The sequence below is a fragment of the Thalassotalea agariperforans genome (assembly GCF_053470345.1).
Genome location: NZ_JBQMWH010000013.1, coordinates 1 through 57,671 on the forward strand (window position 1 = coordinate 1; position 57,671 = coordinate 57,671).

Annotated in this window: 50 protein-coding genes; 21 read left to right on the plus strand and 29 right to left on the minus strand. The window is 38.2% G+C overall.

Annotated features, from left to right (window positions below):
- Window positions 1–433 precede the first annotated feature (433 nt).
- Complete coding sequence (locus ACSLUO_RS14455; RefSeq protein WP_448249507.1) at window positions 434–1,393, minus strand: helix-turn-helix transcriptional regulator; 960 nt, start codon at window positions 1,391–1,393, stop codon at window positions 434–436.
- Between the two features lie 151 nt (window positions 1,394–1,544).
- On the opposite strand from ACSLUO_RS14455, the gene ACSLUO_RS14460 reads away from it, so the two are divergent.
- The 8 genes from ACSLUO_RS14460 (at window position 1,545) to ACSLUO_RS14495 (ending at window position 8,133) form a co-directional block, all read left to right on the plus strand.
- Window positions 1,545–2,165 (plus strand): glutathione S-transferase family protein, encoded by a 621-nt coding sequence (locus ACSLUO_RS14460; protein WP_448249508.1) that lies wholly within the window; start codon window positions 1,545–1,547, stop codon window positions 2,163–2,165.
- A gap of 14 nt (window positions 2,166–2,179) precedes the next feature.
- Window positions 2,180–2,734 carry a dihydrofolate reductase family protein gene (locus ACSLUO_RS14465; RefSeq protein WP_448249510.1) on the plus strand — a complete coding sequence of 185 codons (555 nt, stop codon included), beginning with the start codon at window positions 2,180–2,182 and terminating at the stop codon, window positions 2,732–2,734.
- 114 nt (window positions 2,735–2,848) lie between these two features.
- Window positions 2,849–3,400, plus strand: coding sequence for a YdeI/OmpD-associated family protein (locus ACSLUO_RS14470; protein ID WP_448249511.1), 552 nt, complete (start codon window positions 2,849–2,851; stop codon window positions 3,398–3,400).
- A 255-nt stretch (window positions 3,401–3,655) separates the two neighbouring features.
- The gene (locus ACSLUO_RS14475; RefSeq protein WP_448249513.1) at window positions 3,656–5,044 is read left to right on the plus strand and encodes an MATE family efflux transporter; all 1,389 of its coding nucleotides are present in this window, start codon (window positions 3,656–3,658) and stop codon (window positions 5,042–5,044) included.
- A 114-nt stretch (window positions 5,045–5,158) separates the two neighbouring features.
- Window positions 5,159–6,403 carry an RNA polymerase sigma factor gene (locus tag ACSLUO_RS14480; RefSeq protein ID WP_448249515.1) on the plus strand — a complete coding sequence of 415 codons (1,245 nt, stop codon included), beginning with the start codon at window positions 5,159–5,161 and terminating at the stop codon, window positions 6,401–6,403.
- 122 nt (window positions 6,404–6,525) lie between these two features.
- On the plus strand, window positions 6,526–6,915 hold the full coding sequence (locus tag ACSLUO_RS14485) for a YciI family protein (protein WP_448249517.1): 390 nt from the start codon (window positions 6,526–6,528) through the stop codon (window positions 6,913–6,915).
- 17 nt (window positions 6,916–6,932) lie between these two features.
- On the plus strand, window positions 6,933–7,778 hold the full coding sequence (locus tag ACSLUO_RS14490) for a YciI family protein (RefSeq protein ID WP_448249519.1): 846 nt from the start codon (window positions 6,933–6,935) through the stop codon (window positions 7,776–7,778).
- Window positions 7,779–7,791: 13 nt separating this feature from the next.
- Entirely contained in the window at window positions 7,792–8,133 is a 342-nt protein-coding gene (locus ACSLUO_RS14495; RefSeq protein ID WP_448249521.1) for a YciI family protein, read from the plus strand.
- 126 nt (window positions 8,134–8,259) lie between these two features.
- Here the strand turns inward: ACSLUO_RS14495 and glmS are convergent, their stop codons facing one another.
- The 4 genes from glmS to glmU all read right to left on the minus strand — a co-directional run bounded on the left by glmS (window position 8,260) and on the right by glmU (window position 14,386).
- Window positions 8,260–10,092, minus strand: coding sequence for a glutamine--fructose-6-phosphate transaminase (isomerizing) (gene glmS, locus ACSLUO_RS14500; RefSeq protein ID WP_448249522.1), 1,833 nt, complete (start codon window positions 10,090–10,092; stop codon window positions 8,260–8,262).
- Window positions 10,093–10,107: 15 nt separating this feature from the next.
- Complete coding sequence (locus ACSLUO_RS14505; protein ID WP_448249524.1) at window positions 10,108–10,878, minus strand: DeoR/GlpR family DNA-binding transcription regulator; 771 nt, start codon at window positions 10,876–10,878, stop codon at window positions 10,108–10,110.
- 147 nt (window positions 10,879–11,025) lie between these two features.
- Entirely contained in the window at window positions 11,026–12,936 is a 1,911-nt protein-coding gene (locus ACSLUO_RS14510; protein ID WP_448249525.1) for an alpha/beta hydrolase family protein, read from the minus strand.
- Window positions 12,937–13,015: 79 nt separating this feature from the next.
- Window positions 13,016–14,386 carry a bifunctional UDP-N-acetylglucosamine diphosphorylase/glucosamine-1-phosphate N-acetyltransferase GlmU gene (glmU, locus tag ACSLUO_RS14515; protein WP_448249526.1) on the minus strand — a complete coding sequence of 457 codons (1,371 nt, stop codon included), beginning with the start codon at window positions 14,384–14,386 and terminating at the stop codon, window positions 13,016–13,018.
- A gap of 326 nt (window positions 14,387–14,712) precedes the next feature.
- Here glmU and ACSLUO_RS14520 point away from each other — a divergent pair, with 326 nt between their 5' ends.
- Window positions 14,713–17,490 carry a carbohydrate-binding protein gene (locus ACSLUO_RS14520; RefSeq protein WP_448249527.1) on the plus strand — a complete coding sequence of 926 codons (2,778 nt, stop codon included), beginning with the start codon at window positions 14,713–14,715 and terminating at the stop codon, window positions 17,488–17,490.
- 162 nt (window positions 17,491–17,652) lie between these two features.
- Here ACSLUO_RS14520 and ACSLUO_RS14525 read toward each other — a convergent pair whose 3' ends face one another.
- From ACSLUO_RS14525 to ACSLUO_RS14590, 14 genes are all read right to left on the minus strand, one after another.
- Window positions 17,653–18,072: a F0F1 ATP synthase subunit epsilon gene (locus tag ACSLUO_RS14525; protein WP_448249529.1), complete on the minus strand. Its 420-nt coding sequence runs from the start codon at window positions 18,070–18,072 to the stop codon at window positions 17,653–17,655.
- A gap of 30 nt (window positions 18,073–18,102) precedes the next feature.
- Window positions 18,103–19,488, minus strand: coding sequence for a F0F1 ATP synthase subunit beta (gene atpD / locus ACSLUO_RS14530; protein WP_448249531.1), 1,386 nt, complete (start codon window positions 19,486–19,488; stop codon window positions 18,103–18,105).
- A 44-nt stretch (window positions 19,489–19,532) separates the two neighbouring features.
- Window positions 19,533–20,393, minus strand: a complete 861-nt coding sequence (atpG, locus tag ACSLUO_RS14535; protein WP_448249533.1) for a F0F1 ATP synthase subunit gamma — start codon at window positions 20,391–20,393, stop codon at window positions 19,533–19,535.
- Between the two features lie 27 nt (window positions 20,394–20,420).
- Window positions 20,421–21,962, minus strand: coding sequence for a F0F1 ATP synthase subunit alpha (gene atpA / locus ACSLUO_RS14540; protein WP_448249535.1), 1,542 nt, complete (start codon window positions 21,960–21,962; stop codon window positions 20,421–20,423).
- A 14-nt stretch (window positions 21,963–21,976) separates the two neighbouring features.
- Complete coding sequence (atpH, locus tag ACSLUO_RS14545) at window positions 21,977–22,510, minus strand: F0F1 ATP synthase subunit delta (protein WP_448249536.1); 534 nt, start codon at window positions 22,508–22,510, stop codon at window positions 21,977–21,979.
- A 15-nt stretch (window positions 22,511–22,525) separates the two neighbouring features.
- Window positions 22,526–22,996 (minus strand): F0F1 ATP synthase subunit B, encoded by a 471-nt coding sequence (gene atpF / locus ACSLUO_RS14550; protein WP_448249538.1) that lies wholly within the window; start codon window positions 22,994–22,996, stop codon window positions 22,526–22,528.
- A 41-nt stretch (window positions 22,997–23,037) separates the two neighbouring features.
- Window positions 23,038–23,259 (minus strand): F0F1 ATP synthase subunit C, encoded by a 222-nt coding sequence (gene atpE / locus ACSLUO_RS14555; RefSeq protein WP_076417406.1) that lies wholly within the window; start codon window positions 23,257–23,259, stop codon window positions 23,038–23,040.
- Window positions 23,260–23,310: 51 nt separating this feature from the next.
- Window positions 23,311–24,081: a F0F1 ATP synthase subunit A gene (gene atpB / locus ACSLUO_RS14560; protein WP_448249539.1), complete on the minus strand. Its 771-nt coding sequence runs from the start codon at window positions 24,079–24,081 to the stop codon at window positions 23,311–23,313.
- 18 nt (window positions 24,082–24,099) lie between these two features.
- A complete protein-coding gene (locus ACSLUO_RS14565; protein WP_448249541.1) occupies window positions 24,100–24,477 on the minus strand; it encodes an ATP synthase subunit I in 378 nt (125 codons plus the stop codon).
- 188 nt (window positions 24,478–24,665) lie between these two features.
- Window positions 24,666–25,598 carry a ParB/RepB/Spo0J family partition protein gene (locus tag ACSLUO_RS14570; RefSeq protein ID WP_448249542.1) on the minus strand — a complete coding sequence of 311 codons (933 nt, stop codon included), beginning with the start codon at window positions 25,596–25,598 and terminating at the stop codon, window positions 24,666–24,668.
- A 51-nt stretch (window positions 25,599–25,649) separates the two neighbouring features.
- Window positions 25,650–26,438, minus strand: a complete 789-nt coding sequence (locus tag ACSLUO_RS14575) for a ParA family protein (RefSeq protein WP_448249544.1) — start codon at window positions 26,436–26,438, stop codon at window positions 25,650–25,652.
- Window positions 26,439–26,500: 62 nt separating this feature from the next.
- Window positions 26,501–27,124, minus strand: coding sequence for a 16S rRNA (guanine(527)-N(7))-methyltransferase RsmG (gene rsmG / locus ACSLUO_RS14580; RefSeq protein WP_448249546.1), 624 nt, complete (start codon window positions 27,122–27,124; stop codon window positions 26,501–26,503).
- Window positions 27,125–27,145: 21 nt separating this feature from the next.
- On the minus strand, window positions 27,146–29,035 hold the full coding sequence (gene mnmG, locus ACSLUO_RS14585; RefSeq protein ID WP_448249547.1) for a tRNA uridine-5-carboxymethylaminomethyl(34) synthesis enzyme MnmG: 1,890 nt from the start codon (window positions 29,033–29,035) through the stop codon (window positions 27,146–27,148).
- A 395-nt stretch (window positions 29,036–29,430) separates the two neighbouring features.
- Window positions 29,431–29,877: a flavodoxin domain-containing protein gene (locus tag ACSLUO_RS14590; protein ID WP_448249549.1), complete on the minus strand. Its 447-nt coding sequence runs from the start codon at window positions 29,875–29,877 to the stop codon at window positions 29,431–29,433.
- A gap of 196 nt (window positions 29,878–30,073) precedes the next feature.
- On the opposite strand from ACSLUO_RS14590, the gene ACSLUO_RS14595 reads away from it, so the two are divergent.
- Together ACSLUO_RS14595 and ACSLUO_RS14600 are read left to right on the plus strand one after the other, a co-directional pair.
- Window positions 30,074–30,937 carry an MlaA family lipoprotein gene (locus tag ACSLUO_RS14595; RefSeq protein ID WP_448249551.1) on the plus strand — a complete coding sequence of 288 codons (864 nt, stop codon included), beginning with the start codon at window positions 30,074–30,076 and terminating at the stop codon, window positions 30,935–30,937.
- Window positions 30,938–33,349 carry an efflux RND transporter permease subunit gene (locus ACSLUO_RS14600; RefSeq protein WP_448249552.1) on the plus strand — a complete coding sequence of 804 codons (2,412 nt, stop codon included), beginning with the start codon at window positions 30,938–30,940 and terminating at the stop codon, window positions 33,347–33,349. It abuts the gene before it with no gap.
- A 32-nt stretch (window positions 33,350–33,381) separates the two neighbouring features.
- Here the strand turns inward: ACSLUO_RS14600 and mnmE are convergent, their stop codons facing one another.
- From mnmE to rpmH, 5 genes are all read right to left on the minus strand, one after another.
- On the minus strand, window positions 33,382–34,770 hold the full coding sequence (mnmE, locus tag ACSLUO_RS14605; RefSeq protein WP_448249554.1) for a tRNA uridine-5-carboxymethylaminomethyl(34) synthesis GTPase MnmE: 1,389 nt from the start codon (window positions 34,768–34,770) through the stop codon (window positions 33,382–33,384).
- Window positions 34,771–34,897: 127 nt separating this feature from the next.
- On the minus strand, window positions 34,898–36,544 hold the full coding sequence (gene yidC / locus ACSLUO_RS14610; protein ID WP_448249556.1) for a membrane protein insertase YidC: 1,647 nt from the start codon (window positions 36,542–36,544) through the stop codon (window positions 34,898–34,900).
- A gap of 6 nt (window positions 36,545–36,550) precedes the next feature.
- Window positions 36,551–36,799, minus strand: a complete 249-nt coding sequence (gene yidD / locus ACSLUO_RS14615; protein WP_448249558.1) for a membrane protein insertion efficiency factor YidD — start codon at window positions 36,797–36,799, stop codon at window positions 36,551–36,553.
- The gene (gene rnpA / locus ACSLUO_RS14620; protein WP_448249559.1) at window positions 36,766–37,122 is read right to left on the minus strand and encodes a ribonuclease P protein component; all 357 of its coding nucleotides are present in this window, start codon (window positions 37,120–37,122) and stop codon (window positions 36,766–36,768) included. Before rnpA ends, yidD begins: the two co-directional genes overlap by 34 nt.
- Window positions 37,123–37,154: 32 nt before the next feature.
- The gene (gene rpmH / locus ACSLUO_RS14625) at window positions 37,155–37,289 is read right to left on the minus strand and encodes a 50S ribosomal protein L34 (RefSeq protein ID WP_448249561.1); all 135 of its coding nucleotides are present in this window, start codon (window positions 37,287–37,289) and stop codon (window positions 37,155–37,157) included.
- A 461-nt stretch (window positions 37,290–37,750) separates the two neighbouring features.
- Here rpmH and dnaA point away from each other — a divergent pair, with 461 nt between their 5' ends.
- The 6 genes from dnaA to glyS all read left to right on the plus strand — a co-directional run bounded on the left by dnaA (window position 37,751) and on the right by glyS (window position 46,994).
- Entirely contained in the window at window positions 37,751–39,127 is a 1,377-nt protein-coding gene (gene dnaA, locus ACSLUO_RS14630) for a chromosomal replication initiator protein DnaA (RefSeq protein ID WP_448249563.1), read from the plus strand.
- Between the two features lie 44 nt (window positions 39,128–39,171).
- Window positions 39,172–40,275 (plus strand): DNA polymerase III subunit beta, encoded by a 1,104-nt coding sequence (gene dnaN, locus ACSLUO_RS14635; RefSeq protein ID WP_448249565.1) that lies wholly within the window; start codon window positions 39,172–39,174, stop codon window positions 40,273–40,275.
- A 13-nt stretch (window positions 40,276–40,288) separates the two neighbouring features.
- Entirely contained in the window at window positions 40,289–41,377 is a 1,089-nt protein-coding gene (recF, locus tag ACSLUO_RS14640) for a DNA replication/repair protein RecF (RefSeq protein ID WP_448249566.1), read from the plus strand.
- A gap of 9 nt (window positions 41,378–41,386) precedes the next feature.
- Complete coding sequence (gyrB, locus tag ACSLUO_RS14645) at window positions 41,387–43,831, plus strand: DNA topoisomerase (ATP-hydrolyzing) subunit B (RefSeq protein ID WP_448249568.1); 2,445 nt, start codon at window positions 41,387–41,389, stop codon at window positions 43,829–43,831.
- Window positions 43,832–44,010: 179 nt separating this feature from the next.
- Complete coding sequence (gene glyQ / locus ACSLUO_RS14650; RefSeq protein WP_448249570.1) at window positions 44,011–44,928, plus strand: glycine--tRNA ligase subunit alpha; 918 nt, start codon at window positions 44,011–44,013, stop codon at window positions 44,926–44,928.
- Window positions 44,928–46,994 (plus strand): glycine--tRNA ligase subunit beta, encoded by a 2,067-nt coding sequence (glyS, locus tag ACSLUO_RS14655; protein ID WP_448249572.1) that lies wholly within the window; start codon window positions 44,928–44,930, stop codon window positions 46,992–46,994. Before glyQ ends, glyS begins: the two co-directional genes overlap by 1 nt.
- Before the next feature lie 71 nt (window positions 46,995–47,065).
- Here glyS and tusA read toward each other — a convergent pair whose 3' ends face one another.
- Entirely contained in the window at window positions 47,066–47,326 is a 261-nt protein-coding gene (tusA, locus tag ACSLUO_RS14660; protein ID WP_448249573.1) for a sulfurtransferase TusA, read from the minus strand.
- Window positions 47,327–47,389: 63 nt separating this feature from the next.
- Window positions 47,390–48,295: an HPP family protein gene (locus tag ACSLUO_RS14665; protein ID WP_448249574.1), complete on the minus strand. Its 906-nt coding sequence runs from the start codon at window positions 48,293–48,295 to the stop codon at window positions 47,390–47,392.
- Between the two features lie 153 nt (window positions 48,296–48,448).
- On the opposite strand from ACSLUO_RS14665, the gene ACSLUO_RS14670 reads away from it, so the two are divergent.
- The 4 genes from ACSLUO_RS14670 (at window position 48,449) to ACSLUO_RS14685 (ending at window position 53,922) form a co-directional block, all read left to right on the plus strand.
- Window positions 48,449–50,377: a transglycosylase SLT domain-containing protein gene (locus ACSLUO_RS14670; protein WP_448249575.1), complete on the plus strand. Its 1,929-nt coding sequence runs from the start codon at window positions 48,449–48,451 to the stop codon at window positions 50,375–50,377.
- 42 nt (window positions 50,378–50,419) lie between these two features.
- Complete coding sequence (gene pepQ, locus ACSLUO_RS14675) at window positions 50,420–51,745, plus strand: Xaa-Pro dipeptidase (RefSeq protein WP_448249576.1); 1,326 nt, start codon at window positions 50,420–50,422, stop codon at window positions 51,743–51,745.
- A gap of 80 nt (window positions 51,746–51,825) precedes the next feature.
- On the plus strand, window positions 51,826–52,437 hold the full coding sequence (locus tag ACSLUO_RS14680) for a YigZ family protein (protein WP_448249577.1): 612 nt from the start codon (window positions 51,826–51,828) through the stop codon (window positions 52,435–52,437).
- Window positions 52,438–52,470: 33 nt separating this feature from the next.
- Entirely contained in the window at window positions 52,471–53,922 is a 1,452-nt protein-coding gene (locus tag ACSLUO_RS14685) for a TrkH family potassium uptake protein (RefSeq protein ID WP_448249579.1), read from the plus strand.
- 18 nt (window positions 53,923–53,940) lie between these two features.
- On the opposite strand, the gene trkA is transcribed toward ACSLUO_RS14685, so the two are convergent.
- Genes trkA through fmt form a run of 3 tightly spaced genes read right to left on the minus strand, consistent with a single transcriptional unit; the run spans window position 53,941 to window position 57,668 of the window.
- Window positions 53,941–55,317, minus strand: coding sequence for a Trk system potassium transporter TrkA (trkA, locus tag ACSLUO_RS14690; protein ID WP_448249581.1), 1,377 nt, complete (start codon window positions 55,315–55,317; stop codon window positions 53,941–53,943).
- Between the two features lie 48 nt (window positions 55,318–55,365).
- Complete coding sequence (rsmB, locus tag ACSLUO_RS14695) at window positions 55,366–56,652, minus strand: 16S rRNA (cytosine(967)-C(5))-methyltransferase RsmB (RefSeq protein ID WP_448249583.1); 1,287 nt, start codon at window positions 56,650–56,652, stop codon at window positions 55,366–55,368.
- The gene (fmt, locus tag ACSLUO_RS14700; protein WP_448249584.1) at window positions 56,652–57,668 is read right to left on the minus strand and encodes a methionyl-tRNA formyltransferase; all 1,017 of its coding nucleotides are present in this window, start codon (window positions 57,666–57,668) and stop codon (window positions 56,652–56,654) included. The genes rsmB and fmt overlap by 1 nt, the downstream gene beginning before the upstream one ends.
- Window positions 57,669–57,671: the final 3 nt, after the last annotated feature.

Here is a 57,671-nt window from a genome sequence, read left to right on the forward strand (position 1 = left end):
ACTCAGCTATTTCAAATTACCTCCAAGGCGAGAAGAAAGGAAGTATCGCAGGTGGATTAAACCAAAACAATCGAAGTACCCAAGTAACAAAAATAAAAATGCCAGTCAGCTTAACTGACTGGCATTAGCTACAGGTAGGGTGTTGAATGTTAAAAGTGATTATTTATAACTCAGTAAGTTGAAAGGCAAAACCTTAATTTTTGCGATCATAAAATTACCACTAGTGATATCTTCTAAAGATAGTCTTTGCATATCCTAGTTAAATTAGCTAATTGGGTCTAAACGATTGAAATATAATCCTTATAAATGACTAATAAATCGATTTTATAGCAAATAAAACAGGCTTTGACTGAAGCACTTAGTAATCAGTATAGGGCTGACCTTCACCTACAAATTTACGCTACAAATAAAAGCACTATTTTTGTAAGCCAATTTAAATAGCCAAAATTAATTTTTGGATATGTTCGTTGAGTGCTGTTTTTAACTCATCAGGTGACTTAATAACAAACTTAAATGGCAACCTGGCTAACCATAAAATAAACCACTGAAAGTCATCTGTGCTAGTGGTGAGTAATACACCATCGCCATCTTGTACAAATAGGTCTTCTAAATCTTCTATGTTAGAGGTAGCTGTACTCATATAGGCCATGACTGAATTAAAATCGGCATGGAACAATACGCTTACAGCATAGCGCCGCTGCGCTTTATAAAGGCTTTGTTGTAGGTGCCGAGCCGCATCAAAATCATTCGGTGGTTCGAAATGTTCATCTGTACAAGTAATATCTGATAGCCTGTCTAACCTAAAAGAGCGAAGATCTTCGCGCAAATGACAAAAGCCTCCTACGTACCATTTCCCTGCCCTAAACACTAACCCGTATGGATCAAATCTACGTGGCATAGTTTCACCTTGGGGAGATTGGTAAACCATATTAATACCCAAACGAGATTGAACGGCGTGAGTTAATGTAACAAGGTGTTGATGCCCAGATGATTGCTGTGAAGGAATTAACTGAACACTGTTATTAATTGTTTGGATCTGGTTTTTTAGATGATCAGGAATAACCCGCTGCAGTTTTGCCTGTACGCTTTCTACGGCCACATTATCATCTAAAAAATTTTGTTCACGTACCGCTAAAAGCGCCAGCATTATCACTTGCACTTCAGCCTCGGTGAACATGAGTGGTGGCAATTTAAAGCCAGGTATTAAACGGTAGCCGCCATAACGCCCTTGCTCTGTCATAATGGGAATTCCCATATCTTCTAACACTGAGATATAACGTCTGACTGTACGTCGGTCGACACCTAAACGTTCGGCAATATCAGCACCAGAAAGCAGACCTTTAGCCTGAAGTAACTCTAATAGGGTTAATACTCGAGTGGTCGGCCTGATCATTATCTTACCTTTTATGAAAAAAATTTATGATGACTTATTAATAGGGCGAGTTCTATCCTATTTAAGAAATAAGATAGCGTTATTGCAATAGTTAGCAAGTACATATCACAACTTATAGTAGTGATTACATTAGAAATTAAGGAGAAGTTTTATGAGTGCTATGATGTTTTATACTAACCCACAATCTCGAGGCCGTGTGGTTCGTTGGATGTTAGAAGAAGTTGGCCAGCCTTATGATGAAAAAGTCATGACCTTCGGGGCTGATATCAAATCACCCAGTTATTTAAACATTAACCCTATGGGTAAAGTGCCAGCTTTAGTTCACAATAATACTGTAGTAACTGAAGTGGTTGCCATTTGCAGTTATCTTGCGGAGCAATTTCCTGAGGCGGGCCTTGCGCCAGCAATTACTAGCCCTGAACGAGCTAGTTACCATCGTTGGCTGTTTTTTGTCGCTGGCCCTTTAGAGATGGCCTTAACAATTAAGGCCAATAATTGGCAAATAACCCCAAAAAGCGCGGTCTCTATTGGCTGCGGTCAAGTTCAAGACACACTGAATGTTGTGGAACAAACACTTACTCAACAACCTTATTTATGTGGTGAACAATTCACGACGGCTGATCTTGTGATGGCAAGTTATATTGGCTTTCATACTATGCTGAATATCCTTGAGCCAAACCCTGTGTTTAGCCAATACGTAGAACGTTGTCAAAGCCGTGAAGCAGCTAAACGCGCTGAAGCTTTAGATAATGCCTTGCTTGAAAATAACTAATAAAGGAGATAATTGTGAAAACGCAATATTACACAGCAACTAGTCTTGACGGCTTTTTAGCAACAGAAGACGACTCTCTTGATTGGCTGTTTCCTTTAGGTGACATAAATCAGTCAAGCTACCCAGAATTTATTATAAAAGTGGGTGCAGTAGCAATGGGCTCAGCCACATATGAATGGATGGTAAAGCATGCTGAGCAAGTGGCTCAAGAAACAGGCTCTCCTTGGCCTTATGCTCAACCCACTTGGGTATTCACCAGCCGCAAGCTTCCTATCATTGAAAATGCAGATATTCAGTTTGTAAACACTGACGTAAAACAAATTCACAAGGACATGCAAATAGCCGCTAAAGGAAACAATATTTGGATCTTGGGTGGTGGTGATCTTGCGGGACAATTTTTCGATGCGGGTTTATTAGATGAAATAATTGTTCAAGTAGGCTCTGCAACCCTTGGTTCCGGTAAGCCACTTTTTCCGCGCCGAGTTTTAAGCCCTAGATTAGAACTGCAATCTTGCCAAAAAATGGGCATTGGTATGGTTGAGTTACGCTATAAAGTAAATAAAAGTTAACAAGGCGCACTTGTCATTAATGTTAAAGTTACAGGCAAACTATATTGAGCGATTGGTATAAAAAGGGTAAATTTTTTAGTTTCTGATATGCGCGAATAAACTTGAGAAATATTTATGACAATAACAGATAACAAATCAACATTTTCAAGCAAATTGCTTAAACCAATTGATGATAATAATGGCTTGGCGTTTGTGTTTTTGCCCCATGACGTTAGTGATAAATTACCACGACGAGGTAGAACATCAGTTGATGTTACTTTAAACGATATTAATTTCTGCGTTCAACTCGAACCCGATGGTCAAAAAAGTCACTGGTTAAGAATCGACAAAAACATTCTGGATTTAGCAAAATTAACCTATGGTGATATTGGTCAGTTTGAAATTAGTGCAGTAGCACAAGAGCCAGAACCCATTTTGCCGGCTGACTTTGACGAAGCGCTAAAGTTATCAGCCACGGCGCAAGACACTTGGTTAAAAACCACTACGCTAGCTCGAGTAGATTGGATACATTGGATAACCACTGCTAAACAAGCTAAAACGCGCAGTAAAAGAATTCAGGATGCGATAGATATGCTCGATTCTGGCAAAAAACGAGTGTGCTGTTTTGACCCTTCAGGGTTTTACAGTAAAGCATTATCGGCTCCGTCACCTGACGAAAATATCTAAGAACACCAAATAAAAATACATTTGCTACCATAATCACAAAAAATTATGAGGGCTTTGATGTTGATTCAAAGTTGAATCGAGGAGGTTTATTGCGACTTACATATGGAAGTAGAAAATAAAATATTTTGAAATGTCGAATTAAGGTTTTCTGATCGACTACTCATGTGAAGTATCTGCCTCACTTGAGTAATAGAATACTCAATCAATTTTATACCAGTTGAAGCTCCCTGCGGGACAATGAAATAAGGTTAAATAATGCAAGGACAAAATCTAACAAGTGGCCATATTCCAAAGCAGTTATGGTCTTTGGCGTGGCCTATGATGCTCTCAATGTTTTTTCATTCACTCTACAATTTAGTGGATGCATTTTGGGTGGCAAAAATTTCGGCTTCTGCCATTGCTGCTGTGTCTATTGCACAAATTATTTTGTTTATTACGATCAGTTTAGCCATGGGGATTTCAGTGGGTACTTCGGTATTGGTTGGTCAGAATATTGGTGCCAAAAAAATAGCCCTTGCTGAACGGGTGTTGGGACAAGGTTTTCTGTTAACTATTATTGCCGCGCTACTTTTCACTTTAGTTACGCTTAGTTTTAGCGAGCAGTTGCTTGTTATTTCAGGCGCTGTTGGCGATATATTACCGTTAGCTACGCCTTATTTTATCGTGATCATTGCAGGTTCAATACTGACATTTTTGATGATGATGATTTCGATTTCTTATAATGCTCAGGGTGATAATTTTACTATGACTAAACTCTTCGCCCTTTCTACCGTGATCAATATGCTACTTGATCCCATTTTTATTTTTGGTTATGCCGGTTTTCCTGCACTGGGTATTGCAGGTGCGGCCTATGCTACCTTGATATCGCAAGCCGTTTTTATCGTGTTAGCCTTAAGGTTGCTAATGAAGCCCTCTATGATGGTGCCCCTACATTTAAAGTATTTACGGTTAAATTGGCTATCAGTAAAAAAAGTGATCGATATTGGATTGCCCGCTTCACTTAACCAAGTACTTAATCCACTCGGTTTTTCAGCGCTAATGTTTATTGTCTCGGCAACCTTTTTAGAAGCCGGTGCTGCGGCATTTTCTATCGGTTTTAGAATAGAATTTTTTGCCTTTATTCCTGCAATTGGCTTTGGGTTTGCGGCAATGTCTATGATTGGTCAAAACATAGGTGCTGGTAATCACGATAGAGTTAGCGCGGTTTTAAATATATCTGTCCGTTATGGCTCAGGCTCTGCGTTAATCTTTAGTTTGCTGGTTTTTATTTTTGCCCCTTATATTGTGGCTATCTTTACCACGGATCCTCTGGTGTCTGAATATGCCTTACAATATTTTCGTATCGTGCCTTTGGGGTATATCTTTTTTGCCGTTGCTTTTATTGAAGCCAGTATTTTTCAAGGAATAGGAAGATCATGGCCAGGCTTTTGGATCACTTTGGCAAGAATTGGTATTTCACTGGTGATTAGTTTTATTACCATTAACTTATTGTCATTAGAGCTGTGGACCGTTTGGCTATCTATTGTAATCGGTAGCGTGATTGCCTCGTTATTTGGTTTATTATGGCTTAAACGTGCATTGGCATCAGCCCAACAACAAGAAACAGCAAATGAAAGTTTGCAAGTAGAGGAAGTTATACCTTAATGGGTATAGGTCATGGCCATGCAAATGCATTAGTGGCTCATTTTCGAAAGCAATAACTCGGTATATTCGCTTTAGCCTAATTTATTAGAATTAACCTAACTAAAAGACATTTCAATGCCAAAAGCTGAGCCGCATAATCAACATTTAGCTCAACTCTATCAAGAGCAATCAGCAAAAGTATTAGCGACTTTGGTGCGCTTATTAGGTGATTTCGACCTTGCTGAAGAAGCGATGCATGAAGCATTTTCTGTGGCATTACAGGCATGGAAAGAAAATGGCATTCCGGCAAACCCGACCGCTTGGTTGATTTCTACAGGACGCTTTAAAGCCATTGACAGTTTACGTAGAAAAAAACGCCTTGCTGAGTTAGAGCCAGACATTCAACAGTTAATTACCGATCTTGAAGAGCATAATAAACAAGTCAATCAACAAGAAATTGAAGATGATCAACTGCGCATGATTTTCACTTGTTGCCACCCTGCGATTGATATTCAAGTGCAAATCCCACTCACCTTGCGAGAAGTTTGTGGATTAACCACGGAAGAAATTGCCAGCGCCTACCTGGTTACGCCGGCGACTATGGCACAGCGAATTGTACGTGGCAAAAATAAAATAAAACGCACAAACATCCCTTTTGTGATCCCACAAGCCGCTGATTTACCCGATAGAATTGATGCTGTGTTAACCGTTATCTATTTAATTTTCAATGAAGGGTATGCCGCTTCAAGTGGTCATTTACTGTGCAAAGTCAATTTATCGAATGAAGCCATCAGGCTTTGCCGTCTTGTTTTATCATTGCTGCCCGACTCAGAAGTGATGGGCTTGTTGGCGTTGATGTTATTACATGAATCAAGACGCGAAGCTCGAGTCGATACACAGGGAAACATTGTACTACTTGCAGAACAAAATCGAGCTTTATGGCGACCAGACTTAATCGCCGAAGGTATAGCACTGGTGCAACAAGCGCTTGCCACCCAAAATATTGGCACTTATACAATACAAGCCGCTATTGCCTCAATACACGCACAATCAACCACCTCTACCGACTGGCAACAAATCATTGAACTTTACGACCTGCTAATGAAGGTAGATCCTTCTCCTGTTGTCGAACTTAACCGCGCAGTTGCCGTTGCCATGCACAGCGGTCCGCAAGCCGGTTTAAAGATTATCGAAGAGATATCAGCACATGGAGAGTTAGATAATTATCATAAATTATACTCTACGCAAGGTGAGCTTTTAGCACGTATTGGTGAGCTACCTGCAGCAATCAAGGCATTTGAAATGGCCTTATCCATAGTCAAGCAAGCCCCTGAAAAACGTTACTTGCAACAAAAACTGACCCAACTAAAAAAGCAATAAACGACAAAATTTAATTGTTTTAAAATATTTTCTGCTTTTGTCGATTTCACTGACCCTCATTCGATTACTTAATACCAAGCACAATAACGTAAAGCTAAAGTTAAGCCGATTAAGGAGTATTTATGAAATTTGTTTGCCTTGGATATTTTGATGAAGTGAAATGGAATGCATTACCTGAGTCAGAGCAGACTAAACTAATGGAAGAGTGTTTTGCCTACGATGATGAATTACGTCGAGGTAAACATTTTTTAGGGGGAGAAGCCTTAGGTTCAGCCGCTAACGCTGTAACATTAAGAATTAAAAGTGGTGATGTTGATGTGATGGATGGGCCTTTTACAGAAACCAAAGAGGTATTGGGTGGTATTTTGTTTCTTGAGGCTAAGGATCTTAATCATGCCATTAGCTTAATGGCAAAACACCCGGGCGTTAAAATGGGGCCGTTTGAAATTCGTTGTGCAGATGAAACCATTAATCAACAAATCATCGCACGCAACAACAAGTTCAATAATTAGTTTATAAGGAAAATATTATGAAAGTCATGGTAATGATTAAAGCAACAAACAGTTCTGAACAAGGCGAACTACCCAGTGCTGAATTATTGACTGCTATGGGTAACTATAACCAAGAGCTGGTAAATGCAGGCATTGTGGAATCGGGAGATGGCCTAAAACCAAGTAGTGAAGGTTTTAGAGTACGTTTTAGTGGCGAAAAACGAGACCTTACCCAAGGCCCCTTTACCGAAACCAACGAGCTTATTGCCGGTTATTGGATATGGAATGTCAGTTCAATGGAAGAAGCACTAGCCTGGGTGAAAAAGTGTCCTAACCCAATGACGACAGATTCTGAAATTGAAGTACGGCCATTCTACACCATGGACGATTTTGCAGAAGTGAGTAGTAGTGAAGAAGTTTTAGCACAAGAAGAAAAAATGAGACAACAGCTAGCTTCATCAAAAACTCAGGTTAATAACTATTTATTTTTCTCTGGAAATTGTGAAAAAGCGCTGAATTTTTATCAACAAGCGCTAGGGGTTGACATTCATTTTTTAATGCGCTTTAGTGAAAGCCCAGAACCTTTACCAGATGATTTATCGGGCGCTGAGTATAAAAATAAAATCATGCATGGAGAATTCTCTATCGGTAAAACTAAATTTTTAGCCTCTGATGGTTGTGGTGATGGTACGCAAATGAGCGGTTTTAGTTTAGCCTTAACTCTAGAAACCGCTGAGGAAGCCAATGCAATTTTTGCTGCTTTAGCTAAAGAAGGTAAAGTAAACATGCCCTTAGCAGAAACATTTTGGTCACCACTCTACGGCCAAGTGACCGACAAATTTGGTGTTGATTGGATGGTCATGTTGCCTGGAAATGAAGCTTAATTAAGGAATTATTATGCAATATATGCTGTTAATTTATAGTGATGAAAATTGCTGGACCGAAGAAGAAAGAGAAGCTTGCTATAAAAAATCAATGGCAATCAGTGAAGCATTAACGGCACAGGGAAAGTTGATTTCTTCTGCCCCATTACACCCCATTACTAGCGCCACCAGTTTACGGGTGAGAAATGGTAAGCAACAAATCACAGATGGCCCCTTTGCCGAAACCACAGAGCAATTAGGTGGTTACTATATTGTTGATGTGGATAATTTAGACCAAGCCCTTGAGATAGCAGCAAGTTTACCACCTGCTAAAAAAGGCACGGTAGAAGTAAGACCCATTATGCAGTTGAATTAAGCTTGAGCATAAAACTAAGCCGACATAATTGTCGGCTTTCACTTTCCTATAACAGGAGCAAACTATATTGTTATGAGTGATACTTTATTGTTAACCCGACAACAAATATAAATTCAAAGATTAGAGTTATTCAACCGTAACTGATTTAGCTAAGTTACGCGGTTGGTCAACATCAGTACCTTTAATAATTGCAACATAGTATGAAAGTAGCTGTAACGGTAAGGTGTAAACAATTGGCGCGATAATGTCGTCGCAGTGTGGTACGTTGATCACTTTCATGGTTTCGTCACTTTCAAAGTGAGCATCGACATCAGCAAATACATACATTAAACCACCACGAGCTCTTACTTCTTCAACATTCGATTTAAGTTTTTCGATAAGGTCATTCTTAGGTGCCACCACAATTACCGGCATTTCAGCGTCAATAAGCGCTAATGGGCCATGTTTAAGTTCACCTGCGGCATAAGCTTCTGCATGAATGTATGAAATTTCTTTAAGCTTTAACGCCCCTTCCATGGCAATTGGGTATTGATCACCACGGCCTAAGAATAACGAATGATGTTTGTCGGCAAAATCTTCGGCTAAGTCTTCAATTGAACCGGCTAACGCTAATACTTCCTCTAACTTATTAGGTAAGGTCATTAACGATTTAATAATACCGCTTTCAACTTCTGAGCTAATGCCGTGCTGCTCGCCAATCGCTAACGTTAACATTAACAAGCCAACTAATTGGGTAGTAAAGGCTTTAGTTGATGCCACACCAATTTCAGCCCCTGCTTTGGTCATAAAGGCAAGGTCTGACTCACGTACTAATGATGAACCCGGTACGTTACAAATGGCTAAACTAGCGCTATAACCTAGCTCTTTTGCTAAACGTAAAGCTGCTAAGGTATCGGCCGTTTCACCTGATTGAGAAATAGTAACGATTAAGGCATTTTTTGGCACATGCGATTTACGATATCTAAACTCGCTGGCAATTTCGATATTACATGAAACCCCAGATAAAGCTTCTAACCAATAACGCGCTACCATGCCTGAGTGATAACTAGTACCACAAGCAATAATTTGCACGTGTTCAATGTTTTTGAAGATCTCTTGTGCACCGTTACCAAAGCTGTCGATGTTTAATTTGTTATTAACAATACGGCCTTCAAGCGTGTTACGAATTGCAGTTGGCTGCTCGTAGGTTTCTTTTAACATAAAGTGACGGAATTCACCTTTGTCGCCAGCATCATGGCTGACTTCAGATTCTTTTGCTTCACGTACCACAGGGTTACCGTTAGCATCAAAAATATTGACTTGATGACGAGTAACTTCAGCAACATCACCTTCTTCTAAGAAAGAAAATTTACGAGTTACCGGTAATAAGGCCATTAAGTCTGACGCGATAAAGTTTTCACCTAAGCCATAACCAATCACTAATGGGCTACCTGAGCGGGCAACGATCATTTTTTCAGGGGTGTTTTTATCGGTAATAACTGTACCGTAGGCACCTTCTAACTGCTTAACCGTGGTTTGTACTGCCGCTAATAAACTGTCGTGCGATTTCATTTCGTGATGCACTAAATGGGCAATAACTTCGGTGTCGGTTTCTGAGGTGAAAACATAGCCTAAACCTTGTAGTTTAGTGCGTAGTTCGTCGTGGTTTTCAATAATACCGTTATGAACTATCGCGATATTGTCACTTGATACATGTGGGTGAGCATTAATTTCACTTGGTGCACCATGGGTTGCCCAACGAGTATGGGCAATACCTGTTCCACCAGCCAATGGATTAGCGGCAACAGCATCAGCTAATTCTTGTACTTTACCTAAACGACGAACACGCTGTAATTGTTTATCTGAATTGATAATAGCCACGCCAGCTGAGTCATAACCACGGTATTCTAAGCGCTTTAAACCTTCTACTAAAATATCGACTACGTCACGTTGTGCTACTGCACCTACAATGCCACACATATTATTGTCCTTTAATTAGTTTGAGCTGGGCGCACATATCACATTAACGCCCTTTGCTATTAATTGTTGTTTTACCGAATCAGGCAAGCCGTCATCAGTAATTAGGGTATTTATTTGTTGCCAAGTTAATTCAACATTAGGAATTTTTCGGCCTATTTTTTCAGACTCAACCAAGACAATAACTTCGCGCGTAACTTCTGCCATGACACGACTTAAGCCGATAAGTTCGTTGAAGGTAGTTGTGCCACGGTCAATATCGATGCCGTCGGCACCAATAAAAAGCTGGTCAAAATCATAACTGCGTAATACTTGCTCTGCAACTTGTCCTTGAAAAGACTCAGAGGTTGGATCCCAAGTGCCACCGGTCATCAATATGGTTGGTTCGTTTTCTAAGGCATTTAACTGATTAGCAATGTGTAATGAATTAGTCATCACTACTAAGCCGGGTTTGTTTTCTACATGCGGCACAATCGCTGATGTTGTTCTGCCACTATCAATAATAATGCGATAGTGATCTTTAATATGCGATGCCGCTAATAACGCAATTGCTTTTTTACGTTTTGATAAACTGGCTGATTTGGTTTCAGTAATTTCTTGCGGTAATGGAATAGCACCACCGTAACGCCTTAATAACAAGCCGCTTTTTTCTAGCGCTGCTAAGTCTTTTCTTATGGTTACTTCTGATGTTTCAAAACGCTTTGCAAGTTGGTCAACACTCACTTCACCTTGCTCATTCAGCTCAGTAATAATGATATGACGGCGTTGTTGGGTATTACGTTTTGACAAAATTGTTTAGACCTTAAGTTTCGAATCGAAAGTAATTTATAGAAAAACATAACAAAAGTAAACTAAAACGAAATTTATTATCAAATTTAACGTATAAAAAAAGAGCAAACTCAGTTGCTCTTTTGTTGACGAAATCATCATTTTTACTTAATTAACGGGTAAAAACGTATTTAGGAACTTATCCATTGCTCCGAAGGTTTGAAGTCTATGCTCGTTATTACTGAGGTAATGATCAGCCTTTTCAATTTCTAAATATTCTACTTGTTTATCTTCGTCTTCAAGTTCATCAAACATATCTTCACTTTGTTCAACACGTACTACGCGGTCTTTTGTACCATGAATCAATAATACCGGCGCTTTAATTTTATCGGCATGCTTTTGTGGTGAAACGTCCCACAATTTAGAAAAATCATCTCCAATTTGTTTTTTCACAATATCATAATTGGTATAAGAGCGATGAGCTTTAACTAAAGCTTCCACATCAGTAACGCCAGCAAAACTAACCACACATTGATACAACTCAGGAGTTTTTATCGCGCCCATTAACGCAGCATAACCACCATAACTAGCGCCAATAATACAAATTTTATCTTTATTGGCTATACCTTCTTTAATTAACCAACGCGTACCATCTTCAACATCGTCTTGCATCGCTTGTCCCCAAGCTGCTAAGCCTTGCTGCATAAAATTAAAACCATAACCAGATGAACCACGAAAATTCATTTGTAATACCGCATAACCTTTATTGGCAAAAAATTGAGTCCAATAATCAAAGCCACCATCGTCGTAACTAATTGGCCCACCATGCGGGAAAATAATGGTTGGTAAGTTTTCTTTTTTATTACCTTGCGGGTACGTTAAAAATCCCTCAATTTTTAAGCCATCTCTGGCTAAATACGATATTTTTTCTTTTTTGGCGAGTAATTCTGGTGCTAATTTTTGATATTTATAAGCAAATAGCTCTAACGTTTTATTTTTTCTATCTCCAATCAAATACATGCCTGGTTCATTATCACTACTAGCAAATAAAATATAGTTATTGCCGTCTTTGCTTTTATCTAATAATAAATTATCGGTATCTGGTAAAGCTTTATCAATAGCTTTAATAAAGGCTTTATATTTAGCATCCCAATAATGATAACCAATACCTACATATTCTCGCGTTTCTTTTGAGCGACGTAAGCCACCAGAAACATCTCTTTCTTGGTGATAAAATACTAATTCTTTTTCTAATTTAGGATCGGTTAAGTCAACTTTAAAAATGGCATCTTTCCCTTCATAAAGGGTTTCTACGTAAAGTACGTTATTGTCTTTACCAAAACCACGCGGCCAAATTTGTTCTTTACTAAACGCCTCAAACTGCCATAATTTTTTTAGATTTCCATCTTCAAGTAATTCGTAAACGGTATACGTTGTTTCGTCTAAGTCAAGGCCTATTCTGACCTGATGTTCAGCATCGGTAACCCAATGGATGATTTTCCTTTTGGGTCTTCGAATGATTTTGGTTTTGCCTTTTTTAGTAATCGCCACTTTTACCACCGAATGACCAACGCCATCATTAAAGCCACTAAGCGACATTAAAATATGATCATCATCTTCAGGCAAGATATCGACAATAGTACTAAGAATATTTGAGACATAAGTCATTTTATTGAAAAATGAGCGAGATAACACACCATCCATCTTGCCAGTATGGATATCAACTTTTAGTAACCGTGTTTCAGTTGTTGGCGTGCCGTAACGAGCCGCAGGAAATTTAGCTTTTACTAATAACACATCATTATTACCCCATAAAATATCGGTAATGACATATTTTTCATTTTCAGAAAAGGCTAATTGTTTTGTTTCACCGGTTACTGAATTGTATAAAACAACTAAGACCCCTTGCTTTGTTTCAGTATCAACCCTGACAGTATAAGCAATGTGTTTGCCATCTGGCGCAAGCACTACTTCGCTCACATCAGGAATACTGACAATATCTTTGTAATGAAGTTGGTTACTTTTGGCTAGCGAACAAAAAGAGATATAAATAAGGATAAGGAGTGCGAAGTTTTTCATAAAACATCCATTTAATTTATTGGAAGCGTATCCATTTACGCTTCCTTATTATTATAAAAATTTAATATACCTTTAATTTTTATTTTTTAGTAGGTCGCTCCCAACCACTAATATTTCTTTGCTTAGCACGTGCAACTGACAATTCACTATCTGGCACATCTTTAGATATAGTTGAACCTGCACCCGTGGTTGCACCATGCCCAATAGTAACAGGAGCAACTAACGAAGCATTGGAACCAATAAAAGCACCATCACCAATAATGGTTTTTGACTTATTTACCCCGTCGTAGTTACAGGTAATAGTACCAGCACCAATATTAGCGCCTTTACCTACTTCAGTATCCCCTAAATAGGTTAAATGCCCTGCTTTTGAGCCTTCACCTAAAGTGGATTTTTTCATTTCAACAAAGTTACCAATATGCGAATCACGTTTCAGTACCGAGCCTGGGCGAATACGTGCGAACGGTCCAGCAGAAGCTAACTCACCAATAATGGCGTCTTCAACGATAGTATTAGGTTTAATAACCGCACCTTCACCAATCTGGCAATTAATTAAAATACAGTTAGCGCCAATTTTAGCGTTATCTGCAATCGTAACATCACCTTCAAAAATACAATTAACATCAATCACCACTTCTTGACCAACAGTAACATTACCACGAATATCAATGCGGTTTGGATCACGCAAACTAGCACCAGCAATCATTAATTCTTCTGCTTTACGTAGTTGGTAAGCACGCTCCAAATTAGCCAGTTGTACACGGTTATTTGCGCCTTCTACTTCAATTTCAGATTCAGGATGCGCTGTTGCAATTACTTTACCTTCGTTATGACAAGCGGCAATAATATCTGTTAAGTAGTATTCACCTTGGGCATTGTCATTTGAAAGATTAGCTAACCAGCGTTTAAGATCACCACCATTAGCTAATAAAATACCGGTATTACATTCATTCACCGCTAATTGAGCAGGGTTAGCGTCTTTTTGTTCAACAATACCTACAACGGTACCATTATCTCTAATAATGCGACCATAGCCGGTAGGATTTGCTAAATGCACTGTTAACAACGCCATACCATTGTCTGGTTTTGCCGAAATTAAACTTTCAAGTGTTGATACTTTGGTTAGTGGTACATCGCCATATAATACTAAAACGTCTTCGTCATCTTTTAAAAAGGGTGATGCCATATCAACGGCATGGCCAGTACCTAATTGCTCTGCCTGTTCAACAAAAGTTAAATCGTGATCTGTGCTTTCATTACTGAATTTGGCTTTTAAAACATCACCACCAAAGCCATAAACTACATAAATGTTTTCCGCATTTACTTGTCTTGCGGCATCAATTACATGGCCTACCATAGGTTTTTCAGCGACAGGATGAAGTACTTTAGGAAGAGAAGAACGCATACGAGTACCTTTACCCGCAGCAAGAATGACAACTGACAATGACATAAATAAATCCGGTTATTATGATGTTGAACAAATAAAACAATATTGTAACCTTGTTTTTATTCTTGTTCATAGAATTAACAAAATTTTAATAATAAAAAAGGAGCCATAAGGCTTCTTTTACTTAATGTTTATAGCGATATATATAGACAGTTTTACTGTTACATTCCATCTACTATCAATTATCAATAACCCACAAAATATATTGTTTACAATTTTCATTTAACTTTACACAAAGTTTAAAAAGCATACTATTTGTGCTACGTTATTTTTAATGAATTACTTTTGAGTGTTCATAAAAAATAACAATAAATATATCGAGGAACAATATGAATAAAAATATCAAGCTATCACTGCTTAGTATGGGGGTTTTATGCTCTGCTGGTCTAGTGACTAACATTGCTGTTGCAGATACCCTATCTGTTGAAGCAGAGATGTTTAGCAATTCAGGGGGAACATTTGCTGATGGCCAAGCTAATCCAGTTACCATTTACACAGTTAATGGTGAGCAGGCGATTAGTTATGTCAATGCGGGGGACTATGTTGATTACAGCATCAATACCGAAGGGGGCGATTACTCCGTTGAATATCTTGTCGGGACAAGTGTTGCTTCTGGCCCGACAATAGAAATGCTAGTAAAGGAAAATGGTGTTTGGGTAAGTCAAGGTACAGTCGCTGTGCCACAAGGCAGTTGGGATAACTTTCAACCACTTTCACCGTCACATTTAGTAACCTTACCTGCAGGTGCCGCTTCAATTCGCCTTCATGCCATAGGTTCAAATTGGCAATGGAACTTAGAGTCTTTTTCCTTAACACAATTAACACCACTACCTGGCGCTCCCGTAGCTGATGTAGTGGTAGAGTTAGAAAACTTTATTAATACTGATAAAGACGGCAATGCTATTGCTGGTGATTCTGTGGTGGGTTTTGGCACCACTAACAATGGCATTAACTTTAATACCCTTGGTGATTACGCTGACTATCATGTCAATTTTGCTAGCCCAGGTACCTATAATGTATCCATTGCTGCTGGTTCAACGGTTCAAGGGCAAATAGGCGCAGAAATTTTACTGAATGGTAATACCGTTGCTTCAAATTATCTGTCAGCAACAGCAGGTTGGGATGATTACCAAGATTTTGCGCTGACTGGTGATGTAATAATTGCTAATGCTGGGACTCATACCATAAGAGTAAAAAGCTACGGTAGTGCAAATTGGCAATGGAATGGTGACTCTATTACCTTCACTCATATTTCGGATGACACCAACGGCGGCAGCAACCAAGCAATGCATCTAGAACCACCTTATGCGATACCAGAGAGCCGTAAAATTAAAAAATCTTCTGTATGGTACACCTACCCACAAAACTCTAATTTAGCTGGCTTTAGTGACTTTGGTGCTACCGGCGCTTTCTGGGGACACATGCCAGAAGAAGATCTATACGATAGTGGCGTGCTTTCTAACTGGGTTAACCAAGTACAAGGGTATCGCAATCAAGGTTTAGACTATGTTGGTCGTGGTGAATTTGATTGGGGTTTCAGATGGTTTATTGAATATGTTGGCGACCCTACATCACACTGGGCACGAACGTTAGACGATGATCCCATTTTAATGTCTTTTATGGGATACCATGAACACAATGGTTATCCGAACGGCTGGTTAAGTAACCATAGCCCCACCTTTGTTGATTTTTTTAAGTCTCAAGTTGATGCCTTATTAAGCGCTAACGTTTCACACATCATGTTTGATTCGCAAACTTCATCAACACGATCTACCGATTTAGGCCAATTTGGTGGCGATTTCTCTACTTGGTCAATGGATGCTTTTCGTGAATATATGCGAGAAAAATACACTACCGCCGAGTTAAACACCAAAGGCATAACTAATATCAATGCGTTTAATTATCGAAACTTTTTAAGAAGTCGAGGCTACACCCATGCTTCTTATATGGCTGCTGCCAATAAAATCACTAGTGGCATACCATTGTTTGATGATTTTATTTATTTTAATCGTGCTGTGCTAAATGAAAAAATGGCGGAAGTACTGGATTATATCCGCTCAATTGATGCTGATATTGAAATTGGCGCGACCACCGCTTTAACCGAAGCACGTGGCTATATTTTTGATAAAGACCTAACTTTCTTAGCCGGTGAATTAGCCATGGGTTCAGCGGTTGCTGACGAAATGCCAATACCAATTATTTCACACTTAAAAAGTGCTGAAGCCGTTGATAAAACGCTCGTTTATTTTCCTTATCCTTGGAACTTTAAAGACCTCTATGAACGTAATTCGCCTCAAATGGCACGAACTTGGATTGCTCAATCGTATGCTATGGGAGCAATATTCTCAATCCCTGCCAACGTTTGGATCGGTGATGCTGGCGTTTGGTCACCTGGCGCTGATAATTATCGCGATCTCTATCAATTTGCCAGCGACAATAGTGCATTACTTGATGGCTATGATGCCTTTTCTAAGGTTGGGTTAGTTTCACCTATGATGGCTTCACTTGATACCACATGGATTGATGGTAGCAATCGTTTACAAACGAGTATCCGTTACCTTATTGAAAATAACTTAAACTTTGATTTATTAATTTTTGGTGACCCTGGTAAACCCGTAGTTCCTACTCAAGCACAATTATCTGCACTAGATGCGATTATTGTAGATAGTGATCGCAAGTACTTAACCGACGCACAAAATGCCTTGTTAGATGCAAATAATCAGAAAGTATTGGACTTAAACAACAGTGCTGATACCGCCGCCATTAATGCCCTGAAAGCAACAAATATATCAGTGACTATCGGTAATGCCGCTGCTGATGATACTATTACTGCGCTTTCTCGTGTGCATGAAAGCAATAATAACGCGCCTTATGTTATTCAGTTATTAAATCGTCCTGTTAATCCAGCCAATGGTGTAACACCAGTATTAAGTAATATTAAAATTGCTATTCCACAAGGCTATTTTCCTGAAGGAATAACACAAGCAACCGTGCATAAACCTGGCGCCGGCTCGGTAAATGCCAATATTACCTCAAATAACAATGGTGATTATGTTATTACCGTTAATAATTTAGGGGTTTGGGGAATGATTGAATTAGCGCACTAATACCTATCCGTATAAGTTAATCATTACCAAAATAAAAATGCCGTTCAGTTAACGCTGAACGGCATTTTTGATATTTTAGGTATAAAAAAACGACTAATTACCGAGATAATTAATCGTTATTTTGATTCACTAAAACTTAGTGTAAGTTTTTCGAACGGCTTGCTATTTCTTGCTCGTTGCTTGAATTACACGTAATTGTGCAACAGCACGTGCTAGTTCAGAAGCAGCTTCAGCATAATCAATGTCATTACCTTGATCATTTAAGTGCTTCTCAGCACGCTCTTTAGCTTCTAACGCAGCTTGTTCATCTAAATCGTCGGCACGTGTTGCTACATCAGCAAGCACGGTCACATTATTTGGTTGAACTTCTAACATACCGCCTGATAAATAAAGAATCTCTTCTTCACCGCCTTGCTTAACAATGCGTGCCATACCAGGTTTTAGTGAGGTCAGTAAAGGTGCATGACCAGGCATAATACCTAGCTCACCTTCACTACCAGTTATCTGTAATGTTTCAATGCGACCAGAAAACAACGCTTCTTCGGCACTTACTACATTCAGATTTACAGTCATTGCTGCCATGTGACCTCCTAATTGCTATCTAAAGCTAAATTACATTGATTTAGCTTTTTCTAGAGCTTCTTCCATAGAACCAACCATGTAGAAAGCTTGCTCAGGTAAGTCATCATACTCACCAGCAAGAATACCTTTAAAGCCAGCAATTGTGTCTTTAAGAGGAACATACTTACCAGGAACACTGTTAAATACTTCAGCAACGAAGAACGGCTGTGATAAATAACGCTGGATCTTACGAGCACGAGAAACGGTTTGCTTATCTTCTTCAGAAAGCTCGTCCATACCCAAGATTGCGATAATATCTTTAAGTTCTTTGTAACGTTGTAATGTTGATTGAACACCACGAGCAATTTCATAATGCTCTTGACCAACAACTAACGGGTCTAATTGACGTGAAGTTGAATCAAGTGGGTCAATTGCAGGGTAAATACCTTGTGCAGCAATATCACGACTAAGTACAACAGTTGCATCTAAGTGAGCAAAGGTTGTTGCTGGTGATGGATCCGTTAAATCATCGGCAGGTACATATACCGCTTGAATTGACGTGATTGAACCAGTTTTAGTTGAGGTAATACGCTCTTGTAAGATACCCATTTCTTCAGCAAGAGTTGGTTGATAACCTACCGCTGAAGGCATACGACCTAACAATGCAGATACTTCGGTACCAGCAAGTGTATAACGGTAGATGTTATCTACGAAGAAAAGTACGTCACGACCTTCGTCACGGAATTTCTCAGCCATAGTCAAACCAGTCATCGCTACACGAAGACGGTTTCCTGGAGGCTCGTTCATTTGGCCGTAAACTAACGCTACTTTATCAAGTACGTTAGAATCGTTCATTTCGTGGTAGAAATCGTTACCTTCACGAGTACGCTCACCAACACCCGCGAATACAGAGTAACCACTGTGCTCGATAGCGATGTTACGGATAAGCTCCATCATGTTAACGGTTTTACCAACACCAGCACCACCGAATAAACCAACTTTACCACCCTTAGCGAATGGACATACTAAGTCGATTACTTTGATACCAGTTTCTAACAATTCATTAGAAGCAGCTTGCTCAGCGTATGCTGGCGCTTCACGGTGAATTGACCATTTTTCTTTTTCACCGATTGGGCCAGCTTCATCGATAGGCTCACCCAATACGTTCATAATACGACCCAAGGTTTCAATACCTACTGGAACCTGGATATTATTACCTGTGTTTTCTACGTTCAAGCCACGACGCAAACCGTCAGATGAACCCATAGCGATAGTACGTACAACACCGCCACCAAGCTGTTGTTGTACTTCTAGTACTAAACCGCTTAAGTCACCTTCAGTTACATTTAATGCGTCATATACTTGAGGTACAGCATTTTGTGGAAATTCTACATCCACAACTGCGCCAATGATTTGGACGACTTTACCTGTACTCATGTTTAATCCTCTATATTCTGCTCTTATTTAACAAGAACCTTTGCTTACACCGCAGCTGCACCAGCACAAATTTCACCCAATTCTTGAGTAATACTTGCTTGACGCGCTTTGTTGTATACCAATTGTAAGTTATCAATTAAGTCGCCAGCATTATCTGTTGCGGCTTTCATTGCTATCATACGAGCTGCTTGCTCACATGCGAGGTTTTCAACCACGCCTTGATATACCTGAGACTCTGTATAACGAACTAATAATTGATCAAGCAAAGCTTGAGCATCTGGTTCGTATAAATAATCCCAGCGATGTTGAATTTCGTCATCATCAGACTTAGGCAAAGGTAAAAGTTGATCGATTATCGGCTTCTGCGTCATGGTATTCACAAATTTATTGTATACCACGTACAGTCTATCAATATCACCATTATCATAGGCATTTAACATAACCTTTACGCTACCAATTAAATCAGTAACTGAAGGGTTATCACCTAAACCCGAAACTTGTGAAGTTACATTTGAACCCATGTTATTGAAAAAAGACGTTGCTTTTGAACCAATAACACCAAATTCAACTTCAGCACCTTTTGATTGCCATTGTCCGGCATCAACAAGTACTTGTTTAAATAAATTAATATTTAAACCACCACACAAGCCACGGTCAGTAGAGACAATGATATAGCCTACGCGCTTAACTTCACGTTCCGTCATATAAGGATGACGATACTCTAAGTTACCAAGCGCGATGTGACCGATCACATTTCGCATATTTTCAGCGTATGGGCGAGAGGCAGCCATTGCATCTTGCGCTCTGCGCATTTTACTGGCTGCAACCATTTCCATAGCACTGGTGATCTTCTGTGTATTTTTTACACTTCCGATCTTCGATTTAATCTCTTTACCACCGGCCATGACTATCTCTCCGAAAAGGTTAACTAATTACCAAGTTTGCGTTGCTTTGAAAGTTTCAATAGCTTTAGCAAGACCTGCTTCGATATCAGCGTTGTAATCACCTTTTTCGTTGATAGTAGCCATCAACTCAGTTTGCTCACTGTCTACGTATGAACGTAAGGCTTCTTCGAAATCAACTACTTTTTCAATAGCAACATCGTTTAAGTAACCTTTTTCAGCAGCAAATAAAGATACTGCCATTTGAGCAACTGATAGTGGGCTGAATTGCTTTTGCTTCATCAATTCAGTAACACGTTGACCGTGCTCTAATTGTGCACGAGTTGCGTCATCAAGATCTGATGCGAACTGAGCAAAAGCCGCTAATTCAGCGTATTGTGCAAGTGCTAAACGAATACCACCACCAAGTTTCTTGATGATCTTAGTTTGAGCTGAACCACCAACACGAGATACAGAGATACCAGCGTTAACCGCAGGACGAATACCTGAGTTAAATAAGTTAGATTCTAAGAAGATCTGACCATCGGTAATTGAAATTACGTTAGTTGGTACGAACGCTGAAACGTCACCCGCTTGGGTTTCAATAATAGGTAAGGCTGTTAATGAACCAGTTTTACCTTTTACTTCACCGTTAGTGAAACGTTCAACATAAGCTTCGTTTACACGAGCAGCACGTTCTAATAAACGTGAATGCAAATAGAAAACATCACCTGGATATGCTTCACGGCCTGGCGGACGACGTAAAAGTAATGAGATTTGACGATAAGCAACAGCTTGCTTAGATAAATCATCATATACGATTAGTGCATCTTCACCGCGGTCACGGAAGTATTCACCCATAGTACAACCAGAATAAGCTGATAAGTACTGTAATGCAGCAGCTTCAGAAGCTGAAGCAACAACAACGATAGTGTTAGCTAACGCACCGTGCTCTTCTAAGCTACGAACTAAGTTCGATACTGTAGAAGCTTTCTGACCAATTGCTACGTATACACACTTAATGTCTGTATTCTTTTGGTTAATAATTGCGTCTAATGCGATCGCTGATTTACCAATTTGACGGTCACCAATGATAAGCTCACGCTGACCACGACCAATTGGAATCATTGCATCAATTGACTTAACACCAGTTTGTACTGGTTGATCAACTGATTTACGATCGATAACACCAGGTGCCACAACTTCAACTGGCATAAAGCCGTCGTTTTCAATTGGGCCTTTGCCATCAATTGGCTCACCTAATGTATTTACAACACGGCCTAATAAACCGCGTCCTACTGGTACTTCCAAAATTCGGCCAGTACCTTTAACTTTGTCGCCTTCGGCTAGATCCGCATAAGGACCCATAACTACCGCACCTACCGAATCACGGTCAAGGTTTAACGCGATAGCGAAACGGCTGCCAGGAAGTTCGATCATCTCACCTTGCATTACATCAGCAAGACCATGGATGCGAATAATACCATCTGTTACAGAAACGATAGTACCTTCGTTACGAGCTTCACTAACTACGTCGAACTTTTCAATACGTTTTTTGATCAGTTCAGCGATTTCAGTGGAATTCAGTTGCATGCTCTGTTCCCCAGTTAAGATTGCATCGTTGTTGCTAAACGGCTCAATTTACCTTTGATAGAACCATCTATTACCATGTCACCAGCTTTAATAATTAAGCCAGAAACCACGTTTGCATCAACGTTACAGTTGAGCTTTACTTTACGTGCCAAACGCTTTTCAAGCGCGGCGCTAAGTGTCGTTTGTTGTTCTGTTGATAATTCAACAGCAGACGTTACATCCACAGCGATTTCTTTATCAAATTCAGCTTTTAATGAACTAAATTCTTCAACCACCTGTGGTAGCACCAACAGACGTCCGTTTTCAGCTAAAACTTTAATAAAGTTTTGGCCGTTGCTATCAAGTTGTTCGCCACAAACATTCAAGAATAATTCTTGAGCTTGTTCAACACCCATACCACCAGAAAGATGTTCTGTAATGGTTGGGTTTAACGAAACCTCAGCAGCAAACACTAGCATTTCTAACCAGTTATCTACCGCTTTACTTTCAACAGCATATTCGAACGCTGCTTTAGCGTAGGGACGAGCAACCGTTGTCAATTCAGACATAGCTCAATACCCTCTCTAAAGCTCAGCTACGAGTTTATCTAAAATGTCGCTATGTGCAGCGGCATCAATTGAACGTTCAAGGATTTTCTCTGCGCCAGCAATTGCTAAAACAGCAACTTGCTTACGTAGTTCTTCTTTCGCTTGGTTACGTTCAGTCTCAATTTCTGTACGACCTGAAGCTAAGATTTTTTCTTTCTCAGCTTGTGCCTTTTCAGCAGCTTCTTCAACTAACTGAGCTTCACGCTTTTTAGCCGCTTCAATAATTTGAGCAGCTTGCGCTTTAGCTTCTTTTAGTTGTGCAGTTGCTTTTTCTTGAGCTAACTCAAGATCTTTAGCGGCACGGTCTGAAGCAGCAAGTCCGTCAGCAATGGTTGCTTGACGAGCTTCGATGGCGCTAATAATTGGCGGCCATACATACTTCATACAAAAAATTACGAATACGATAAATGCGATTAATTCACCGATTAAGGTCATATTAAGATTCATTTATGTATCTCCTCAAATTCGCGTTAAAAACAACTTAAAAATTAAGCACCAACTGCGAATAATAAGTATAAGCCGATAGCAACACCGATCATGGCAATCGCATCGATAAGACCCGCTACAATGAACATTTTTACTTGAAGTTGTGGTGCTAATTCAGGTTGACGAGCAGCAGATTCTAAGAATTTGCCACCTAATAAACCAAAACCAATCGCAGTACCAAGAGCACCTAAACCGATTAGTAGAGCAACAGCTATATATAACATATTTATCTCCGATTATTTAAAGTTATAAAGTTAAAAAAATTAAGGTTGAAACTAGTGATCTTCGTGAGCCAGACTCAAATATAGAATCGTTAGCATCATGAAAATAAACGCTTGTAATGGGATAACCAGCAAGTGGAACGCTGCCCATAAAAAATGTACTGGCAACTGGAATAAACCAATTGTCGCAATAAGTAAAAATATCAACTCACCAGCATATAAGTTACCGAATAAACGTAACGCTAATGATAATGGACGAGCTAATAAAGTAACCATTTCAAGAATAAAGTTTACTGGATATAACGCCCAGTGACCAAAAGGCTGAGTAGTAAGCTCTTTAATGAAGCCACCAATACCTTTTACTTTAATTGAATAGTAAATAATTAAAATGAATACACCTAAAGCTAATGCAAAGGTCATGTTTGGATCGGTAGTAGGTACCGCTTTCATGTAATGAACACCAAACAATTCAAAAATACGTGGAATTAAATCAACTGGCACCCAGTCCATTGCGTTCATTAATAATACCCATACGAATATAGTTAATGATAATGGCGCAATTAATGGGTTTTTACCGTGGAAAGTACTCTTAACACTGTCGTCAACAAACTCAACAACCATTTCAACAGCACATTGCAATTTACCAGGAACGCCAGTAGACGCCTTTTTTGCAACTGAACGGAAAATGTATAAAAAGACCAAACCTAGAAATATTGACCATCCTAGCGTATCTATGTGAAGAGCCCAAAAGCCTTCTCCAACAGTAAGATTCTGCAAGTGATGTTTAATATATTCTTGGCTGGTTATTTCAGCACCTGAAGCCATATTAAATTACCCTAAAGATTAAAGTTTAAATAAAATTGGTGTTAGTAATGAACTGATCACTACCAAAAAATACGTTACAAATAAGGGAACAGGCACTATCACTAAAAATTTAAAGGCGAGTGCAAATAAAAAAGCCGTTAACCCTAATTTTAATTTTTCGCCACTGTAAAAAGAGTCCATGACCTTTTCCGACGAACTCGCTCCCGCATATTTAAATGCTTTATAAGCGAAAACAACATTAGGAATAATACAGATAACACCACCAGCTAATGCTGATTGGGCATAACTGAATCCCCAATAAAAATATATTACTAAAGATAGACTTAACGTAACGAGTAGCGAAACAACTAACTGCTGACGTGCTAATTTTCGGCCTGGTTTAGCTAACTGATTCACGACCGAAGACTCCAAACGAAATAATTCGTACAATCCATCTTGTTTTCAAGAAATTTTCTATCTCTCAAAAGTCTGCGCAAGTATACGCATTCCCGTGTTTTTTGCAACATAATAGGACGCATATAGGAAATTTTTATATTAAAAATTCACAATATCTATTATCCGCGTAAATATTACCCGTGAAAACACTAAAATGAACGAAGTCTGTCAACAATTGCATCCAATTCTGTCAAGCTAGTGTATGAAATTACCATCTTACCTTTGCCTTTTTTATTGTGTGAAATTGCCACCGCTGCGCCAAGTTTGGCCGACAAATTTTCAGCCAGTTGTTCAGCTTCAGGATCTTTGGCTTTTTCCACTTTTTCTTTTTCTGGCGATAGTGCTTTTTTAACTAACGCTTCGGTTTCTCTTACGGTTAATTCTTTTGCGGCAACAGTTCGTGCAATTTCTGTTTGTAATTCATTTTCTAATGACAACAGGGCACGGGCATGGCCCATTTCAATATCACCATGTTCAAGTAAAGTTTTTACGTCATCATTTAATTTATTTAAACGTAATAAATTACTAACCGTGGTACGTGATTTTCCTACCGCATCAGCGACTTCTTGATGGGTTAATTCAAATTCTTTCATTAAGCGATCTAAGGCAATCGCTTCTTCCATGGCATTTAAATCTTCCCGTTGAATATTTTCAATTAACGCTATTGCTACTGCCGCTTCATCAGCAACATTTTTAATTAAACAGGGAATTTCTGTAAGTTCGGCAAGTTTTGCTGCGCGCCAGCGGCGTTCACCCGCAATAATTTCATATTTATCATCGGCAATTGCTCTAACCACAATCGGTTGAATAATACCTTGTGAGCGAATTGACGCTGAGAGCTCTTCAAGGGCATCAGCCGACATATCTTTACGTGGTTGATATTTACCCGGTTGTAATAAATTAATGGCTAATAATTTTAAATCGCCGTCTTTAGCAACAATATCTTCAATTGATTGATTTTCTTGCTGCTCGCTTGAATTTGATTGATTAGCATCAGCGCCATCTTCGCTAGATTGACTAGCTGCTGGTGTTAATAAAGCATCTAGGCCGCGACCTAGACCTCTGCGTTTTGATGGGCTCATAAAAATCCTTGAGAATTTATTGTCGGTTTTATTTTTATTTTTTAATCGATGTTAAGCGTTAGCAGCCATTTTTAACTGCTCTTGCCTTCTTAATACTTCCCCGGCTAAGGCCAAATAAGCTTTTGCTCCGGTAGATGATTTATCGTAATACATTGCTGGGGCACCAAAACTCGGCGCTTCAGCTAAGCGAACATTGCGTGGAATGACACTACGATACACTTTGTCACCAAAATGACGTTTTAATTGCTCTGATACATCATTAGCTAAACGATTACGTGGATCATACATAGTACGTAAAATTCCTTCGATATGAAGGTCACCATTTACTACTGACGTTAACTGAGAAATAGTATCCATTAATGCCGTTAATCCTTCCAAGGCATAGTATTCACATTGCATTGGCACTAATACTGAATCCGCCGCTGTCATTGCATTAACGGTTAACATGTTTAGTGAAGGAGGGCAGTCAATAATGATAAAATCGTAATAACTTTTTACTGGGGCTAAGGCATTTTTCAGTTTTTGTTCACGAGCAAACACTGACATCAGCTTAATTTCAACGGCAGTAACATCGGAATTTGCAGCAATTAAATCGTAAAGCCCTGTTGTTTTTTTAACAACGACTTCATCGAATGGTTTTTCATCCACTAATAATTCATAACTGGTAGCAGGGACATCGTATTTATCAACGCCGCTTCCCATTGTCGCATTGCCTTGTGGATCAAGGTCAATTAATAGCACTTTTCGCTTAGTAGCAGCTAACGATGCCGCTAAGTTAACCGATGTTGTTGTTTTACCAACTCCACCTTTTTGATTGGCAACCGCGATTATTTTTCCCACAAGAACCTCAAGAATTTATGTCATTTAATAAGTTAGTCAGCAAAACTTAACCTACTTATTAATTATGATATTTTGATTAACTCAATTACGTGTCTTTCAGCATTCAAGTTTGGCACTGTAATTTCATGCACTTGCTTAACTTGAATATTATCCGGTAATAATGCCATTTCATCGCTCGGTTGCACACCTTTTAATGCATAAAAACAACCGTTATCTTTTACCAGATGCTGACACCAATCCACCATGTCTAATAACGAAGCAAAAGCACGACTTAAGACACCATCAAATTGCTGTTCTTGATAATTTTCTACCCGTGATAACACCGGCGTGACATTTTCAAGTTTTAATTGAAAGACAACTTGACGTAAAAAAGTGATCCTTTTGCCTAAACTGTCTAATAATACAAAATTTCGTTCAGGATACAAGATAGCTAATGGAATACCAGGTAAGCCTGGCCCTGTACCAACATCAATAAAGTCATGTCCTTGCAGTACTTTACCTACCATTAAACTGTCGAGAATATGTTTAATTAACATTTCTTGAGGATCTCGAACAGAGGTTAAGTTATAGGCTTTATTCCATTTATTTAACAATTCAACATATTGAATAAGTTGGCGTATTTGTACTTCATTAAGCGCTAAATCAGTTTTAGCAATTAAGTTTTCTAATGTTGCTGTAAGTGACATATTGATGACTAAACTTAATCCTTAAGCGGTTTTACGTAACAAACCGTGTTTTTTCAAATACACGAGTAATAATGAAATAGCAGCAGGGGTTATACCAGAAATACGAGAAGCTTTACCAATAGTTTCCGGACGTGAATCTGATAACTTAGCGATCACTTCATTTGATAAACCTGAAATCTGACTGAAATCAAAATCAGCAGGAATTATCGTGTTTTCATGACGTTTTTTCTTTTCTATTTCATCAAGTTGACGATCAATATAACCTGCATATTTTATTTGAATTTCAACTTGTTCTGTTGCTTGTAGATCAGTAATGCCTGGACCAAAAGCTTCAATTTTCATTAAATCTTCATAGTTAGTTTCTGGACGACGTAAAATATCTTCCAGTGATGCTTCTCGGCTAAGAGGCGCTTTCAACATGCTATTAATTTGTTCGATAGCCGCATGATCTTTATGAACCCAAGTTGATTTTAAACGTTGACGTTCTAATTCAATGGCTTCCATTTTTTCATTAAAACGCTGCCAGCGTGTATCACAAACTAAACCAAGTTCACGGCCTTTTTCTGTTAAACGGATATCAGCATTGTCTTCACGTAATAACAAACGGTATTCAGCACGAGAGGTAAACATGCGATAAGGTTCTTTAGTACCTAATGTTGAAAGATCATCAACCAGTACGCCTATATAAGCTTGATCACGACCAAGAATTAAAGGATCTTTTTCTTGTACTCGTAATGCGGCGTTGGTAGCCGCCATTAAACCTTGTGCACCAGCTTCTTCATAACCGGTAGTACCGTTAATTTGACCAGCAAAATATAAATTATTAATAAATTTGCTTTCAAGGGTTTGTTTTAAATCGCGAGGATCAAAATAATCATACTCAATAGCATAACCAGGACGAGTGATATGCGCGTTTTCAAAACCTTTGATCGATCTTACCAGATCCATTTGGACATCAAAGGGTAAGCTGGTTGAAATACCATTAGGGTAAATTTCATGGGTGGTTAAACCTTCCGGTTCAACAAAAATTTGGTGCGAATTTTTTTCAGAAAAACGATGTATTTTATCTTCAATTGATGGGCAATAACGAGGCCCTATACCTTCAATAACACCAGTATACATAGGTGATCTATCTAAACCACTACGAATAATATCATGGGTTTTTTCATTGGTGTGGGTAATAAAACAAGGTATTTGTCTAGGGTGTTGATCGGCAGAACCAATAAACGAAAAAACAGGTCTTGGTGTGTCACCAGGCTGTTCTTCCATCACAGAAAAATCTAAAGTTCTAGCATCTAAACGAGGTGGTGTACCCGTTTTTAAACGATCCATTCTAAAAGGCATATCACGTAAACTTTTTGCTAAGTTTACTGATGCAGGATCACCTGCACGGCCACCTTGATAATTGTTTAAGCCAATGTGTATTTGGCCTGCCAAGAAGGTACCAACTGTTAAAACAACCGTTTTGCCTTTAAATTTTAACCCCATTTGTGTTGAAACACCGATCACTTGATCGTTTTCTAAAATAAGATCGTCACACGGTTGTTGAAAAATGGTTAAATTTTCTTGGTTTTCTAAATAGCTTCTAACAAAAGATCGATACAAAGCGCGGTCTGCTTGGGCTCTAGTTGCTCTAACCGCGGGACCTTTACTTGCATTTAAGGTTCTAAATTGAATTGCTGCATGATCGATCGCTGTGGCCATTAAACCACCTAAAGCATCAATTTCTTTTACTAGATGGCCTTTACCAATACCGCCTATGGCTGGATTGCATGACATTTGACCAAGGGTGTCAATGTTATGGGTAAGTAATAATGTTTTGCAGCCCATACGAGATGAAGCTAGAGCTGCTTCTGTTCCAGCATGACCACCACCAACAACGATTACGTCAAATGCGTCTTGATACCACATTATTTAAAACCTGAGACTAAATTTAAAGGGCAGTTATTTTAACTTTTTTTATTGCTTAGGGGAATGTTAAATATGTTTAATTTTGAGATCTAGATCTTTAATAAAATATAAAGATCTATTTAAAGATCTTATTACTATTACTTATTAGGATCGTTCTTTTCTGTTGATAACCCATTTTTACCTAATAATATCAATAACTTTAAAACGATCCAAAGCTGTGATCAAACATTGATCAACTACCGTATAAGCTATGATCAAAAGCGTGTTTTATCCACAAGACTAGATCTTATTTTTTTCACACACTGGATAATAAGATCTAATTCATGGGTTAATACAGAGTTTATCCACATAAGGGCTAAAAATTAGTTAAATTTGTGGATAACCCTTTAGTAAGATCATGATAACTGATCTTTATGATCACATATCCATTGTTGACTGAGTTCTTCAGGATCTATATCTGTACTCATATCAAGTGTTAATAACGGTAGTAATTCTTTACAACCTTTTGATATTAAAGTACTTCTGGTTTTTTTTGCCGCTTCACAAAAAGTATCGTAATTTGAATCACCGATCCCGATCACAAAAAAAGGCATGTGGTTAAGATCTTGATCACTATTTTCTAGATCGTAAATAAAGCTTTGGATGTTGTCAGGATGATCGCCTGCGCCATGTGTTGATGTACAGACTAACCAGATCTGATCTTGTTGTGGAATATTGGCAAATTCGGGTGATAAATGAACAGTTACTTGATGCCCTAATGAAGTTAATGTCTCTTCACATGCTTCAGCAACATATTCTGTGCCACCTAGCATACTGCCAACGATAATTTGAAATGACGCCATGAGTTACCTTTATTTAATAAATAATTATCATTATATTTTTAGGGCGACTTAGTTAAAAGGTTTTAATATTGTTATTTATACGGAATGGTATTTTCGTCATCTAAATTGTAACTTTGTTTGTTATTGTCGTGCGTGTTGAGCTATTTAATGTTTATATGCGTATATAGGCTGTGCTTAAGTTGAAAGGATATTCATTTTGCTAACATTTTTTATTAATAAGCGTTATCGCTTAGTTGCTAAAGTTCAGCGAAGTTTTGTGGTTATATTAATACTTAGTTTATTAGCAGCCTGTTCTTCATCACCAAAAGAGGTAATAGGGGAGGAGCATGTTGTTAAGCAAACTGAAACTGCTGAATTAGGGCCTTATGAAGTGCAGCCAACAGCACCTTCGGTGGTGAGCTATCAAGTTATTGAAGATCCTTTAAGGTTTATCAATGAACCTATTTTTACCTTTAACGATGCTATTTATGAACATGCCTTGAGTCCGTTTAGTCGTGGTTATCAAGCTGTAGTGCCTGCGCCAATCGATCAAGGTATAACGAATTTTTTTAATAATTTAACTGAACCTGTTTCTGCAATTAATCACTTGTTGCAAGGTAAGTTTACTCGTTCAGGAAAAAATTTATCACGGGTATTGATCAATTCAACGATTGGGTTATTTGGTTTATTTGATCCAGCAAGCCATTGGTTTGACATTAATGAAGAGAGCAGCAGCTTTGCAAAAACGTTTGAGCATTATGGTGCTGAGCAGGGCGCTTATCTTGTACTGCCTTTTTTAGGGCCTAGCGATGTTAGAGGTTTAGTTGCGATACCGTTTGATCGTTATGCGCATCCATTAAACCATATTAATGATGATGAAGCGGCAACACAGTTACAGATCATTGACGGTATTCATGGCCAAATTCCGTTATTAGCGAATTATCCAAAAATGTTAAACGATGTTGATAACCGTTATGAATTTATTCGCAATTTATTTATGCAGCGTAGTAAAAGAGATCAAGAATTTAGTGGAAAGCCTGCCAGTAATGGTGAACAAGCTAAAGTTGAGGAAAAGCATTAAATGACTAATGTTAATGCGCCTGCGAAGTTTACAGGTTTAATGGCAAAAATTATTTGTTTTTGCTTTGTTGTTTTAACCGGATTTTTGTCTTGGCAAGCCACTCACTTTGAAATTGACGCGTCAGCGGATACCTTATTAGTGGAAAATAATCGTCATCATATTATTAGCCAAATAAGTGATCAGCGTTATGGTGCGCAAGAGTTTATTTTAATTGCTTATAAACCTAAAAATGGCGATATATTTTCCCATCAAGTTTTAGCTAAGCTGGCCAAATTAGGTAATGAAATATCAAAGATTGAACGGGTAGCGCAAGTTCGCAATATTACCAATGTTCCTATTTTTGCCACGGCTAATAATTTTTCAGGTGATGTTGATAAACTAACTTGGCAAGCGCAAAAATATGCCTCTGAGTTATTACAGAAAACTTTAAAAAGTCACCCTTTATATGAAGGCTTGTTAATTAATAAACAGCAAACGGCATTATCGTTACAAGTGGTTTTTCAAGCGGATGAAACACTTGTTAAATTACAAGCAGATAGTATTGCAATTAAACAACATTTATTAACTAGGGAATTAACAGAGCCTGAAAAACAGCGTTTAACTGAGCTTAAACATAAACAAGATGAACTCACTAAAGCGCTTGATAAAACACGTATCGAAGAAATTAATAAAATTCGCACCATTTTGCAAAACTATGGTACAGAAAGTGAGTTTTATTTAGGTGGTAATAATTTATTAGCCTATGAATTAATTAATATTATTGAGAATGATTTAGCCCTTTTTGGCGGTATTATTTTATTTTCAGTTATTGTTATCTTAGCGTTTTTATTTCGTCAATTTAGTTGGGTATTTTTACCTATTTTTTGTTGTGCGGTAAGCGTGATTTTAACGTTAGGTTTACTGGCTTTATTTGAACTTAAAGTGACGGTTATTTCAGCCAATGTTATCGCTTTGCAGATCATTTTGTCACTGGCGATGATTATTCATTTAATTGTGCAATACCAAGAGTTTGTAGAAACCGCTAGTTATAAAAATCAAACAAGCTTGGTACTGGCAACCATTAAAAGTAAGTTAAAACCGTGCTTTTTTGCTGCCATCACGACAACCGTTGGCTTTGCGACGTTAATTTTTAGTACGGTGCAACCGGTGATTAGTTTTGGCTGGATGATGGTAATTGCCATGTCGGTTAGCTTTCTGGTCAGTTTAGTGTTTTTTCCTGCACTATTGATTGTCTTTTTTTCGCCGCAAAACAAAGTAAAAAAACACGCACTGATTGAAAAATCGATGTCGGGTATGGCTACTATGGTTAACCATATGCCAGGTAAAATTACCCTAATAACTTTGATCTTAACGCTAGTGGCAGGGGTCGGTTGTTTTAAGTTAACAGCGGAAAATAGCTTTTTAAATTATTTTTCAGAAGCTACCGATGTTAGGCGTGAGCTGACTTTTATTGATCAGCAATTTGGTGGCTCAACCACTTTTGACATTCTTTATAAAATTCCGCCACAACAGCAACAACAAAATTTAATTTTAACAGCAGACACAGTACAAACCATTACTGCCATCCAAACCATGCTGAGTCAACAAAAAGCAATTGGCAATATTACTTCAATTGCTGATTTTACGCGGATTGCACAAGTGGTAAATGGTAAACCGTTAACTGAATATGAACTAACCGTGTTATATAGAAGCTTAGATAAAAGTATTCAACAAGATTTATTTGGTGCTTATTTTTCTCAAGCTGACAATGAACTGCGGATAAGTACGCGTATTCAAGATAGTTATAGTGAACTTAATCGTGCCGATTTATTAAAAACAATTCACCAACAATTAGCTCAATTAGGCTTAGCAGAAAGTGATTATCAGCTAACAGGTTTATTTGTTTTATATCAGGATATTTTAACTAAATTAGTTGATTCACAAATAACCACGTTATTAATGGTTTATGCAGCCATGACAATTATTTTAATGGTTGTGTTTTCATCGCTAAAAATTGCACTAATTTCACTCATACCCAATATCATTACTACTACAGTGATCATGGGGATCATGGGGTGGTTTGCCATTCCATTAGATTTGATGACTATTACCATAGCCACGGTTGCCATGGGAATTTCTATGGATGATACCATTCATTATGTGCATCGTTATTTGGAGGAACAGTCAGCCTGTAAGCAGCAGGGGGCTAAAACATCATCAACTCAGCTTGATATTATTAAGCAAACTAATTTATCAGTTGGTTATGCCCTAATGTACACCACAGTGATTATTATCATTGGCTTTGGCATGTTGGTGTTTTCTAATTTTGTGCCTAGTATGTTGTTTGGTTTATTAACCAGTATTGCTATGTTTATTGCATTAATCACCGACATGACCATATTGCCGGTGATGTTGAAAAAATATTTAAAGTAGATTGAGGGCAAAGGTGCTCTGATTGGCTCAGGTTATTTACCAATACAAAATGACGAGAATATTTGGCCTAATAAATCATCACTGGTAAATTCACCGGTAATTTCATTCAGCTCTTGCTGACAAATTCGTAGCTCTTCCGCTAATATTTCACCGGCAACATAAGATTCAAGCTGGTCTAAGCCAGTTAACAAATGCTGATGGGTGTTTTCTAATGCCACTAAATGGCGACGTCGAGCCATAAAGCCACCTTCAATGCTACCTTGGTATCCCATAATGGTTTTAAGGTGCTCGGTAAGCTTTGACAGGCCATCTCCTGATTTAGCAGATAACGTTATAACCGGTTTACCATCTTGCTCAATATAACCGGTTTGTGCGCCACTGATGTCTGCTTTGTTGCGAACAATAGTCACGCCCATATTTTCAGGCAGTTGTTGGAAAAATTCTGGCCAAAATGCGTGTAGATCCGTTGTTACGTTTTCTAGCTTAGTACAACTGGAATCAACCATTAATAACACGCGATCCGCTTGTTTAATTTCTTGCCAAGCTCGTTCAATACCTATTTGTTCAACTTTATCGGGGCTTTCACGTAAACCAGCAGTATCAATAATGTGAAGCGGCATACCATCAATATGAATTTGCTCTGATAAAACATCACGAGTGGTACCTTCAATATCAGTAACAATGGCTGACTCTTTACCACTTAAGGCATTTAATAAACTTGACTTACCCGCATTTGGTCGGCCAGCAATAACTACCCGCATACCTTCACGAATAATACTGCCTTGTTTGGCTTGTGCTTGCACGTTTTCAACACTAGTGATGATGTTTTTTAAGTTAGCCACCACTTTTTTATCAGCAAGAAAATCAATTTCTTCTTCAGGAAAATCAATTGCTGCTTCAACATACATACGTAAGTGGATGACATCTTCAACCAATTGATGAACTAGCTTTGAAAAATCACCTTGTAATGAATGTAAGGCACAACGCGCTGCTTGTTCTGAATTTGAGTTAATTAAATCGGCAATGGCTTCTGCTTGCGTTAAATCCATTTTGTCGTTTAAAAACGCTTGTTCACTAAATTCACCAGGTTTAGCCATACGTACTTTGGGTAATGCGACAATTTCTTTGAGTAGCATATCTAGCAAAACCGGGCCACCATGACCTTGAAACTCTAAAACATCTTCACCGGTAAAAGAGTTAGGCGCTTTAAAAAATAGCGCGATACCTTGATCGAGTGCTTGTTGGTTTCGATCATAAAAAGGTAAATATTCTGCTTTTCTCACCTCAGGCACTTTACCTAATATTGCTTTAGCAACGTTTACGGCTTCAGGCCCTGAAACTCGAATAATGCCAACGCCACCTCGGCCTGGTGCTGTTGCTTGTGCGGTGATGGTTTCTTGGTTAGGTGAAAGCTGGTTCATAGCAGTATCTCAAATCATTTAATGTCAGTATTTTACGTTATTCGTTTAGTTAAAAAAATAGCCGTAAAAAGAAAGGCGACCTATGAGGTCGCCTTGTCTAGTATTTTTAGCTTTTAATTAGACCAAGTTAACTGGCTTTTTTAAGCTTTTCTTTTTCCATGCCAGCAAAAATAATTTTCATTTGAACAATAGAAATTAAGTTACTGACTAACCAGTATAAAACTAAGCCTGCAGGGAAGAAGAAGAAGAAAATTGAAAATACCACTGGCATATATTGCATAATTTTTTGCTGCATTGGATCTTGTATGGTCATTGGCTGCATTTTTTGCATAACAAACATACTTAACCCCATTAATGCCGGTAAAATATAATAAGGATCTGATGATGATAAATCGTCAATCCATAAACCAAAGGTGGCATGGCGTAATTCAACACTTTCTAAAAATACCCAGTATAACGCTAAGAAAATCGGCATTTGAATTAATATTGGTAAACAACCACCGGCCGGATTTACTTTTTCTTTCTTATAAAGTTCCATCATGCCTTGCGACATTTTCTGACGATCATCACCAAAACGCTCTTTTAATTGCGTAATTTTTGGTTGTAAGTCACGCATTTTTGCCATTGAGGTATATTGTTTTTTCGTTAGTGGGTACATACCACCTTTAACAATAACGGTGATCAAGATAATAGCGATACCCCAGTTACCAACAACACCTTGAATGGCCGTTAATAACCAAAATAATGGTTGGCTGATCATGAATAAGAAGCCGTAATCGACAGTTAGGTCTAATCCTTCAGCGATTTTTTCTAATTTATCTTGAGTTTTAGGGCCAACATATAAAGTAGCTGAGGTGCTTGCTTGTTCGTTGGCTGGAATAATAACAGTTGGTGCTTTAAAACCGATAACGGCATCGCCAGTATTGGTTTTATATTGAGAATATAAAAAGTTATTATCTTCTGCTTTTGGTACCCAAGCTGATACAAAATAATGCTGTAACATCGCAACCCAACCACCTTGAGTAGTTTGGTTTAAGTTAACGTCAGCAATATCTTCAAAATCATACTTTTCGTATAGCGATTCAGTAGTTGAATAAGCGGCACCACGGTAAGTAGGAATAAATGCTGAGCTTTGTTCAACATAACTTGATTGTTTTAATTGTGCATAAAGCTCAACACTGGCATCAGTTGCGGTATTGTTGGCTATATTATATTCAACAGTAATTGCATAATTAGCACGATTAAAAATGAAGTTTTTGGTTACGCTTAAACCATTTACATCTATGTAGGTAAGTGGCACCGTAATTGATTGCTCGCCATCAGCTAAGCTATATGATGTAGCAGCCGTATGGTAAATAGGGCGACCTTTAACTAAACGGTCTGGGCCATTTGCTCCGGTTAAACCACTTTGTGCAATATATTTTTGCTTACCATTTTGCATAATGGTTAGTGGAATACCACTGTGTTGCTCAGTTTCATATTGTAGAAGTTTTACTTCAACAATATCACCACCTTGACTATTGATTTTTGCTTCAAACACATCAGTTGTCACGGTAATTAATTTTGCTGATTTACTAACTACAGGAGTTGATGATACTGGTGAACCGGCTGCAGGGGCAGGCACAAAGTCATCATCATTATTTGGATTATTTTCAGTGCTGGTTACTGCTTGTGGTTGCTCTACCACTGGTGCATTTTCTATTTGCCATTCTTGAAAAAGCAAAAAGGTCACTACCATTAGCGCAATAAATAAAAAACTGCGTTGAGATTCCATAAGTAATTATTTCTCTTTCTTGTTAAGTGGAACTGGGTCAAAACCACCCTGATGTAAAGGATGACATTTTAGTATACGTTTGCCTGCTAACCAACACCCTTTTAGCACACCAAAGCGATTAATTGCTTCAATTGCGTAAAAAGAACATGTGGGATCGAATCGACAGTTATTACCAAGTAAAGGACTGAGTAATATTTGATAGCCTTTAACGAATTTTATCGCTATTTTTTGTGACGTCGATTGATTTTTCGCCATATGCTTTCAATTTGTTGGTTTATTTCTTGGTTATCAAGTTTATCGATGCCTGACTTTACCATGACGACCATATCAATGCTTGGCAAATTATGACGATTTAAACGAAAGCTTTCTCGAATTAAGCGTTTAATTCTATTTCGTTCAACGGCAAGTTTTACTCGTTTTTTAGCTATAGCTAAGCCCAAACGGTTATCGTCTGTAGGATTTTGAGTAATTAGAATAGTAAAGTGTTGAGAAGAAAAACGTGAGGCGTTTTCAAATACATTTTTGAAATGACCGGGAGTCAATAATCTTGACTCCCGATTAAATTCGTAAGTAACCATTGGTTACTATCTCTCTAAACGAGGTTCAGAGATTAGGCGCTTAAACTTGCACGACCTTTAGCACGACGACGAGCTAAAACAGCACGACCGCTTTTAGTTGCCATACGAGCACGGAAACCGTGGTTACGTTTACGCTTAAGTACGCTTGGTTGAAATGTTCTTTTCATTACGCTAATTCCGCTGGTTGATGTTGCCCCGGCAAAACAAGCCTTAGTGAGCACACTGTGTCTAAAAAAAGAGGCCGAATAATATAGCCGATAGAGTTATTTGTCAATCATATTCAGATAATAATTATAATTAGATCTGCAATAGGATCCTCAGGATCTTAAGTATCCACAGTTTTTTAACATTTTTGTAAAATTTCTTTTAATAATTAAGAGATATTTGCTTAGATATGGCATGTATATTTCCTTACTTGTATTTATTCACTTTTATCTCTAGGTCATTTAAAACGCGAGATAATTGAATTTTTTTTAGTAAAAAATGGCTTTTATTGTTTGTCAATATTGAACTTGTGGATAACTAGGGTGATAATAGCCCGCATATTATAAAAATTATTCATTTGATCCTTCAAAACCACTTCTTTGGTTCTATTTATAAGGTGACAATCTTTCTTTAGGAGTTATGAGTGGGCCATTCACTCTGGCAAAGTTGCCTTTCTGTGTTGCAAGAAGAATTACCAGCACAACAATTTAGTATGTGGATTAGACCTCTCCAATGCGTTGTTGAAAATAATATTATGACAATTTACGCACCTAATCGCTTCGTTCTAGATTGGGTTAGGGAAAAATATGTCGATCGTATCAATGAATTAATCACTTTTAATGAATCTTCAAATCCACCTTTATTGCGTTTTGACGTAGGCAGTATTCCAAATATTGCCGGTAGTGATTCAGCGGCTGACACTGTTACTAAAATGCCAACGTCGTCAAACAACCAAAATAGCAATAATGCGCCGGTTGATAATCAAACTAATATTCCTAAAAAAACCAATGTTTTTGTTAAATACACGTTTGACAATTTTGTTGAAGGTAAATCGAATCAGTTAGCGCGAGCAGCAGCATCACAAGTTTCAGATAATCCCGGTGCAGCTTATAACCCATTATTTATTTATGGTGATACCGGTTTAGGTAAAACCCATTTACTACATGCGGTTGGCAATGGCATTTTAATGAAAAATCCCAAGGCCAAAATTGCTTACATGCATTCAGAGCGCTTTGTTCAAGACATGGTTAAAGCACTGCAAAATAATGCGATTGAACAATTTAAACAATATTACCGTTCAGTTGATGCCTTACTTATTGATGATATTCAGTTTTTTGCCAATAAAGAACGCACACAAGAAGAGTTTTTTCATACCTTTAACGCGTTATTAGAGGGTAACCAGCAAATTATTCTAACCAGTGACCGTTATCCAAAAGAAATTAACGGTGTTGAAGATCGTTTAAAATCACGGTTCGGTTGGGGATTAACAATTGCTATTGAACCGCCAGAGCTTGAAACCCGTGTTGCGATTTTAAAACGTAAAGCTGATGAACGTCATATTAACCTTGCTGACGAAGTTGCTTTTTTTATTGCTAAGCGTATTCGTGCTAATGTACGTGATCTTGAAGGGGCGCTTAATCGAGTAATAGCGAATGCTAATTTCACCGGTCGTCAAATTACCATTGATTTTGTTAGAGAAGCATTACGAGATTTACTTGCCTTACAGGATAAGTTAGTTACTATCGACAATATTCAGCGTACAGTAGCTGAATATTACAAAATTAAAGTCTCAGATCTACTTTCTAAACGAAGAAGTCGATCTGTGGCTAGACCTAGACAGGTTGCAATGGCATTATCTAAGGAATTAACTAATCATAGTTTGCCTGAAATAGGCGATGCTTTTGGTGGTCGTGATCATACAACTGTTTTACATGCTTGTCGGAAAGTGAAACAGTTACGTGAAGAAACTCACGATATCAAAGAAGATTATTCAAATTTAATAAGAACGTTGTCTTCATAAAAATTAATATCAGATATTAAACGTCTAAAAGTTAGGGTAAAGCGATGAAATTTTCATTAAATAGGGAATTGTTACTTCAACCATTATTATTGGTTTCAGGTGCTGTTGAACGTAAAAGTACCTTACCAATTTTAAGTAACGTATTGTTAGAGGTTAGTGGGCAATCACTTACTTTAACAGCTACGGATTTAGAGCTTGAAATGGTTGCGTATAGTGAAATTGAAAATCAAGGTGATGACGGTAAAATTACTATTCCAGCGCGTAAACTTTTAGATATTTGTAAAAGTTTACCTGATGGTTCAATGTTAACTTTTGAATCTGAAGCAGATACCGTAAAAATTAGTACAGGTAGAAGTAAATATTCACTTTCTTCTTTACCGGCCAATGATTTCCCTAACATTGAACAATGGCAAGGTGACGTAGAATTTAAGTTAACCAAAGCAGAGTTATTACGTTTAATTGAAAGTACCCATTTTTCAATGGCTAACCAAGATGTTCGTTATTATTTGAACGGTATGTCTATTGAAACTGAAGGTACTGAAATTCGTTCAGTAGCTACTGATGGTCATCGTTTAGCGATTTGTAAAATTTCAAATGCTCAATTAACACTTCCAGCTCGTCAAGTGATCATACCTCGTAAAGGTATTTTAGAAATTATTCGTTTATTAGATCCGGTTGACGAAGAAATACAAATATTTTTAGGCTCTAATCATGTCCGTATTATTGATGCTAACTTCTCATTCACTAGCAAATTAGTTGATGGCCGTTTCCCTGATTATCGCCGTGTTTTACCAAGAAACGGTGACAAAATATTTGAAACCAGTAAAGATGCGTTGCGTCAGGTATTATCTCGCGCTTCTATTTTGTCGAATGAAAAATTCAAAGGGGTTCGTTTAAATTTTGATCCAACAGAATTAAAAATTACTGCGAACAACCCAGAGCAAGAACAAGCAGAAGAAGTAATAGAAATTAATTTTCCTTACGAACCGTTAGAAATTGGTTTTAATGTCAGTTACGTGCTTGATGTTTTAAATGCTATTAAAGATGAGTCGGTTAAATTTACTTTAGCTGATGCTAATAGCAGTGTGGTTATTGAAGGTTCAGAAACAGGTGAAGCGCTTTATGTGGTTATGCCAATGCGTCTTTAATTCATAACATTTTATGAGTGTAGAAAAATTATTAACGCAAAACTTTCGTAATTTAAAATCTCAAAGTTTACATTTACACCCAGATCTTAATTTTATTCTTGGTGATAACGGCAGTGGTAAAAGCAGTTTATTAGAAGCTATTTTTTACCTCGGTCATGGCAAGTCTTTTAGAACGACAAAATCTGAAATGCTTGCTCATTACAACAGTGCACAATTTGTTGTAAGTATAAAAAATTATAACAGTATGCAATTAGGTGTTGCTCGTAATATAGAAAAGGGTACAACCGAAATTAAATTGAATGGTGATAAGCTTAGTCGTTTATCGGATTTAGCCATTAATTTTGCAGTGCAAGTAATTACGCCTGAAAGCTTTAAGTTGTTTTTTGGCGGTCCAAAAGAGAGAAGACGTTTTTTTGATTTAGGGATGTTTCACGTGAAACATCAATTTTCAAATGATTGGCGAGACTTCTCTAAAGTACTAAAACATCGCAATGCTTGTTTAAGAAATTTTCAGCAACGTTCGATGTTAGCTTATTGGACAGAGCAATTTTGTATTTATTCACAAAAAATTGCTGATCAACGAAACGACTATCTGATTAAATTACGAGAAGAGTTATTAAGTTGGTTAACATTATTATTACCTGAAATTGGTAGTGATATTCAGGTGCAATATTTACAAGGTTGGAACCAGAAAAAAACACTGGCTGAAATTTTAACTTTAAATAACGTTAGAGAATTAGAATTAGGTTATACCACAAGTGGTGCTCATAAATTTGATGTTCGTTTTAATATTGGTAGAAATCCAATAGAGAACACACTTTCAAGAGGCCAACAAAAGTTGTTTTTACTCGCTTTAACATTGGCACAAGCTAAGTTAATTGAAAATGTAAAACGAGTAAAACCAATTTTATTGATTGACGATGTCGGTGCTGAATTAGATATTAATTCTAGAACTGCCTTTGCAACAGCAATAAATAGGTTAGATTGCCAAGTGATTATATCGGCAATAGAAAAAACGGTATTGGAACCCATTATTCCAGCAGATAATAAATATAAAATGTTTCACGTGAAACAGGGTGAAATCCTAGAAATAAGTGAATAGGCGAAAAACATGACAGTAGAAAATGAATATGGCTCAGACAGTATTAAAGTACTGAAAGGTCTAGATGCAGTTCGTAAAAGACCAGGGATGTATATTGGTGATACTGATGACGGAACTGGCCTTCACCATATGGTATTTGAGGTTTTAGATAACTCAATTGATGAAGCCTTAGCAGGACACTGTAACGATATTACCGTTACTATTCACTTAGATGGCTCAGTATCTGTTAAAGATGATGGTCGTGGTATTCCAACAGCAATACATGAAGAAGAAGGTGTATCAGCTGCAGAAGTTATCATGACAGTACTTCACGCAGGCGGTAAGTTTGGTGGTGAAGACTCTGGTTATAAAGTTTCTGGTGGTCTACATGGTGTTGGTATTTCTGTAGTAAATGCCCTAAGTAGCAAATTAAAACTTAACATTCGCCGTGAAGGTAAATTATATGAACAGTTTTATCATGTTGGTGTGCCAGAAGAACCGTTAAAGGTTGTTGGCGAAAGTGATAAAACAGGAACAGAAGTAAGATTTTGGCCAAGCCCAGAAACTTTCTCAGATACCTTATTTCATTACGACTTATTGGTTAAACGGATCCGTGAATTATCATTCTTGAATTCAGGTGTTTCAATACGTTTAATAGATGAACGTGAAGAAGGTAAAGAAGATCACTTTCATTTTGATGGTGGTATTCAAGCTTTTGTTGATTACTTAAATACCAATAAAACACCAGTAAATGAAGAAATATTTTATTTCGATTTAGCGCGTGAAGATGGCATTGTGGTAGAAGTTGCCATGCAATGGAATGATGGCTTCCAAGAAAACATTCACTGTTTTACAAATAACATTCCACAAAAAGATGGTGGTACTCACTTAAGTGGTTTCCGTACGGCTTTAACCCGAACGTTAAATAGTTATATGGTTAAAGAAGGTTTAAACAAAACCAAAAAAGGCGGTACTACTGAAACAAGTGCTTCAGGTGATGATGCACGTGAAGGTTTAACTGCGGTTATTTCGGTGAAAGTTCCCGATCCTAAGTTCTCTTCACAAACTAAAGATAAGCTAGTTTCATCAGAAGTTAAAACCGCTGTTGAACAAGCTATGGGTGAAAAACTTGGTGAGTATCTATTAGAGAAACCGACAGTTGCTCGTACCATTATTATGAAAATAGTAGATGCAGCAAGAGCACGTGAAGCAGCGCGTAAAGCACGTGAAATGACACGTCGTAAAGGTGCTTTAGATATTGCCGGTTTACCAGGTAAACTTGCCGATTGTCAGGAAAAAGATCCTGCACTTTCTGAACTATATATTGTGGAAGGGGACTCTGCTGGCGGATCAGCAAAGCAGGGCCGTAATCGTAAAAACCAAGCTATTCTTCCATTAAAAGGTAAAATTCTTAACGTTGAAAAAGCACGTTTTGATAAAATGATTTCATCACAAGAAGTTGGTACATTAATTACAGCATTAGGTTGTGGTATTGGCCGTGATGAATATGATCCAGAAAAACTTCGTTATCACAGTATCATTATCATGACCGATGCTGATGTTGATGGTTCTCATATTCGTACCTTATTATTAACTTTCTTCTATCGTCAAATGCCAGAAATTATGGAGCGTGGTTATATTTATATTGCTCAACCACCGCTATATAAAGTTAAAAAAGGTAAACAAGAGCGCTACATTAAAGATGATGAAGCGTTAACTGAATACTTAACAACTTTAGCTTTAGAAAATGCTGAGATTCATGTGAATGAATCAGCGCCGGCTATTTCAGGACTTTCATTAGAAAAGTTAGTAAATCAATTCCGTAATACCATGAATATTATTAAGCGAGTTTCTCGTCAAATACCAGCTGATATTCTTGAGAAAATGATTTATTCAACTGCGATGGAAATTGCTGATTTTAACGATGCCGCTAAAGTAGAAGCTTGGGCTAAGGATTGTTTAGCTGCGCTAAATAACCAAGCAGGTAATGGTTCTATTTATGGCGTTGAAGTTAAGCAAGATTTAGAGCGTAAAATTTTCTATCCATGTTTTAATATTCGTCAGCATGGTATTGATAAGCAATATAACTGTAGTTATGAGTTTATTAATTCAAGTGAATTTTTAGCCATCATTGAATTGAATAAAGCCATTAATGGTTTAATTGAAGAAGGTGGTTATGTTAAACGTGGTGAAAAAATTAAACCAGTAACCGGCTTTGAAGAAGCACTTAATTGGTTGATGGCTGAATCTAAGCGTGGTCAATATATTCAACGTTATAAAGGTCTAGGTGAAATGAACCCAGATCAGTTATGGGAAACAACAATGGATCCAGAAACTCGCCGTATGTTACGAGTTACCATAGAAGATGCCATTGCTGCCGATCAACTATTCAATACCCTAATGGGTGATCATGTTGAACCACGTAGAAACTTTATTGAAGAAAATGCGCTTAAAGTTTCTAACTTAGATATTTAGAATATTTACACTAAATAATAATGCCCGGTCATCATAATCGGGCATTTTTGTTTGTAAAGTTAAGCAAAAAACAGACATGACATGCGTTTGTAGCGGATTGTCATATTACTATCATTGCTGATAATACGTGAAAGCAGGTATAATCAGCGCCATTAAAATTTAGATGAATTCGGAACGACATGAGTACGTTTGATATAAAAACATTTCAGGGACTAATTTTGCAATTGCAAGATTATTGGTCACGCCAGGGTTGCGTTATTATTCAACCACTTGATTTAGAAGTTGGGGCAGGCACGTTTCACCCAATGACCTTCTTACGCGCTATTGGTCCAGAGCCAATGAGCAGTGCTTATGTGCAACCTTGTCGTCGTCCTACCGATGGCCGCTACGGTGAAAACCCGAACCGATTACAGCATTATTATCAATTTCAGGTAATGCTAAAACCATCACCAAAAAACATTCAAGAATTGTATTTAAATTCATTAAATGAATTAGGAATTGATACTTTGGTACATGATATTCGTTTTGTTGAAGATAACTGGGAATCACCAACACTTGGTGCTTGGGGTTTAGGTTGGGAAGTTTGGCTTAACGGTATGGAAGTAACCCAGTTTACTTATTTCCAACAAGTAGGTGGTTTAGAATGTGCGCCAGTTACCGGTGAAATCACTTACGGTTTAGAACGTTTAGCAATGTACATTCAAAATGTTGATAGCATTTATGACCTAGTTTGGACCGACGGTCCTATGGGGAAAGTACTTTATGGCGATGTTTTCCATCAAAATGAAGTGGAACAATCAGCTTATAACTTTGAACATGCAGATGTGAAACAATTGTTTAATACTTTTGATCATTGTGAACAAGAAAGCCAAAAACTTATTGCAGCAGGTTTAGCATTACCAGCTTATGAGCAAGTAATGAAAGCTTCACATGCATTTAATTTATTAGATGCACGTCATGCAATATCAGTTACAGAACGCCAGCGTTATATTTTACGTGTACGTGCTTTATCTAAAGCGTGTGCAGAAGCTTATTATGCAAAACGAGAAGAACTTGGTTTCCCTCTATGTAAAACATCACAAGCGGGAGAAAGCTAATGATAACCAATACTTTATTAATTGAACTTGGTACAGAAGAGTTACCACCAAAATCATTAAAAACATTAGCAACTACGTTTCATGAGCAAATTAAATCTCAGCTTGATGATTTATCATTAAGCTATGGTGAAATTAAGTGGTTTGCATCTCCGCGCCGTTTAGCGGTACAAGTATTTGATCTAATTGAAAAACAAGAAGACAAAGTAGTTGAAAAACGCGGTCCTGCGGTTAACGTTGCTTTTGATGCCGACGGTAATGCCAGTAAAGCGGCACAAGGTTGGGCAAGATCAAATGGCATTACTGTCGAACAAGCAGAGCGTTTAGTAACAGATAAAGGCGAATGGTTGTTACATAAAGCAACCCAAGCGGGCCAAACTGTTTATGAATTAATGCCAGAAGTTGTCGCTAAGGCTGTGAATAAATTACCTATTCCAAAACCAATGCGTTGGGGCAGTGGTAGAACACAATTTATTCGCCCAGTACATACATTAATTATGATGTACGGTTCAGAAGTGATTAACGGTGAAATTTTAAGTGTTGCATCAAGTAACATCAGCCAAGGGCATCGTTTTCATCATCAAGGTGAGTTAGTTATTTCATCAGCAGATAACTACCAAGCTGAATTATTAGCGGCAAAAGTAGTTGCTGATTACCAAGCACGCCAAGCAACTATTGCTAGTGAAATTGAAAAAGCAGCACAAACATTAAATGCAACCGCATTAGTTGATCAAGACTTATTAGATGAAGTTACTTCGCTAGTAGAATGGCCGGTTATTCTAGTAGGTGATTTTGATCAAGCATTCTTGGAAGTGCCTGCTGAACCTTTGATTTATTCAATGAAAGATCACCAAAAGTATTTTCCGGTGTTAGATAAATCAGGTCAGTTAGTTAATAAATTCATTTTTGTTGCTAACATTGAAAGTAAAGATCCAAGCCAAGTGATTTTTGGTAATGAAAAGGTGATACGTCCACGTTTAGCGGATGCTGAATTCTTTTTTAATACCGACAAAAAACAATCATTAGAATCACGCTTAGCAAGTTTAGAAACCGTATTGTTTCAAAAGCAATTAGGCACTCTAAAAGCCAAATCTGAGCGTATTGCAACTATTAGTGAGTACATTGCTCAACAATTAGGTGAAAACGCAGCACAGGCGCATAGAGCGGGTTTATTAAGTAAAACCGATTTAATGTCTGATATGGTATTAGAGTTTCCACAAGTGCAAGGCACTATGGGGAAATATTATGCTCAGCATGATGGTGAGCCAGCACCAGTCGCACAAGCGTTAGAAGATCAATATCGTCCACGTTTTGCTGGTGATACATTACCAGAAGGCAATATTGGTTGTGCCGTTGCTATTGCCGATAAGATTGATACTTTGGTGGGTATTTTTGGTATTAACCAAGCACCAAAAGGGGATAAAGACCCATTTGCTCTTCGTCGTGCCGCTATTGGCTTAATTCGTATTATCATTGAAAAAGAATTATCGCTAGATTTAACGGACTTAATTAACGCGAGTGTTACCGCTTACGGTGATAAGTTAGTTAATGAAAATACGCAAGCTGATGTTATTAACTTTGTGTTAGGTCGTTACCGCGCTTTCTATCAAGAGCAAAATATTGCGGTTGATATTATTCAAGCAGTATTAGCTAATGCACCAACAGCACCACTAGATTTTGACAAGCGCATTAAAGCGGTTGCTTATTTTAAAACATTAGAAGCAGCTGAAACCTTAGCTGCAGCTAATAAACGTGTTGGTAATATATTAGCGAAATTTGATGGTCAGCTTAATAAACAAGTGGATGCAGGCTTAGCCAGTGAAGCTGTGGAAACAACATTAATTGATACCTTTGCGACCATTGAAAGCAAATTAACAGCGTTAGTTGCCAATAAAGATTACCAAGCAGTATTAGCAGAATTATCTGAACTTAAAACACCAATAGATAACTTCTTTGACGGTGTTATGGTGATGGCAGACGATGAAGCGGTAAAAGTAAATCGCTTAACGTTATTAGCAAGTATTAGAGCCAGCTTCTTACAAGTTGCTGATATCTCATTACTGCAGTAATTATTTAATGTGATAAAAAAGATAATAAAAAAGCGACAGTAAGTCGCTTTTTTTATGTCGAGAAAAGTGATTTAAGCATGTTTCCTGATCAAATATTGGTAAGGCTTGTCGTCAACAGCTTGTGCAACTAGCTCGTGTTCCATAAATCGACAAAAACTGGGAATATCACGAGTTGTGGATGGATCATCAGCAATAACTAACAAGGTTTCACCAACGGCAATTTTACGGATATTTAACCGTACCATCATAACCGGCTCAGGGCAGCGTAGCCCAAGGGTGTCTAGTTGGTGATCGGCATTATTAAAAATAGTGGTTAATGTTAGGTCTGACATGCTGGTAACGAATAAAAATTTTGCACAGTTTACCGAGAATAAACAACACAATCAAAAGAGAAATTAGTCTTTACGTTCTTTTGTACTGTGTAATCGTTGACTCGCCCAATCAGCAAATTCGGCTCGGGTACAACTATTGGTGGTATTTTTTCCTTGGCCAGACAATACCTTATAAATAATTAATGACTTTGCAGGATTAGGGTGTGAAGCAAAATCAATAATTTTACGAACCGACCACTGCGCACCTAATAAGTTATTGGTGTATACACCACCGGGGTGAAAATCAAAATGATGGGAAACTTCACTACGTCGAACTTCATTAGCCGCGTTATAAACCTTTTTTAGTTGCTCGGGAGAGATATCAAAAACAGTACCGATATTTGTCATTGCTTGTTCAATATGCTGTTCGGTGATCTCGAGTTTATCAAAAGGTGGCTTTTCAATTGGCTTAAAACGCATTAAGGCAAAAGGGTATTTTCGCCACGGAAAGAAATTATTAAACACCAAAGCAACGATAAAAATAACACTACAGTTTAATAATACCGGACTGATTAAATAGAAATAACCAAGATCAACGATCTGCTGCCCACCAATAACGGCCGTTAACGCAGTAGCGCCACCAGGTGGATGAATGCAACGGCAAAGGTGCATAGCACCAATAGCTAGGCCAACAGCAAGGGCTGCAGCAAAGGCCATGTCGTTAACTAATAAATTACACGAAACGCCGACAAAGGCAGAAATAATGTTGCCACCAAATATTGCCCAAGGTTGAGATAAAGGACCATGCGGTACAGCAAATAATAGTACAGTAGCTGCGCCCATTGAAGTAATAACGGCGACAGCTCCTTGAATGTCTAACAGGGAAAAACTAATAGTACAGACAAAAAATAAACTTAACATACCACCCAAGGTTGCAACTAGTTGCTCACTAGCCATAGCTTTGGGTTGAAAACCTAACCAAGACGACATTTTATTCCTAAAGTGCTGCAAATGATTTGCTAAGATAAATGTTTTTACAATCTATTCAAGTAAAAATCTAATTGAGTATTGAGTATGTTTAGTTAAAAGGCTTATGATGAAGATACACCTAGTGTTTTCCTTTTAGTTATCGTGAGATTTTCCATGTTTTTTCATTCACGACGAATGATTATCAAATTATTCTGTGTTTATATTTTATCACTTGGCGTTTATGCCAATAGTTTTGCTGAACAAACGAGCGCAAGAAAAACCTTCGAATTAGCGGAAAAAACCTTGTTAAAAGGTAATCAATCGCGGTTTGATGAGTTGTATCAAAGTTTACATTATTATCCGTTACAACCTTATCTTCAGCAGAAAAAACTAATAAAAAATATGCGCTTATCTGATGCTAAAGAAATAGATACTTTTTTAGCAACTTATCGTGGAACACCACTTGATTGGCCATTACGAAAAAAATGGCTGAATTATTTAGCTAACAAAAACCAAAGCGCGTTATTTCTAAAATTTTATAAACCTACCAGTAATGCTGATTTAACCTGTAAGTTTCATCGTTATCAATTAAAAGCGGGAGTTAGCGCTGCGGTAGTATTGCCAAAAGTAACTAAACTTTGGCAAGTGGGTAAATCACAGCCTAAATCCTGTGATCCTTTATTCAAAATTTGGCAAGAAAAAGGCTATCGAACAACCGAAGTGATATGGCAACGCATCGTCATTACTGCAGATGGCGGGAAATCAACGTTATTGCCGTATTTGATTAAACAATTACCGAAAAAAATGCGTAAAAAAGCAGAGTTGTGGCGGAGCGTAAGAATAAATCCTGCCTATGTCGCTAACTTGTCACGCTTTACCAAAAAAGATAAAAAAGAAACCGAAATAGTTACTTATGCCTTAAAACGTTATATCTGGCGTGATCCTGATCGAGCAATTAAAGTATTTGAACAAGCTAAAAAACAGTTTCCGTTTAATAACAAACAATTGGATGAAATAACGGAAAGATTTGCAATCGCCTTAGCTAGTAAAGGTCACAATCAAGCCACCACATGGCTGAATAAGCTCAATGATCAACAATATAGCGCCAGTTTAATTCAATGGCGCATTACTGAGTTATTGCGTGATGAAGATTGGCCAGCAATTAAAACCGAATTATTAAGTTTTCCTAAAAGCCAACAAGAACGTTTGCAATGGCGTTATTGGTATGGTCGCAGTTTATTAAAAACAGGTGATTATGCCCAAGCGGAGGCTGTGTTAACCGAAGCCGCTAAAGAACGACATTATTATGGTTTTTTAGCCGCAGGTTTAATTAATAAAAAGGTTAACTTACGAGACATACCGTTAACCATCACTGAACGTGAAAAATACCAAGTACTTAATCATTCGGCTGGTAAACGTGCTTTTGAATTTTTTTATTTAGGGCGATATTTAGAAGCGAGAAGTGAATGGAATTATTGGGTGAAGCAACTCAGTGAACGGGAAAAGTTAGTTGCAGCTAAGGTTGCGAATGAACGGGGTTGGTATGATCGCGCTATTTTCATGTTAGCCAATGTTGGTTATTTAGATGATGTTGATTTACGTTTTCCTCTTGCTTTTGCGCCAGAAATTAGTGAACAGGCAAAACACAACACCATTAACCCAGCATGGGCGTTCGCCATTGCCAGACGAGAAAGTTCGTTTATGAGTGATGCTAACTCGTCAGTTGGCGCGACCGGATTAATGCAGTTGATGCCAGCTACCGCTAAACAGTTAGCTAAAAAAACCATGTCACGTAAAAAGCTTCATAATCCTGAAACTAACATTCAATTAGGAACAAAATATTTACGGGAATTATTGGCTCGCCATGATGGTAATCAAATATTAGCAACTGCGGCATATAACGCGGGGCCGTTAAGAGTGAAAGCTTGGTTAAAAGAACGACCTAAATTACCGGCTGATATTTGGATTGAAACGATCCCGTATAAAGAAACACGTGAATATGTCAAAAGTGTAATGGCGTATCAGCAAATATATTTGTTAAAAACCGGCCAAGACGTTAAGTTATTTGAACAGCTCAGCAAAATGGTCATTAACAAACTATGATCATGGATATATTTGTTGATAAATGAACCTTAGGTACGTTTGATGAACACTAGCACGTTTAAAGATTTATATTTAGCTCATGTCGCCGAATTACAAATACGAGCAAAAAATGTATTAAGGCGAGAAGGGCTTGATGGTTTAGTTATTCATTCAGGCAAAGAGCTGAAAATATTTTTAGACGATAATAGTTATCCGTTTAAATGTAATCCGCATTTTAAACATTGGTTACCGTTAACAGACGTAAGTAATTGCTGGTTATTGCTCAACGGCGAAGACAAACCTACGCTGATATATTATCAACCGGTTGATTTTTGGCACCATATTAAAACGCTAGCGGATGAGTTTTGGTGTGACAGTTTTGATATTAAGATCATCAGCCAAGCAAGTGATATTGATCAATTTTTGCCTTACGACAAAGTGGGGTTAGCTTATTTAGGCGAACACATTGAAGTGGCTACCGCTTTAGGTTTTAGCAATATTAACCCTGAGCCGGTGCTTAATTATCTGCATTTTCATCGAGCGTATAAAACCGATTATGAACAAGCCTGTTTACGACAAGCCAATGTTATTGCCTTAAAAGGGCATCAAGCAGCTAAAAATTCTTACCTTAATGGTGATACTGAGTTTGCAATTCAACAAGCTTATTTACAAGCGATCAGCCATTGTGAATCTGAAACGCCATATCAAAACATTATTGCGTTAAATGAACATTCTGCCATTTTACACTACAGCAGGTTAAGCCGGGTTAAACCGAAAGTTGTTCGTTCTTTTTTAATTGATGCTGGCGCTAGTTTTCATGGTTATGGCGCTGATATTACCCGCACCTATGCAAAAGCAGGCAGTCATTTTAATGACTTGATCATGCAATTAGAGCAGCTAATGTTATCGGCGGTTGAGCGGTTAAAACCCGGTATCAGTTATTTAGATTTACATATTAGTGTGCATCGTGATTTAGCGGTGTTATTAAAAGCATTTGATATTATTAAAGTGGATGTTGATACAGCGCTTAACGCTGGAATTGTGGCGAGTTTTTTCCCACATGGGCTTGGTCATCATTTAGGGCTGCAAACCCATGATGTTGGTGGTTTTATGGCGGATGAGCGGGGTACTCATGTTAGCCCACCAGCAGAGCATGCTTTTTTGCGGACTACCCGTTTAGTTGAAGCTAATCAGGTGTTTACTATTGAACCCGGTATTTATTTTATTCCTTCGTTATTGGCACAGTTAAAAGCGAGTTCTCATGCCAGCATGGTGAATTGGCAAATTGTTGAGCAGCTGTCATTATTTGGTGGAATTCGTATTGAAGATAATATTATTGTTCATCAATCCCATAATGAAAATATCAGCCGAATAAAGCTGACTAACTAAAGCGTGTTGATCTTTGCTAAACTACGCCGCCATGTTTAAGCGTGATAAAAAATGATGAATGTTATGGAATTACAAACTAAATGAGTAAGTCGTATTTAGTTGCTAGTGCGGCCGTTGAAGAAGAAACCATAGTTAATCGTAGTCGTTTTATTTGTTATTTATCGCCCTGTACTTCAACAGAAGAAGCACGTGCATTAGTTAAAATACAACAAGCTAATCATCCGCAAGCATCGCATCATTGTTATGCTTATTTATCTGCTGCGCCGGATGATAGCCAACATTATGGTTTTTCGGATGATGGCGAACCAAGTGGTACTGCGGGTAAGCCTATGTTGTCTATGTTACAAGGAGGTAATGTTGGCGAAGTTTGTGCGGTAGTTGTTCGCTATTTTGGCGGCACAAAACTAGGAACCGGTGGTTTACAGCGCGCGTATGGTGCTAGTGTTAGGAATGCGCTGGCGAAATTGCCAACAACAATAAAAATACCTATGGTAGACAAACGGTTAGCGTGTCAATATACCCAAGTTAATGACGTACAGCATTTACTCGAATTATTCGGTGGCAGTATTAAATCGCAAGATTATGGTCAGCAAGTGGTATTTATTTTGTCGTTACCACTTGAACAAGTTGATAATTTTGCGGCACAACTGCAAACTATGTCGGCAGGGCAATTAAGCTTAACGAAAGTTTGATTAAAAAATTCATACCAACACGATAGATAACAAGTGCAATATAAAAACATCATTCGAATTTTAGGTATTTTGGTTGCGTTACTGAGCGTAACTATGTTGCCGCCCGCCATTGTTTCTTTGATTTATCGAGATGGTGGTGGTGTGCCATTTTTAATGGCGTTTATATTGTGTTTTATCACGGGGGTGCTTCATTGGTATCCTAATCGCGAAGAAAAAAGTGAATTACGAGCACGTGAAGGCTTTTTAATTGTTGTTTTATTCTGGACCGTACTAGCGGGCTTCTCGGCAATTCCGTTTATGCTGTTAGAAACCCCGAATATGTCAATAACAGATGCGTTTTTTGAATCGTTTTCTGGCTTAACAACGACGGGGGCGACAGTTTTAACGCAAATTGATGGCTTACCCCATGCAGTTTTATATTATCGCCAACAACTTCAATGGCTTGGTGGTATGGGTATTATCGTACTTGCGGTTGCTGTTTTGCCTATGTTAGGTATTGGTGGCATGCAGTTATACCGCGCGGAAACTCCTGGGCCGGTTAAAGATTCAAAAATGACGCCCCGGATTGCCGATACCGCAAAACACCTTTGGTATATTTATCTATCCCTGACTATTTTATGTGCATTGGCTTATTGGGTTGCAGGTATGGGGGTGTTTGATGCTATTTGCCATTCATTTTCAACAATAGCCATCGGTGGTTTTTCTACTCATGATGCCAGTATGGGGTATTTTAATAGCCCACAAATTAATTTAGTGTGTGTGTTTTTCTTATTAGTGGCTGGGGTTAACTTTGCTTTGCATTATTCGGCAATTCACGCCCGATCAGTCAAAACCTATTTTTATGATCCTGAATTTAAGGTATTTATTGCAATTCAGGTAATATTAACTTTGATTTGTTTTTCAGTTTTAATGGCACATGGCACTTATAATGATGCTGACGTTGCCTTAGACCAAGCGTTATTTCAGTCTGTTTCTATTAGCACCACGGCAGGTTTTGCAACTACATCATTTGCTGACTGGCCAACGTTATTACCTATATTATTAATTTTTGCCAGCTTTATTGGTGGCTGTGCTGGTAGTACCGGTGGTGGTATGAAAGTTGTTCGCGTGGTGTTGTTATATTTACAAGGCTTACGAGAATTAAACAAGTTAGTTCATCCAAAAGCTATGCTCACTATTAAGTTGGGTAAAAAAGCGTTACCAGACCACGTTGTTTCAGCTATTTGGGGCTTTTTCTCTGCCTATGCTGCCGTATTTGTGATTTGTATGTTGTTATTACTTGCTACGGGCATGGACGATATTACTGCCTTTACCGCTGTTGCAGCCTGTTTAAATAATTTAGGCCCAGGTTTAGGGGAAGTAGCGGCAAACTTTGCTGGCATTAATGACTTTTCTAAGTGGGTACTTATTCTTGCGATGTTATTTGGCCGTTTAGAAATATTTACCTTATTAGTGTTATTTACGCCGGCGTTTTGGCGTTCATAACGCTTATACGGAGTGGTATTAAAAGTAAATAGCACTTACTTGGAAGAGTTTTTCCACATCAGAAATATAGCCCTTGTTCACTAAGAAAATAATAACATGATCTTCTTCGCGAATAACGGTATTGGAATGGGCGATCACCACTTCATCGCCACGCACAATGGCTCCTATGGTGGTACCAGGCGGTAATTTAATGGATTTTATTTCACGGCCAACCACTTTTGATGCGTTTTCGTCACCTTTAGCAACAATTTCTATCGCTTCAGCTGCGCCACCACGAAGACTATAAACATTTTTAATAGAACCACGACGCACGTGGGTTAATAACGCTGAAATCGTTGCGTGTTGCGGTGAAATGGCGATATCGATATTGCTGCCATGAACTAAATCAACATAAGCGTTACGTTGGATCAATACCATGGTTTTACGAACACCTAAATGTTTAGCAAGTAACGATGACATAATATTGGCTTCGTCATCATTGGTTACCGCAATAAAAACATCAAATTGATCAACGTGTTCTTCCATTAATAATTCTTGATCGGAAGAGTCACCAACAAAAACTAGGGTTTTATCGAGCTTAGATGCCAACTTACTGGCACGTGCTGGATTGCGTTCAATTAATTTAACTTGATGATTTTCTTCTAAAATAGCAGCTAAACCAGCACCTATATTACCACCACCTACTATCATGATACGTTTATAAGCGGGCTCTAATTTTTGGAGTTCGTTCATTACCGCACGAATATGAATGCTGGCGGCAATAAAAAACACTTCATCATCTGCTTCAATTACGGTGGTGCCTAATGGACGGATCGGTTTTCCGTTACGGTAAATAGCGGCTACCCGGGTATCAATATTCGGAATATGTTCTTTTAGCGTAGAAAGGGCATGGCCAACTAATAAGCCGCCGTAATAAGCTTTAACCGCCACTAAACTAACTTTACCGTCAGCAAATTCTAATACTTGTAAGGCACCTGGGTAATCAATTAAACGGGCAATATCACGGGTAACAAGTTGCTCAGGAGCAATAACGTGGTCAACCGGAATATGTTTATTATGAAAAAGTTCGTCTTTACGTTTTAATATTTGGCTTGAGCGAATACGGGCAATTTTACGGGTGGTATGAAATAAACTATAACAAATTTGGCAAGCGATCATGTTGGTTGAGTCATCGCTGGTCACTGCGATGATCATGTCAGCGTCTTCTGCACCCGCTTTTTCTAAAACATCAGGATGGCTGCCGTGACCGGTTACTACCTGTAAATCCATTTTGTCTTGTAGTTCACGTAACTTATCTTGATTACTATCAATTAGGGTGATTTCATTTTGCTCACCCACTAAGTTTTCAGCTAATGTACCACCAACTTGTCCGGCACCAATTATTATAATTTTCATTTAATTCTTATCATACGTAAATGATTGTATTTCGACTTGAACAGCAGCTTAGCTTTTTATTAACTTAGCGTAATAAAAGCCATCCATATTCTGCTCACTGGGTAAAATTTGCCAACCGATTTGGTCGCTATCATTAATTTTTACCAAGGTTGCGTCACTATTATTTGCGAGAAACTGTTCAATTTGTTGATCATTTTCTTGCGGTAAAATACTGCAAGTGGCGTATAGCAAAGTACCACCTGACTTTAGCAAAGGCCAAATGTTTTTCAATATTTGTTGCTGCAAGGCACTCAACTTTTCAATGTCATCCGCTTTTCTTAACCATTTAATATCAGGATGACGACGAATTACACCGGTAGCTGAGCAGGGCGCGTCTAATAAAATACGGTCATAAAGTTTACCGTCCCACCAAGTATCAGGCTGGGTTGCGTCACCCGCAATTAAATGTGCGTCTAGCTGAAGCCGTTGCAAGTTCTCTTGCACTCGGCTTAAACGATGCGCTTCAACATCAATGGCGGTCATTTCTAAACTAGGCTCTAGCTCTAACATATGACAAGTTTTACCACCAGGTGCGGCGCAACAATCGAGAATACGTTCACCAGCTTGAGCTTGTAATATGACCGCGGCTTGTTGAGCTGCAGCGTCTTGTACCGAAACATGGCCGTCACTAAATTGTGGTAATTTATTAACATCAATCGGATTGGTTAATAACAAAGCGCCTGAGGTTTTATCTTGCTGGCAAATTTCAATGTCTAGTTGAGCGAGTTTTTGTTGGTACTGTGCAACACTGTTATGCTGTTGATTAACTCGTAACCACATGGGCGGACGGGCTAGATTGGCAACTAAAATATTTTGCCACTGCTCGGGATAAGCCGCTTTGACTTTATTGATAAACCAACTGGGATGATTGAAGACGATTGGCTCAGGTAATGTGCTCTGAGATTCATTATTAGCTTGAGCGCGTTGAAAGCTACGCAATACGGCATTAACTAAGCCTTTTAAATGGGTGTTTTTTAGCGGTTTACATGCGTTTACTGTTTCACTTAAGGCGGCGTGATCAGGAATGCGCATATATTTTATTTGATAAACACCCACCAACATTAAAAAATGAAAAACCCGTTGTTTACCTTTTAATGGCTTGTCGATAAATTGTCGAACGTCATTTTCTAATTCAGGTAAATAACGCAAAACCCCAAAACAAAGTTCTTGTAATAAGGCTTTGTCTTTTACTTCGGCTTTTAATTGAAAATCAGGTAATTCTTCTGACAAGCTTCGGCCTTTATCGACAACGTTAAAGGTACATTTTGCCGCTAGCGCGCGGATGTTAGCTGCCATTATTGTCCTTGTCTTTCTGGTGCGTTATTTTCAAGCACTAAAGTGCCATTGATTGCTTGACCAACAATAAACCATTCACCGCGAGCATTTAAGATATCAGCTACCGGCATGGCTTTTTTCCCCGGTATTTGAATAACTTCTAATTGCAGAGCTTGTTCACCCGTAGCAACCACAATACCTTGTTTGTCGGCTTGGATAATAATGCCGGGCTTGGCATTGCTGTGATTTTCAACAATACTCGCTTGCCAAATACGGATGCGGTGTTGTTCTATTTTACCGTTTTTGTTTTCATTGAAAGTAAATTGTGCGACTGGCCATGGAATATAAGCGCGAATTTTTCGATCAAGTTCGCTGGCGCTAAGTTGCCAATGACACTCAGCTTCATTTTTATCTAATTTAGCAGCATAAGTTGCTAGATTATTATCTTGCGGCTGAGCTTGATGTTTTCCTTCACTCATTAACGCTAAAGTATCGATTAATGCGATAGGGCCTAATTCAGCTAATTTTTCATATAAAGATGCGCTGGTATCGGTTGCGGTAATGTCGCAAGTGGCTTTTAAGATCATTGCACCAGTATCAAGCCCTTTATCCATTTGCATAATGGTAACACCAGTTTCAGCATCGCCAGCTTCTAAAGAGCGTTGAATAGGGGCAGCGCCACGCCATTTAGGTAAAATAGAGCCATGCACGTTAATACAGCCTAAACGTGGTGAGTTTAAAATCACCTCAGGTAATAACAAACCGTAAGCAACAACAACCATTACATCTGCGTTATAGCTGGCTAATTGTTGTTGATCACTTTCTTCTTTAAAGTTGTGGGGCTGTTCAACGGTAATATTATGTTCAAGCGCTAATAGTTTGGTGGCGCAAGCGGTTAATTTTTTGCCGCGACCTGCTGGTTTGTCGGGTGGACAATATACGGCAATAACATTGTGTTCTGAGTTGATTAATGCCGCTAAATGTTTAGCGGCAAAATCAGGTGTACCGGCAAAAATGATATTAAGAGGTTTTGACAAAAT

What these genes read in the sequence shown, in the direction of transcription:
- atpB (WP_448249539.1), bottom strand. Translation starts at nt 24,081, where the DNA reads ATGGCTTCAGGTGCTGAAATAACCAGCCAAGAATATATTAAACATCAC.
- ACSLUO_RS14680 (WP_448249577.1), top strand. Translation starts at nt 51,826, where the DNA reads ATGAGTAAGTCGTATTTAGTTGCTAGTGCGGCCGTTGAAGAAGAAACC.
- pepQ (WP_448249576.1), top strand. Translation starts at nt 50,420, where the DNA reads ATGAACACTAGCACGTTTAAAGATTTATATTTAGCTCATGTCGCCGAA.
- ACSLUO_RS14485 (WP_448249517.1), top strand. Translation starts at nt 6,526, where the DNA reads ATGAAATTTGTTTGCCTTGGATATTTTGATGAAGTGAAATGGAATGCA.
- ACSLUO_RS14665 (WP_448249574.1), bottom strand. Translation starts at nt 48,295, where the DNA reads ATGTCGTCTTGGTTAGGTTTTCAACCCAAAGCTATGGCTAGTGAGCAA.
- mnmG (WP_448249547.1), bottom strand. Translation starts at nt 29,035, where the DNA reads ATGTGGTATCAAGACGCATTTGACGTAATCGTTGTTGGTGGTGGTCAT.
- ACSLUO_RS14495 (WP_448249521.1), top strand. Translation starts at nt 7,792, where the DNA reads ATGCAATATATGCTGTTAATTTATAGTGATGAAAATTGCTGGACCGAA.
- yidC (WP_448249556.1), bottom strand. Translation starts at nt 36,544, where the DNA reads ATGGAATCTCAACGCAGTTTTTTATTTATTGCGCTAATGGTAGTGACC.
- ACSLUO_RS14520 (WP_448249527.1), top strand. Translation starts at nt 14,713, where the DNA reads ATGAATAAAAATATCAAGCTATCACTGCTTAGTATGGGGGTTTTATGC.
- atpE (WP_076417406.1), bottom strand. Translation starts at nt 23,259, where the DNA reads ATGTTATATATAGCTGTTGCTCTACTAATCGGTTTAGGTGCTCTTGGT.
- ACSLUO_RS14600 (WP_448249552.1), top strand. Translation starts at nt 30,938, where the DNA reads ATGACTAATGTTAATGCGCCTGCGAAGTTTACAGGTTTAATGGCAAAA.
- atpF (WP_448249538.1), bottom strand. Translation starts at nt 22,996, where the DNA reads ATGAATCTTAATATGACCTTAATCGGTGAATTAATCGCATTTATCGTA.
- ACSLUO_RS14480 (WP_448249515.1), top strand. Translation starts at nt 5,159, where the DNA reads ATGCCAAAAGCTGAGCCGCATAATCAACATTTAGCTCAACTCTATCAA.
- ACSLUO_RS14510 (WP_448249525.1), bottom strand. Translation starts at nt 12,936, where the DNA reads ATGAAAAACTTCGCACTCCTTATCCTTATTTATATCTCTTTTTGTTCG.
- ACSLUO_RS14490 (WP_448249519.1), top strand. Translation starts at nt 6,933, where the DNA reads ATGAAAGTCATGGTAATGATTAAAGCAACAAACAGTTCTGAACAAGGC.
- ACSLUO_RS14670 (WP_448249575.1), top strand. Translation starts at nt 48,449, where the DNA reads ATGTTTTTTCATTCACGACGAATGATTATCAAATTATTCTGTGTTTAT.
- ACSLUO_RS14475 (WP_448249513.1), top strand. Translation starts at nt 3,656, where the DNA reads ATGCAAGGACAAAATCTAACAAGTGGCCATATTCCAAAGCAGTTATGG.
- atpA (WP_448249535.1), bottom strand. Translation starts at nt 21,962, where the DNA reads ATGCAACTGAATTCCACTGAAATCGCTGAACTGATCAAAAAACGTATT.
- mnmE (WP_448249554.1), bottom strand. Translation starts at nt 34,770, where the DNA reads ATGAACCAGCTTTCACCTAACCAAGAAACCATCACCGCACAAGCAACA.
- recF (WP_448249566.1), top strand. Translation starts at nt 40,289, where the DNA reads ATGAGTGTAGAAAAATTATTAACGCAAAACTTTCGTAATTTAAAATCT.
- ACSLUO_RS14455 (WP_448249507.1), bottom strand. Translation starts at nt 1,393, where the DNA reads ATGATCAGGCCGACCACTCGAGTATTAACCCTATTAGAGTTACTTCAG.
- glyS (WP_448249572.1), top strand. Translation starts at nt 44,928, where the DNA reads ATGATAACCAATACTTTATTAATTGAACTTGGTACAGAAGAGTTACCA.
- ACSLUO_RS14460 (WP_448249508.1), top strand. Translation starts at nt 1,545, where the DNA reads ATGAGTGCTATGATGTTTTATACTAACCCACAATCTCGAGGCCGTGTG.
- trkA (WP_448249581.1), bottom strand. Translation starts at nt 55,317, where the DNA reads ATGAAAATTATAATAATTGGTGCCGGACAAGTTGGTGGTACATTAGCT.
- ACSLUO_RS14525 (WP_448249529.1), bottom strand. Translation starts at nt 18,072, where the DNA reads ATGGCAGCAATGACTGTAAATCTGAATGTAGTAAGTGCCGAAGAAGCG.
- atpD (WP_448249531.1), bottom strand. Translation starts at nt 19,488, where the DNA reads ATGAGTACAGGTAAAGTCGTCCAAATCATTGGCGCAGTTGTGGATGTA.
- rnpA (WP_448249559.1), bottom strand. Translation starts at nt 37,122, where the DNA reads ATGGTTACTTACGAATTTAATCGGGAGTCAAGATTATTGACTCCCGGT.
- ACSLUO_RS14570 (WP_448249542.1), bottom strand. Translation starts at nt 25,598, where the DNA reads ATGAGCCCATCAAAACGCAGAGGTCTAGGTCGCGGCCTAGATGCTTTA.
- atpG (WP_448249533.1), bottom strand. Translation starts at nt 20,393, where the DNA reads ATGGCCGGTGGTAAAGAGATTAAATCGAAGATCGGAAGTGTAAAAAAT.
- glmU (WP_448249526.1), bottom strand. Translation starts at nt 14,386, where the DNA reads ATGTCATTGTCAGTTGTCATTCTTGCTGCGGGTAAAGGTACTCGTATG.
- yidD (WP_448249558.1), bottom strand. Translation starts at nt 36,799, where the DNA reads ATGGCGAAAAATCAATCGACGTCACAAAAAATAGCGATAAAATTCGTT.
- rpmH (WP_448249561.1), bottom strand. Translation starts at nt 37,289, where the DNA reads ATGAAAAGAACATTTCAACCAAGCGTACTTAAGCGTAAACGTAACCAC.
- rsmB (WP_448249583.1), bottom strand. Translation starts at nt 56,652, where the DNA reads ATGGCAGCTAACATCCGCGCGCTAGCGGCAAAATGTACCTTTAACGTT.
- glyQ (WP_448249570.1), top strand. Translation starts at nt 44,011, where the DNA reads ATGAGTACGTTTGATATAAAAACATTTCAGGGACTAATTTTGCAATTG.
- ACSLUO_RS14470 (WP_448249511.1), top strand. Translation starts at nt 2,849, where the DNA reads ATGACAATAACAGATAACAAATCAACATTTTCAAGCAAATTGCTTAAA.
- dnaN (WP_448249565.1), top strand. Translation starts at nt 39,172, where the DNA reads ATGAAATTTTCATTAAATAGGGAATTGTTACTTCAACCATTATTATTG.
- gyrB (WP_448249568.1), top strand. Translation starts at nt 41,387, where the DNA reads ATGACAGTAGAAAATGAATATGGCTCAGACAGTATTAAAGTACTGAAA.
- ACSLUO_RS14590 (WP_448249549.1), bottom strand. Translation starts at nt 29,877, where the DNA reads ATGGCGTCATTTCAAATTATCGTTGGCAGTATGCTAGGTGGCACAGAA.
- atpH (WP_448249536.1), bottom strand. Translation starts at nt 22,510, where the DNA reads ATGTCTGAATTGACAACGGTTGCTCGTCCCTACGCTAAAGCAGCGTTC.
- glmS (WP_448249522.1), bottom strand. Translation starts at nt 10,092, where the DNA reads ATGTGTGGCATTGTAGGTGCAGTAGCACAACGTGACGTAGTCGATATT.
- rsmG (WP_448249546.1), bottom strand. Translation starts at nt 27,124, where the DNA reads ATGTCACTTACAGCAACATTAGAAAACTTAATTGCTAAAACTGATTTA.
- tusA (WP_448249573.1), bottom strand. Translation starts at nt 47,326, where the DNA reads ATGTCAGACCTAACATTAACCACTATTTTTAATAATGCCGATCACCAA.